Origin of the sequence: Brevibacterium limosum, assembly GCF_011617705.1 — a bacterium.
Taxonomy (GTDB): domain Bacteria; phylum Actinomycetota; class Actinomycetes; order Actinomycetales; family Brevibacteriaceae; genus Brevibacterium; species Brevibacterium limosum.
On record NZ_CP050154.1, the window covers coordinates 2,015,309 to 2,072,838 of the forward strand.

At 65.7% G+C, this 57,530-nt stretch carries 53 protein-coding genes and 1 tRNA gene (2 of these 54 running past the window's edge); 40 read left to right on the plus strand and 14 right to left on the minus strand.

The window, feature by feature from the left end; all coding sequences use genetic code 11:
* The 6 genes from GUY37_RS08960 to metX form a co-directional block, all read left to right on the plus strand.
* Window positions 1–1,095, plus strand: the 3' portion of a protein-coding gene (locus GUY37_RS08960; RefSeq protein ID WP_166824707.1) for an HNH endonuclease signature motif containing protein. 561 nt of this gene lie to the left of the window's left edge; the window shows 1,095 of its 1,656 coding nt (coding positions 562–1,656); the start codon falls outside the window, past its left edge; the stop codon is at window positions 1,093–1,095.
* Window positions 1,096–1,134: 39 nt separating this feature from the next.
* Entirely contained in the window at window positions 1,135–1,926 is a 792-nt protein-coding gene (locus GUY37_RS08965) for a DNA recombination/repair protein RecA (RefSeq protein ID WP_228278448.1), read from the plus strand.
* The gene (locus GUY37_RS08970; RefSeq protein ID WP_166824709.1) at window positions 1,916–3,550 is read left to right on the plus strand and encodes a DNA polymerase Y family protein; all 1,635 of its coding nucleotides are present in this window, start codon (window positions 1,916–1,918) and stop codon (window positions 3,548–3,550) included. The genes GUY37_RS08965 and GUY37_RS08970 overlap by 11 nt, the downstream gene beginning before the upstream one ends.
* Window positions 3,551–3,629: 79 nt before the next feature.
* A complete protein-coding gene (locus GUY37_RS08975) occupies window positions 3,630–7,022 on the plus strand; it encodes an error-prone DNA polymerase (protein ID WP_166824712.1) in 3,393 nt (1,130 codons plus the stop codon).
* A gap of 166 nt (window positions 7,023–7,188) precedes the next feature.
* A complete protein-coding gene (locus GUY37_RS08980; RefSeq protein ID WP_152346414.1) occupies window positions 7,189–8,511 on the plus strand; it encodes an O-acetylhomoserine aminocarboxypropyltransferase/cysteine synthase family protein in 1,323 nt (440 codons plus the stop codon).
* Window position 8,512: 1 nt separating this feature from the next.
* A complete protein-coding gene (metX, locus tag GUY37_RS08985) occupies window positions 8,513–9,547 on the plus strand; it encodes a homoserine O-acetyltransferase MetX (RefSeq protein WP_166824715.1) in 1,035 nt (344 codons plus the stop codon).
* A 102-nt stretch (window positions 9,548–9,649) separates the two neighbouring features.
* Here metX and GUY37_RS08990 read toward each other — a convergent pair whose 3' ends face one another.
* Together GUY37_RS08990 and GUY37_RS08995 are read right to left on the minus strand one after the other, a co-directional pair.
* The gene (locus tag GUY37_RS08990; protein ID WP_166824718.1) at window positions 9,650–11,689 is read right to left on the minus strand and encodes an acyl-CoA dehydrogenase family protein; all 2,040 of its coding nucleotides are present in this window, start codon (window positions 11,687–11,689) and stop codon (window positions 9,650–9,652) included.
* Window positions 11,686–12,297 carry a TetR/AcrR family transcriptional regulator gene (locus GUY37_RS08995; protein ID WP_152346417.1) on the minus strand — a complete coding sequence of 204 codons (612 nt, stop codon included), beginning with the start codon at window positions 12,295–12,297 and terminating at the stop codon, window positions 11,686–11,688. The genes GUY37_RS08990 and GUY37_RS08995 overlap by 4 nt, the downstream gene beginning before the upstream one ends.
* 58 nt (window positions 12,298–12,355) lie before the next feature.
* Between GUY37_RS08995 and GUY37_RS09000 the strand changes: the two genes are divergently transcribed.
* The 5 genes from GUY37_RS09000 to GUY37_RS09020 all read left to right on the plus strand — a co-directional run bounded on the left by GUY37_RS09000 (window position 12,356) and on the right by GUY37_RS09020 (window position 17,559).
* Window positions 12,356–13,645 (plus strand): acetyl-CoA C-acetyltransferase, encoded by a 1,290-nt coding sequence (locus GUY37_RS09000; protein WP_166824721.1) that lies wholly within the window; start codon window positions 12,356–12,358, stop codon window positions 13,643–13,645.
* A complete protein-coding gene (locus tag GUY37_RS09005; protein WP_166824724.1) occupies window positions 13,642–14,994 on the plus strand; it encodes a 3-oxoacyl-ACP reductase in 1,353 nt (450 codons plus the stop codon). The genes GUY37_RS09000 and GUY37_RS09005 overlap by 4 nt, the downstream gene beginning before the upstream one ends.
* Entirely contained in the window at window positions 14,991–15,845 is an 855-nt protein-coding gene (locus GUY37_RS09010; RefSeq protein ID WP_152346420.1) for a MaoC family dehydratase, read from the plus strand. Before GUY37_RS09005 ends, GUY37_RS09010 begins: the two co-directional genes overlap by 4 nt.
* Before the next feature lie 81 nt (window positions 15,846–15,926).
* Window positions 15,927–16,014 (plus strand) — tRNA-Leu (locus GUY37_RS09015).
* Window positions 16,015–16,251: 237 nt separating this feature from the next.
* Window positions 16,252–17,559, plus strand: coding sequence for a M20/M25/M40 family metallo-hydrolase (locus GUY37_RS09020; protein ID WP_166824727.1), 1,308 nt, complete (start codon window positions 16,252–16,254; stop codon window positions 17,557–17,559).
* Here the strand turns inward: GUY37_RS09020 and GUY37_RS09025 are convergent.
* Both GUY37_RS09025 and GUY37_RS09030 read right to left on the minus strand, forming a co-directional pair.
* On the minus strand, window positions 17,513–18,487 hold the full coding sequence (locus tag GUY37_RS09025; RefSeq protein ID WP_166824730.1) for a DMT family transporter: 975 nt from the start codon (window positions 18,485–18,487) through the stop codon (window positions 17,513–17,515). The two genes, GUY37_RS09020 and GUY37_RS09025, sit on opposite strands and share 47 nt — an antisense overlap.
* A 4-nt stretch (window positions 18,488–18,491) precedes the next feature.
* A complete protein-coding gene (locus GUY37_RS09030; RefSeq protein WP_152346423.1) occupies window positions 18,492–18,674 on the minus strand; it encodes a DUF5703 family protein in 183 nt (60 codons plus the stop codon).
* Between the two features lie 58 nt (window positions 18,675–18,732).
* Here GUY37_RS09030 and GUY37_RS09035 point away from each other — a divergent pair, with 58 nt between their 5' ends.
* The gene (locus GUY37_RS09035) at window positions 18,733–19,446 is read left to right on the plus strand and encodes a histidine phosphatase family protein (protein WP_166824732.1); all 714 of its coding nucleotides are present in this window, start codon (window positions 18,733–18,735) and stop codon (window positions 19,444–19,446) included.
* 59 nt (window positions 19,447–19,505) lie between these two features.
* On the opposite strand, the gene GUY37_RS09040 is transcribed toward GUY37_RS09035, so the two are convergent.
* Window positions 19,506–20,342, minus strand: coding sequence for an undecaprenyl-diphosphate phosphatase (locus tag GUY37_RS09040; protein ID WP_166824735.1), 837 nt, complete (start codon window positions 20,340–20,342; stop codon window positions 19,506–19,508).
* A 69-nt stretch (window positions 20,343–20,411) separates the two neighbouring features.
* On the opposite strand from GUY37_RS09040, the gene GUY37_RS09045 reads away from it, so the two are divergent.
* The gene (locus tag GUY37_RS09045) at window positions 20,412–21,326 is read left to right on the plus strand and encodes an aldo/keto reductase (protein WP_166824738.1); all 915 of its coding nucleotides are present in this window, start codon (window positions 20,412–20,414) and stop codon (window positions 21,324–21,326) included.
* Between the two features lie 65 nt (window positions 21,327–21,391).
* Here the strand turns inward: GUY37_RS09045 and GUY37_RS09050 are convergent, their stop codons facing one another.
* Window positions 21,392–21,652, minus strand: coding sequence for a hypothetical protein (locus tag GUY37_RS09050; protein ID WP_152346427.1), 261 nt, complete (start codon window positions 21,650–21,652; stop codon window positions 21,392–21,394).
* A gap of 57 nt (window positions 21,653–21,709) precedes the next feature.
* Between GUY37_RS09050 and GUY37_RS09055 the strand changes: the two genes are divergently transcribed.
* Genes GUY37_RS09055 through mshC form a run of 3 tightly spaced genes read left to right on the plus strand, consistent with a single transcriptional unit; the run spans window position 21,710 to window position 24,412 of the window.
* Window positions 21,710–22,273, plus strand: coding sequence for a DUF3090 family protein (locus tag GUY37_RS09055; RefSeq protein ID WP_208094813.1), 564 nt, complete (start codon window positions 21,710–21,712; stop codon window positions 22,271–22,273).
* An 18-nt stretch (window positions 22,274–22,291) separates the two neighbouring features.
* The gene (locus GUY37_RS09060) at window positions 22,292–23,092 is read left to right on the plus strand and encodes an SCO1664 family protein (RefSeq protein ID WP_228278449.1); all 801 of its coding nucleotides are present in this window, start codon (window positions 22,292–22,294) and stop codon (window positions 23,090–23,092) included.
* Window positions 23,093–23,152: 60 nt separating this feature from the next.
* Entirely contained in the window at window positions 23,153–24,412 is a 1,260-nt protein-coding gene (gene mshC, locus GUY37_RS09065; RefSeq protein ID WP_166824744.1) for a cysteine--1-D-myo-inosityl 2-amino-2-deoxy-alpha-D-glucopyranoside ligase, read from the plus strand.
* 42 nt (window positions 24,413–24,454) lie between these two features.
* On the opposite strand, the gene GUY37_RS09070 is transcribed toward mshC, so the two are convergent.
* Window positions 24,455–25,285 (minus strand): proteasome assembly chaperone family protein, encoded by an 831-nt coding sequence (locus GUY37_RS09070; RefSeq protein WP_166824747.1) that lies wholly within the window; start codon window positions 25,283–25,285, stop codon window positions 24,455–24,457.
* 22 nt (window positions 25,286–25,307) lie between these two features.
* Between GUY37_RS09070 and GUY37_RS09075 the strand changes: the two genes are divergently transcribed.
* The gene (locus GUY37_RS09075) at window positions 25,308–25,982 is read left to right on the plus strand and encodes an HAD family hydrolase (RefSeq protein WP_166824750.1); all 675 of its coding nucleotides are present in this window, start codon (window positions 25,308–25,310) and stop codon (window positions 25,980–25,982) included.
* Window positions 25,983–25,985: 3 nt separating this feature from the next.
* On the opposite strand, the gene GUY37_RS09080 is transcribed toward GUY37_RS09075, so the two are convergent.
* The gene (locus tag GUY37_RS09080; RefSeq protein WP_152346433.1) at window positions 25,986–26,795 is read right to left on the minus strand and encodes a RecB family exonuclease; all 810 of its coding nucleotides are present in this window, start codon (window positions 26,793–26,795) and stop codon (window positions 25,986–25,988) included.
* 127 nt (window positions 26,796–26,922) lie between these two features.
* Between GUY37_RS09080 and GUY37_RS09085 the strand changes: the two genes are divergently transcribed.
* Genes GUY37_RS09085 through arc form a run of 3 tightly spaced genes read left to right on the plus strand, consistent with a single transcriptional unit; the run spans window position 26,923 to window position 30,851 of the window.
* The gene (locus tag GUY37_RS09085) at window positions 26,923–28,083 is read left to right on the plus strand and encodes a site-2 protease family protein (RefSeq protein WP_166824753.1); all 1,161 of its coding nucleotides are present in this window, start codon (window positions 26,923–26,925) and stop codon (window positions 28,081–28,083) included.
* A gap of 45 nt (window positions 28,084–28,128) precedes the next feature.
* Entirely contained in the window at window positions 28,129–29,202 is a 1,074-nt protein-coding gene (locus tag GUY37_RS09090) for a tRNA (adenine-N1)-methyltransferase (protein WP_166824756.1), read from the plus strand.
* A complete protein-coding gene (gene arc, locus GUY37_RS09095; RefSeq protein WP_166824759.1) occupies window positions 29,199–30,851 on the plus strand; it encodes a proteasome ATPase in 1,653 nt (550 codons plus the stop codon). Before GUY37_RS09090 ends, arc begins: the two co-directional genes overlap by 4 nt.
* A gap of 109 nt (window positions 30,852–30,960) precedes the next feature.
* Here the strand turns inward: arc and GUY37_RS09100 are convergent, their stop codons facing one another.
* The gene (locus GUY37_RS09100; RefSeq protein WP_166824762.1) at window positions 30,961–31,365 is read right to left on the minus strand and encodes a DUF3054 domain-containing protein; all 405 of its coding nucleotides are present in this window, start codon (window positions 31,363–31,365) and stop codon (window positions 30,961–30,963) included.
* 32 nt (window positions 31,366–31,397) lie between these two features.
* Between GUY37_RS09100 and dop the strand changes: the two genes are divergently transcribed.
* The 7 genes from dop (at window position 31,398) to GUY37_RS09135 (ending at window position 37,509) form a co-directional block, all read left to right on the plus strand.
* Window positions 31,398–32,927: a depupylase/deamidase Dop gene (dop, locus tag GUY37_RS09105; RefSeq protein ID WP_166824765.1), complete on the plus strand. Its 1,530-nt coding sequence runs from the start codon at window positions 31,398–31,400 to the stop codon at window positions 32,925–32,927.
* A gap of 11 nt (window positions 32,928–32,938) precedes the next feature.
* On the plus strand, window positions 32,939–33,130 hold the full coding sequence (locus tag GUY37_RS09110) for a ubiquitin-like protein Pup (RefSeq protein WP_025778371.1): 192 nt from the start codon (window positions 32,939–32,941) through the stop codon (window positions 33,128–33,130).
* A 1-nt stretch (window position 33,131) separates the two neighbouring features.
* The gene (prcB, locus tag GUY37_RS09115) at window positions 33,132–33,929 is read left to right on the plus strand and encodes a proteasome subunit beta (protein WP_166824768.1); all 798 of its coding nucleotides are present in this window, start codon (window positions 33,132–33,134) and stop codon (window positions 33,927–33,929) included.
* Between the two features lie 34 nt (window positions 33,930–33,963).
* On the plus strand, window positions 33,964–34,653 hold the full coding sequence (gene prcA / locus GUY37_RS09120) for a proteasome subunit alpha (RefSeq protein ID WP_166824771.1): 690 nt from the start codon (window positions 33,964–33,966) through the stop codon (window positions 34,651–34,653).
* Window positions 34,654–36,057 (plus strand): Pup--protein ligase, encoded by a 1,404-nt coding sequence (gene pafA, locus GUY37_RS09125; RefSeq protein WP_166824774.1) that lies wholly within the window; start codon window positions 34,654–34,656, stop codon window positions 36,055–36,057. It begins immediately after the preceding gene.
* 63 nt (window positions 36,058–36,120) lie between these two features.
* A complete protein-coding gene (locus GUY37_RS09130; RefSeq protein ID WP_228278450.1) occupies window positions 36,121–37,077 on the plus strand; it encodes an FKBP-type peptidyl-prolyl cis-trans isomerase in 957 nt (318 codons plus the stop codon).
* A gap of 57 nt (window positions 37,078–37,134) precedes the next feature.
* Window positions 37,135–37,509 carry an FKBP-type peptidyl-prolyl cis-trans isomerase gene (locus GUY37_RS09135; RefSeq protein WP_166824778.1) on the plus strand — a complete coding sequence of 125 codons (375 nt, stop codon included), beginning with the start codon at window positions 37,135–37,137 and terminating at the stop codon, window positions 37,507–37,509.
* A gap of 141 nt (window positions 37,510–37,650) precedes the next feature.
* On the opposite strand, the gene GUY37_RS09140 is transcribed toward GUY37_RS09135, so the two are convergent.
* Window positions 37,651–38,784, minus strand: coding sequence for a DUF3866 family protein (locus GUY37_RS09140; protein WP_166824781.1), 1,134 nt, complete (start codon window positions 38,782–38,784; stop codon window positions 37,651–37,653).
* A 40-nt stretch (window positions 38,785–38,824) separates the two neighbouring features.
* On the opposite strand from GUY37_RS09140, the gene GUY37_RS09145 reads away from it, so the two are divergent.
* The 5 genes from GUY37_RS09145 (at window position 38,825) to GUY37_RS09165 (ending at window position 44,649) form a co-directional block, all read left to right on the plus strand.
* Entirely contained in the window at window positions 38,825–39,847 is a 1,023-nt protein-coding gene (locus GUY37_RS09145) for a helix-turn-helix transcriptional regulator (protein ID WP_227492537.1), read from the plus strand.
* Window positions 39,831–40,718, plus strand: coding sequence for a WYL domain-containing transcriptional regulator (locus GUY37_RS09150; RefSeq protein ID WP_166824784.1), 888 nt, complete (start codon window positions 39,831–39,833; stop codon window positions 40,716–40,718). The genes GUY37_RS09145 and GUY37_RS09150 overlap by 17 nt, the downstream gene beginning before the upstream one ends.
* An 88-nt stretch (window positions 40,719–40,806) precedes the next feature.
* On the plus strand, window positions 40,807–41,097 hold the full coding sequence (gene tatA, locus GUY37_RS09155) for a twin-arginine translocase TatA/TatE family subunit (RefSeq protein ID WP_152346445.1): 291 nt from the start codon (window positions 40,807–40,809) through the stop codon (window positions 41,095–41,097).
* Entirely contained in the window at window positions 41,094–41,936 is an 843-nt protein-coding gene (tatC, locus tag GUY37_RS09160; protein WP_323127533.1) for a twin-arginine translocase subunit TatC, read from the plus strand. Before tatA ends, tatC begins: the two co-directional genes overlap by 4 nt.
* On the plus strand, window positions 41,929–44,649 hold the full coding sequence (locus GUY37_RS09165) for a DEAD/DEAH box helicase (RefSeq protein WP_166824787.1): 2,721 nt from the start codon (window positions 41,929–41,931) through the stop codon (window positions 44,647–44,649). Before tatC ends, GUY37_RS09165 begins: the two co-directional genes overlap by 8 nt.
* Before the next feature lie 113 nt (window positions 44,650–44,762).
* Here the strand turns inward: GUY37_RS09165 and secA2 are convergent, their stop codons facing one another.
* Entirely contained in the window at window positions 44,763–47,024 is a 2,262-nt protein-coding gene (gene secA2, locus GUY37_RS09170; protein WP_166824790.1) for an accessory Sec system translocase SecA2, read from the minus strand.
* Between the two features lie 42 nt (window positions 47,025–47,066).
* The gene (locus tag GUY37_RS09175; protein WP_228278451.1) at window positions 47,067–48,761 is read right to left on the minus strand and encodes a 5'-3' exonuclease H3TH domain-containing protein; all 1,695 of its coding nucleotides are present in this window, start codon (window positions 48,759–48,761) and stop codon (window positions 47,067–47,069) included.
* 76 nt (window positions 48,762–48,837) lie between these two features.
* On the opposite strand from GUY37_RS09175, the gene GUY37_RS09180 reads away from it, so the two are divergent.
* On the plus strand, window positions 48,838–49,764 hold the full coding sequence (locus tag GUY37_RS09180; protein WP_166829584.1) for an amidohydrolase family protein: 927 nt from the start codon (window positions 48,838–48,840) through the stop codon (window positions 49,762–49,764).
* 334 nt (window positions 49,765–50,098) lie between these two features.
* Complete coding sequence (locus GUY37_RS09185; RefSeq protein ID WP_228278452.1) at window positions 50,099–50,857, plus strand: polyprenol monophosphomannose synthase; 759 nt, start codon at window positions 50,099–50,101, stop codon at window positions 50,855–50,857.
* A gap of 150 nt (window positions 50,858–51,007) precedes the next feature.
* On the opposite strand, the gene GUY37_RS09190 is transcribed toward GUY37_RS09185, so the two are convergent.
* Together GUY37_RS09190 and GUY37_RS09195 are read right to left on the minus strand one after the other, a co-directional pair.
* Entirely contained in the window at window positions 51,008–51,349 is a 342-nt protein-coding gene (locus tag GUY37_RS09190; protein WP_135808267.1) for an RNA polymerase-binding protein RbpA, read from the minus strand.
* A gap of 146 nt (window positions 51,350–51,495) precedes the next feature.
* Window positions 51,496–52,260: a glycerophosphodiester phosphodiesterase family protein gene (locus GUY37_RS09195; protein ID WP_166824796.1), complete on the minus strand. Its 765-nt coding sequence runs from the start codon at window positions 52,258–52,260 to the stop codon at window positions 51,496–51,498.
* 56 nt (window positions 52,261–52,316) lie between these two features.
* On the opposite strand from GUY37_RS09195, the gene GUY37_RS09200 reads away from it, so the two are divergent.
* From GUY37_RS09200 to GUY37_RS09225, 6 genes are all read left to right on the plus strand, one after another.
* The gene (locus tag GUY37_RS09200) at window positions 52,317–52,640 is read left to right on the plus strand and encodes a hypothetical protein (RefSeq protein WP_152346450.1); all 324 of its coding nucleotides are present in this window, start codon (window positions 52,317–52,319) and stop codon (window positions 52,638–52,640) included.
* A gap of 283 nt (window positions 52,641–52,923) precedes the next feature.
* Complete coding sequence (locus GUY37_RS09205) at window positions 52,924–53,712, plus strand: septal ring lytic transglycosylase RlpA family protein (protein WP_208094815.1); 789 nt, start codon at window positions 52,924–52,926, stop codon at window positions 53,710–53,712.
* A 217-nt stretch (window positions 53,713–53,929) separates the two neighbouring features.
* A complete protein-coding gene (locus GUY37_RS09210) occupies window positions 53,930–55,288 on the plus strand; it encodes a flavin monoamine oxidase family protein (protein WP_166824803.1) in 1,359 nt (452 codons plus the stop codon).
* A gap of 3 nt (window positions 55,289–55,291) precedes the next feature.
* Window positions 55,292–56,815 carry an APC family permease gene (locus GUY37_RS09215; RefSeq protein WP_166824806.1) on the plus strand — a complete coding sequence of 508 codons (1,524 nt, stop codon included), beginning with the start codon at window positions 55,292–55,294 and terminating at the stop codon, window positions 56,813–56,815.
* The gene (locus GUY37_RS09220) at window positions 56,812–57,219 is read left to right on the plus strand and encodes a helix-turn-helix transcriptional regulator (RefSeq protein ID WP_035320339.1); all 408 of its coding nucleotides are present in this window, start codon (window positions 56,812–56,814) and stop codon (window positions 57,217–57,219) included. The genes GUY37_RS09215 and GUY37_RS09220 overlap by 4 nt, the downstream gene beginning before the upstream one ends.
* Before the next feature lie 19 nt (window positions 57,220–57,238).
* A protein-coding gene (locus GUY37_RS09225; RefSeq protein ID WP_101593512.1) for a VOC family protein crosses the window boundary here: on the plus strand, window positions 57,239–57,530 show its 5' portion. It continues 119 nt past the right edge of the window; only the first 292 of its 411 coding nucleotides appear in the window; the start codon lies at window positions 57,239–57,241; its stop codon lies beyond the right edge, outside the window.

The window sequence follows — 57,530 nt, forward strand, 5'->3', positions numbered from 1 at the left end:
CCCGGTCGGACCCGGATCACGATCGAACTCGAGGAAGACGACGCCGCGGAGATCGCTGCGATGCTCGATGCCGCCCGGCAGGTTCTCGAGCGCCCCGTCGGCGCTGCCGACGAGGAGGGAGCCGTGGCCGAGGGCAGCGCTGTGGCGGACGAAGACGGCAACGTCGACGGAGACGGCAAAGGGGACGAGGCTCCTTATGAGCCGGTCTCCCAAGTCATGTGCCTGATGGAGATCATCCATGCCTTCCCTCGTGCCGAGCCCACGGGTTCGATCGATGCCGACCGTGCCCGGCTGCTCGTCCATGCCTCCGCGGAGGTGATCACCCGCAGCGGCGCTGCGGTGGAAGGCGCCCCTGCCTTCGAACCCCCTCTCCTCAGCATCCCCGCAAGGGCGGCGACCGAAGCAGGCGTCCCCGCGGGGACGGAGACCGGATCAGACGTTCCTGCAGGGCAGGAGAGCGTCCCCGCGGGGACATCGACAGGACAAGCGGACACGACCTGCCGGATCGAAGGGTTCGGCGGCATCACCGCGGCGACGGCGGAGCGCCTGAGCTGTGAGGCGCTGATCAACGGGGCGATCAAGGACGCCGGAGGCGACGTCCTCATGCTCGGGCGCTCGAAGCGTCTGGTGAGCAGGCGACAGCGAATGGCCCTGAGTGTGCGCGATGTCTGCTGTCAATTCCCCGGCTGTCGCACCCGCAGGCGATGCGATGCCCACCATATCCGTCCCTGGTCGCAGGGCGGGGCGACCGATATGGACAATCTCATCCTGCTCTGCCGCCGGCACCACACCGTGGTGCACAAGTACCAATTGCGCATCGAGCGCACCGGAGCGGACTTCGCCGGAGCGATGCGCGGTCCCGCCGCCTTCTCCTTCTACCTGCCCGACGGCTCCCAGCTGCTTCCTCTGGAGAGTCGGGTGAGGGGACGGATGATGTTCAACACGGCGGTTCGCGTTGCAGAGGTCAAGACGGCCACGAAGGCGGCCGATCCGGGCACCGTCGGGGGCGGTTACGGCTTTGACCTCGGCCTCTGTATCGCATGGATGTTCGAAGCCGAATGGCGACACGCCCGGGAAGGCAGAGCTGTTGTCTGAATCTTGCCATTTTAGAACACCAGTTCGATAATGGATGTCATGTCAGCAGCACCAGTCATCGAGCAGCTCAGCCGGGAGACGGGGATCTCCACGGCTGCGGCACTGTTCGATAAGATCCCGCCCCATCCGGTGGATCCTGTGCTCTCTCCGCTGTTTCGCCGCGGTGGTCTGCCGCGTGGGGAACTCGTCACCGTCACCGGTGAGCTGTCGCTGAGCTGCGGCCTGGCGACGATCGCTGCGGCCACCCGGGAGCAGAAGTGGTGTGCCGGCATCGGACTCGGCGAACCGTCCGTGTCCTCGATCGCCGACCTCGGTGTCGACCTCGACCATTTCGTCAATCTCGCGACCCCCGGGGAGGACTGGCTGCGGGTGGCTTCGATCCTCATCGAATCCTTCGACATCATCCTCGTCGACCCCGGCTTCGCACCGAGCGCTTCGGAGCGGGCCCGACTTCTGGCGAAGATCCGTGAACGACGAATGAGCCTCATCAGTCTCCGCCCCCTGTCCGGCAGCACGGAGCAGATCGAGATCACCGATACCCGCTGGGCGGGTGCCGAACACGGTCGCGGACGCCTGCAGTCCTGCCTCGTGCGCGCCCGTTCACAGACGGGGACCCATCGGTTCCTGCTGCCGGGACCGTCCGGGACTCCCACCAGCGTCCCCGCGGGGACGCTGGAAGTGGTGGCAGGCACCGCCCCCGCAGAGACCTCCGACGTCTCTGACACAGCCGTCGGAGCATCCGGCGTCCCGACAGAGGATGCGGACGCGGCCGACGATCCTCGGTGGTCGACGATCACACAGCTGCGGCAGGTGATCAGCCATGTCGGGTGAGCCCGACCGCACCCTCGTCCTCACCGTGCCCGACTGGCCGGCCGTGGCCGCAGCGGTCGAACACGACATCGCACCGGGCCGCCCGGTCGCGGTCCTCCACGCAGGCAAGGTCATCGCCGCCGATGCTCCCGCCCGTGCCGCCGGAATCACCGCCGGGAACAACAAACGCGCCGTGGGATACCGCTGTCCGGAAGCCCACGTCGCAGTCTGGGACGAAGAGGCCGACAATCGGCATTTCAGTGCCGGGGTCGGTGCCCTCGAAGGCCTCGTCGCCCGGTTCACTCTGCTCAGTCCGGGAACATTGGCGGTTCCTCTCGACTCGCTCAGACACGGCTGCGCAAACGAAGCCGATGCTGTCGAAACCCTGGTCTCGGCTCTCGTCGATGACACCGGGTGGGAGTTCTTCCCCGGAATCGCCGACACCGTCTTCGCCGCAGTCCTCGCCGCCGGTCAGGCGCGCCGAGTCGAGCCCGGGCAGACCGCGGACTTCCTCTCCGCCCAGCCGATCACCACCCTGGAGTACGCCGGCGCCGAGGCGCCCGCGCTGATCGAGGTCTTCCTGCAGCTGGGGCTGCGCACCCTCGGAGACTTCGCCCGCCTCGAGGCCAAAGATGTGAACGCACGCTTCGGTGCCTTCGGTCGACATCTGCACGACCTGGCCTCCGGACGGGAAGGGGCTCCGCTCGCCGACCACGTCCGCGGCGAACGGCTCGAAGTCGAACTCGACCTCGATGCCCCGACGACCCGCAGCGACACCCTCGGCTTCCTCGCCCGCCAGCTCGGCGCAGATCTGCTGGCCAAGGTGCGCAGGCAGGGGCTGGTCTGCACCCAGATCACGATCGAACTCGATGCAGCGACCGGCCAGTCCTCATCCCGGACCTGGCGAATCGAGGACATGCAGGAGAATGCGATCGCTGACCGCCTGCGGTGGCAGGCCGAAGGCTGGCTGGCCGGAGTGAGCACCGGAACCGCGAACACCGGATCGGGACAGGGTCCTCAGCCGGCGCAGGCCGACCCGCAGGCGCTCGACATCGGCGACGAACCGGCACCCGATGCCGAGGACTTCACCGAGGACGGCATCATCGCGCTGCGCCTCATCGCGGCCGAACTGACCACTCCGATCGGTGCCACACGCAGCCTGTTCGACGAGAACACCGGCCAGATCACCCATACGCTCGAGCGTCTGCAGGGACTGTTCGGTCCCGATGCCGTTCTGGTCCCCGGCCTCCAAGGCGGGTGGGACCCCGCCGAGACGAACCTGTGGACCCCGTGGCAGCAGGCAGCCGTCCCCGAACGCAGCCCTGCCGCCCCCTGGCCCGGTGCCCTGCACGCACCCCGTCCGACGACTGTCGAACACTCCGCCGTCGATGTGCTCGCAGCCGACGGCTCACCGGTGGAAGCACGCCCCTCGGGGTTGGGAGCCGCACCGGCGACGATCAGATTCCCCACCGGGCAGACCGAGACCATCACCGACTACTCGGGCTCCTGGCCCATCGAATCCGGATGGTGGGACCCGAGCCGATCCGTCTACCGGACACGTCTGCAGGTGGTCACCGATGGCGGCCGTGCCCTCCTGCTGAGCAAGGAACACGGCCAGTGGTACCTCACCGGCCGCTACTGCTGACCGGCAAACCGCTGACCGGCCGCTGCTGCTGACCGGCGACCCGCTGACCGACGACGACCTCTGAGAGGAGGAGACCCCGATGGGCTTCTCGAACCCGCGCACCCCCTGGTCGAAGCTGGCCCGCAGACTCGAAGGAAAGGACAGCGTCGACAAACCGGCTGTCGACAAGCAGCCTGTCGATAAGCACGCCGACGGCTCCGATGCGCCCGCATTCTCCCGCCCCGACCGCTACCAAGTCTCGGTCGGCCCCGGCGGTTCGGACGGACGCAGCCGCTATCAGGGACCGAAAGGCACCGGCGCCGGCCAGGGGCCCGGCAGCGGACCGCTGCTGCGCCGCAGCGGTGTGGACTGGGCTGAGCTGCACGTGCATTCCCAGTTCAGCTTCCTCGACGGAGCCTCCGATCCCGAAGAGCTCGTCGCCGCCGGAGCCGCCGCCGGGCTGAGTTCCTTGGCGCTGACCGACCACAACGGCCTCTACGGCGCCGTCCGCTTCTCCCAAGCCGCCGCCGAGGTGGGGCTGGACACCGTGTTCGGCTCCGAGCTGTCCGTGGGGCTGAAGGAGAAGATCCCCGGTCAGACCGATCCCGATGCCACCCACCTGCTTGTTCTCGCCCGCAGCGTCGAGGGCTATCACCAGCTCTCTCAGATCATCACCGCGGCGAACCTGCGCGGTGAGAAGAACCGCCCACTCTTCGACCTCGAAGAACTGGCGGCCGAGAACGGAGACTGGATGATCCTCACCGGCTGTCGCAAGGGCCCGCTGCGACGGGCGCTGGGCGATGACGACGGCGGGCTCGGTGCTCTGCGCGAACTCACTTCACTCTTCGGACCCGACCGGGTCGCCGTCGAACTCAGCCGGGACGGAACCCCGGACGACGATGAGCGGCTGCGCCACCTCGGCGATCTGGCTTCGCGGATGGGACTGCCGATCATGGCCAGCAACGCCGTCCACTTCGCCACCCGGGCCGGGTGGAAGTCGGCGCAGGTGAGGGCCTCGGTGCGATCACGATTGTCGCTGGACGAACTGGCAGGATGGCTGCCGGCGACGGCGAGCGCACGCATCCACACCGGTGAGGAGATGCTCGCACGGTTCCCTCGGCAGGCTGTGGACAATGCGGTGCGGATCGGTCGGGACTGTTCCTTCGTCCTCTCCTCGGCCCGTCCCGACCTGCCGAAGGCGCCGATGCCCGACGACGGTGACGGTGAGGCCTACCTGCGCGGACTCATCGCCGAACGCGGGCGGCACCGCTACGGTTCCAGAGCAGAGCATCCGCGGGCGTGGGAGCAACTGGACCGGGAGATGGACATGATCGCCCGGCTGGGCTTCTGCGGCTACTTCCTCATCGTCTTCGACATCACCGAGTTCTGCCGCAATATGGGCATCTTCTGCCAGGGTCGGGGTTCGGCGGCGAACTCCGCGGTCTGCTTCGTCCTGGGCATCACCGCCGTCGACGCCGTCAAGCACGGGCTGCTCTTCGACCGGTTCCTGTCCCCGGACCGCAAGGGGTACCCGGACATCGACATCGACATCGAATCCGGCCGCCGCGAAGAGGTCATCCAGTACGTCTACGACCACTTCGGCCGCGACCGGGCCGCCCAAGTCGCCAACGTCATCACCTACCGCGCGAAGTCGGCGATCCGGGACGCCGCATTCAGCCTCGGCTACGCTCCCGGACAGCAGGACGCGTTCTCGAAGTCGAGCAACCGGTGGTCGAGCCTGCCCGATGCCGAGGACTCACCGGTGCCCGCCCCGGTGCTCGAGGTCGCCGAGGATCTGCTCGGCTCACCGCGTCATCTTGGCATCCACTCCGGCGGGATGATCCTCGCCGACCGTGCCATCGGCGAAGTCGTGCCGATCGAAAAGGCGACGATGGGCCACCGCACCGTCGTCCAATGGGACAAGGACGACTGCGCGGCCATGGACCTGGTGAAGTTCGACCTGCTCGGCCTGGGCATGCTCACCGCCCTGCACGAGATGGTCGGGCTCGTCCACCGCCACACCGGGATCCTCATCGACCGCGCGGAGATCGATGACGACGACGAAGCCGTCTACGAGATGCTCTGCCGCGCCGATGCCGTCGGAGTCTTCCAAGTCGAATCCCGCGCCCAGCTGGCGACCCTGCCCCGACTGCGGCCGAAGAAGTTCTACGACCTGGCTGTCCAGGTCGCCCTCATCCGACCGGGACCGATCCAAGGCGGATCCGTCCACCCCTATATCCGCCGACGGCAGGGCCTCGATACGGTCGAATACCTCCATCCGCTGCTCGAGAAGTCCTTGTCCAAGACCTGCGGAGTCCCACTGTTCCAAGAGCAGCTGATGCAGATGGCCATCGATGTCGGCGGGTTCACCGGTGCCGATGCCGACCGGCTGCGCCAGGCCATGGGCTCACGCCGGTCGGAGAAGCGGATGGCCGAACTCGCCGAGAAGTTCCGCTCAGGTGCCGTGGAGCGCGGAGTGGATGAGGACACCGCCGAGACGATCTTCTCCACCATCGCCGCCTTCGCGAACTACGGGTTCCCCGAATCGCATGCCATCAGCTTCGCGAACCTCGTCTATCAGTCCGCCTGGTTCAAATACCACCACCACGCGGCCTTCACCGCCGGACTGCTGCGCAGCCAGCCGATGGGGTTCTACTCCCCGCAGTCGCTCATCGCCGACGCCCGCCGCCACGGGGTGCCGATCCTGCCCGTCGACATCCGCAGGTCGCAGGCGGCCACGGACCTCGAGCGGGTCGGGCCCGGGGAACCGGGACACAGCACCGCCTCGGCGGGGGAATTGGGGATCCGCTTGGGACTGGACACGGTCGCACATGTCGGCTCCTTCGCCGAGGTGATCGTGACCGAACGCGACAACGCGCCGTTCGCCTCGGTGGCGGATCTGGCCGAACGCACCGGAATCGGCAAACAGGCCCTGGAATCGCTGGCCACGGCCGGAGCACTGGCCGGATTCGACCTCGACCGCCGGCAGGCGCTGTGGCTGGCCGGGGGAGTCGCCGGAGCCCATCCGGGGCTGCTGCCGGGGACGGCGAGCGTGGACTCGGCCCCGACCCTGCCGGCCATGGACGCCTTCGACATCACCCTGGCCGAGCTCTTCTCCACCGGAATCACCGTCGACGGCTATCCCACGCAGATGATGCGTGAGCAGCTGAACGCGCGCGGGTACTCCTCGACCGCGGATGCCGCACGTGCCGGGGACGGGACCCGGATGACGGTGGCCGCGATCGTCACGCACCGGCAGCGCCCGGCCACCGCCTCGGGGATCACCTTCATCAACCTCGAGGACGAATTCGGAATGCTCAATGTCGTAGCCACGGCCGGACTGATGAAACGCTTCCGCACGGTCGCGACCTCCCGCAACGCCCTCGTCGTCACCGGGCTCATCCAACGTGGGGGAGACGTGGTCAGCCTCTACGCGCACAAGCTCATCCCCCTCGACGTGCAGCTGCCGACGAAGGCACGGAACTTCCGGTGACCCGTGGAAGCGACGATGACCTGCTGGACGTCTTGTGACGAAAGATGACAGACGATGACATCAACATGACACACAGGCGGACGCGGGAGGCGGAAGTCGATGACAGTAGACACATCACACCGACTCCATCAGCCGGCACCACCGCTGCACCCACCGAGGAGACACCATGAGCCAGTCATTCGACACCCGCCAGATCCACGCAGGACAGACCCCCGACCCGGTCACCGGTTCGCGCGCCCTGCCCATCCACCAGACCACCTCGTTCGTCTTCGACAGCAACGAGACCGCGGCCAACCGCTTCGCTCTGTCCGAACTCGGGCCCATCTACACCCGCATCACGAACCCGACCACCGAGGTCGTGGAGAACCGCATCGCCGACCTCGAAGGCGGAGTCCACGCCGTGCTCACCGCTTCGGGACAGTCCGCGGCGCTGCTGGCGATCACGAACATCGCCGGCGCCGGTGACCATATCGTCGCCAGCTCCAGCCTCTACGGCGGAACCCAGAACCTGTTCAATGTCACCCTGCGCAAGCTCGGTATCGACACCACCTTCGTCGACGTCGATGACCTCGATGAATGGAAGAACGCGGTGCAGGACAACACGAAGCTGTTCTTCGCCGAGGTCGTGTCCAACCCCCGCTCCGACGTCCTCGACATCACCGCCGTCGCGGACATCGCCCATGCCGCCGGTGTGCCGCTGTTCACCGACAACACCCTGGCCAGCCCCTACCTGGTGCGTCCGATCGAGCACGGCGCCGACGTCGTCATCCACTCGGCCACGAAGTACCTCGGCGGCCACGGCACCTCGATCGCCGGAGTCCTCGTCGACAGCGGAAACTTCGACTACGGCGCACAGCCGGAGAAGTTCCCCGGCTTCAACGAACCCGATGAGTCCTACAACGGTCTCGTCTACGCCCGCGACCTCGGCGCCGACGGCGTCCTCGGAGCGAATGTGGCCTTCGGACTCAAGGCCCGCGTGCAGGGTCTGCGCGACCTCGGACCGGCAGCCAGCCCGTTCAACGCCTTCCTCATCGCCCAGGGACTGGAGACGCTGAGCCTGCGCATCGCCCGCCACGTCGAGAACGCGGAGAAGGTCGCCGCCTACCTCGAAGGCCACGAACAGGTCACCCGCGTCGCCTACGCCGGACTCGCCTCGAGCCCGTGGAACGACAAGGCGAAGAAGTACCTGCCGAACGGTGTCGGTTCGGTGCTGGCCTTCGACATCGCCGGCGGCTACGACGCGGCAGTCGCCTTCGTCGACGCCCTCGAACTGCACTCGCACGTGGCCAATATCGGCGACGTCCGCTCGCTCGTCATCCACCCGGCCTCGACCACCCACTCGCAGCTCGACGAAGCGGCCCAGGAAGCAGCCGGAGTCAACCCGGCCCTGGTGCGTCTGTCCGTGGGACTCGAAGGCATCGACGACATCATCGGCGACCTCGACAAGGGCTTCGCAGCGGCAGCGGCGAAGGCGTCGGCCGCGGCCTGAGATGACCACCCAGAGCACCTCCGTCGAACGGATCCTGGGCTTCGGCACGGACTCGGGGCACACATTCGGCACGGTCGAGATCGCCTATGAGACCTTCGGCACCCTCAACGCCCAGCGATCCAATGCGATCCTCATCGAGCACGCTCTGACCGGCGACACCCGCGTCACCGAATGGTGGGCGGGTGTCGTGGGGCCCGGAGAAGCCGTGGATACGAACAAGTACTTCGTGGTGTGCGCGAATTCGCTCGGGGGCTGCTCGGGCACGACCGGGCCGCAGTCGCCCTACGGTGACGGTCTGGCCTACGGCTCGCGGTTTCCCACGGTGTCGATCCGGGACATGGCACGCCTGGAACACAACCTCGCCCAGATCCTCGGCATCGATTCCTGGGTCGCCGTCATCGGCGGATCCATGGGAGGTGCGCGGGCCCTGGAATTCGCTCTGCTGGACGCTCGGAAGGTCCGCAAATGTGCGGTCATCGCCGCACCGGCCTTCTGCGAAGCCGACCAGATCGCCTGGGCGATGATGCAGGAACGCGCGATCGAACTCGACGCCGACTATTATTCCGGAGACTATTCGGCCGTCGGCAGCTTCCCCGGCCAGGGCCTCGGCCTGGCCCGACAGATCGCGCATCTGACGTACCGCAATGATGCCGACCTCAACGAACGCTTCTCCCGTCGGATGCGTTCGGAGGACTACTACGAGGTGACCTCGTATCTGGACCACCAGGCGAAGAAGCTCACCGCCCGGTTCGACCCGCACAGCTACCTCGTGCTCACCCGGGCCCTGCGCGATCATGATGTGCGCCGAGGTCGCTCCTCCGATCTCAGAACCGCATTGGCCGACGCCTGCACGGACAACCTCGTCGTCTCCGTGTCCTCGGACCGGCTGTTCCCGCCCGAGCAGGTGGGAATCCTCGCCGAGGCGCTGCCGGGCAGAGTCCGACACGACATCATCGACTCCCCGGTCGGCCACGACGGGTTCCTCACCGAGACCGTGAAGATCTCCGCGGTGCTCGCCGACTTCCTCGCCGCCTGAGCTCGATCGGAACGCCGAAGCGCGCCGAGTCACCGAGCACCGGAAGACCCCCGCAGACCGTTCGCTGCGGGGGTCTTCCGGTGTGCCTGCTTCAGGCCGCGGTCACTTCGCGCCGGCCTTCGCCTTCTTCTTCGCGGCCTTGCGCAGCTGCTTCTCGTCGACCGGGAAGTCCTGGCGGGCGCGTGCCCGTCGGTAGTAGTCAGCGGCCTCGGCTTGTCGTTCGGCCTCGACGCCGGTGGAGATCGTGGCCCGGCGGTGGATGTCCGAGTAGCCGAATGCCTCGACGAGGTCGAGGGCATTGGCCGCGAGCTTCGCGCACAGACGGTTGAGCGTCTCGTTGATCTGGCGTGCACGCGACATCGGCAGACGACCGTACATGAGGTGCCAGGCCATGTGCTTCTCGATGAGTCCGAGACCGTAGGTATCACGCAGCCGACGGAAGACCTTGGCCTGATCGGCCTGGGTCTGCTCCTTCATCTTCTCGTCCAGGGCCTTCCACTTCTCGAGTTCGACATAGGCGCGTGCCATCTCGATGAGTTCGTGCTGGTGGACGTTGAACAGATCGGCTGCCTGAGCGGCCGGCATCTTCGTCGCCGGGCGCAGAGCCTGAGCGACACCGGCGACCATGACCTCGAGACGAGTCTCGAGCAGGGTGCGCTGCAGTCGACCGGACCGGATCCGCTTGTCGCCGAGGTTCGGGGTCAGCACATCAGAGATCGCCCGCCCCGCATTGGCCAGACCCGTGCGGTAGAGAGTGTGCTCGGCGGCCTGAGTGCCGATATAGCGGGCGGCACCGCCGACGTCGAGATGCGCGAATTCCTTCGCATAGTCGCCGAGGAGGCGCTTGGCCGCGAGCTGCAGCAGCACCGTGTTGTCGCCTTCGAAGGTGACGTAGACGTCGAGGTCGGCGCGCAGTCCCACGAGCCGGTTCTCTGCCATGAATCCGGCACCGCCGCAGGCTTCGCGGCATTCCTGGATGACGTCGAGAGCCATCCACGTCGAATCGGCCTTGAACGCCGCCGCCCGAGTCTCGAGCAGCGCTCGGTTCTCCTCGGAGTCATCGGCACCGGAGAAGACCTCTTCGAACGATGTCAGCAGCTTCTCGTGCGCAAACGTCGAAGCATAGACCGCGGCCAGGGCCGGCATCAGACGACGCTGATGCTGTCCATAGTCGAGCAGCGTGGTCTCGGCGAAGTCGTCACCTGCCGTGAACTGCTTGCGCTCGAGGCCGTAGCGCACTGCGATGTCGAGCGCGAGCTTGGACGCGACGACCGAGGCTCCGTCGAGGGACACACGGCCCTGGACCAGGGTGCCGAGCATCGTGAAGAAGCGGCGTCCCGGCGACTCGATGGGGGAGGAGTACGTACCGTCTGCGGTGACGTTCCCATAGCGGTTGAGCAGATTGGTGCGCGGGATCCGCACCGAGTCGAAGGCGATGCGACCGTTGTCGACGCCCTTGAGTCCGCCCTTGTATCCGTCGTCTTCGATCGAGATTCCCGGCATCGGCTCACCGGCCTCGTCGCGGATGGGTACGAAGAAGGCGTGCACTCCGTGGTTGACGCCCTGGGTGACGAGCTGGGCGAAGACGACGGCGGCTCGGGCGTCGCGGGCGGCGTTGCCGATGTACTCCTTCGTCGCGGCGCGGAAGGGAGTGACGATGACGAACTCTTCGGTCGCGTCATCGTAGGTGGCGGTGGTCGCCACGTTCGCGACATCGGAGCCGTGTCCGATCTCCGTCATCGCGAACGAACCCAACAGCCGTCCTTCCTGAGCGTCGAGCAGCCACTTCTTCTGCTGCTCGGCGTCGCCGAGGTGGAGGATCGCGCCGCCGAAGAGCCCGAACTGGACGCCCGCCTTGATCTGCAGGCTGGGGTTGGCCGTGACGGTCTCCTCGAACCCGGCGACATTCGTGGCGTGTTCGTTCTTCCCTCCCATCTCTGGGGCCAGGCCGGTCAGCGGCAGTCCGGTCGCCGCCATCATTGCGACCCCGTCGAGGGTCTTCGCCCGTGCGGTTTCGAGATCATCGGCCGGGTCATCGTGCGTCGACGGCTCCTCGGCGAGTGTCCGCCCGCGACGGCGAGCCTCTGCCCAGTGTCCGTCCAGGAAGTCGTTGATGGCGTGCGGGTCAAGAGACAGCTTCATAGTTCTACTCCTCGTTGTTCGGGCAGGGTTGCCCAGAGCCAGTGAGTGATCGTGGTGGCGAATTCCTCGGGTCGTTCCGGTCGGGACAGCCAGGTCTCGGTGGCGGCACGGACGAACCCGATCGCCCCGGCCGACCACAGTTGAGCCTGCTCGCCGTCGAGGTCGAGACGTTCGGCCAGCAGTGCGGCGATCGAATTGAAGAAACCGCCGGTCTCCTCGGGCGCGAACCGGTTGACCGCGGTGTCGCAGAAGCGATAGACGTTCGGCGAGTTCGCGGCGAGGGTGACGAAGGCCCGGATCATCGCGGCCAAGGACTCCTCCCCGTCGGGGGCGCCGTTGACCTTCCCCGAGGCGGCCGCGGCGTCATCGAGAGACCGGACGATGACGCCCATCGCCCATTCGCCCATGGCCGCTTGGAGGCCCGCCCGGTCGGTGAAGTACCGATAGAGCACTGACTTCGTCGTGCCCGAAGCCTCCGATATCTGATCCATCGACATGTCATCGCCGTGTTCGTCGACGACGAGTCGCACGGCCCGCAGAAGTTCGCGACGACGCTCGTCGCGGTGCTTCTGCCACCTCGTCGAGCGACCGTCTGTGATCGATTTCATGTAACAGACAGTATCAGGTACTGTCGGTACCAGCTAAATCAACCACTCGGAGGTGCACATGTCCGCTCCCACCACCCGCGCCGTCATCCTCGGCGGCAACCGAATTCCCTTCGCCCGCTCGAACAAGCAGTACGCGAAGGCCACCAACCTCGATATGCTCACCTCGGCCATCGACGGGCTCGTCGCCCGCTTCGGACTGGCCGGCGAGAACATCGGCGAAGTCGCCGGTGGCGCTGTCCTCAAGCATTCGAAGGACTTCAATCTCACCCGCGAGGCCGTGCTCGGCTCCGCACTGGCGCCGACGACCCCCGCCTTCGATCTCGGTCAGGCCTGCGCCACCGGCCTGGAGGCCGTGGTCAGCCTGAACAACAAGATCAACGCCGGACAGATCGACTCCGGAATCGCCTCGGGCGTGGATTCGACGTCCGACGCTCCGATCGTCATCAACGATTCGATGCGCGAGGTCCTCCTCGAGCTCACCCGCGCGAAGACGATGGTGCAGAAGGCGAAGATCGCCTCCCAGATCCGCCCCGCCTACCTCGCACCGCAGGCCCCGAGCACGGGTGAACCGCGCACCGGTCTGAGTATGGGTGAGCACCAGGCGATCACCACCGCCGCCTGGGGGATCACCCGTCAGGCCCAGGACGAGCTCGCCGCCGCCTCGCACCAGAACCTCGCCGCGGCATGGGAGTCGGGATTCTTCGACGATCTCACCACCCCGTACCTCGGGGTCAGCCGGGACACCAACATGCGTGCCGACTCGACCGCGGAATCCCTCGCGAAGCTCAGCCCCGTCTTCGGAAGGAGGCTGTCCGCCGAGGCGACCATGACCGCCGGCAATTCGACTCCGCTCACCGACGGCGCCTCCTCGGTGCTGCTGGGCAGCGAGGAGTGGGCGGCCGACCACGGATTCACCCCGCTGGCACGCCTCGTCGACGCCGAAGCCGCGGCCGTGGACTTCGTCGACGGGGCCGAGGGCCTGCTCATGGCTCCGGCCTATGCGGTCCCACGTCTGCTGGCCCGCAACGGTCTGACCTTCGACGACTTCGACGTCTTCGAGATCCATGAAGCCTTCGCCTCGACCGTGCTCTCGCACCTCGCGGCCTGGGAGTCCGAGGAATTCTGCAAGGACAAGGTCGGACTCGACGCGGCTCTGGGCACCATCGACCGCGACAAGCTCAACCCGCTGGGTTCGAGCCTCGCGGCCGGTCACCCCTTCGCCGCCACCGGCGGACGCATCATCGCCACCACCGCCAAGTACCTGAAGACCACCGGGAAGAAACGTTCCCTGGTCTCGATCTGCGCTGCAGGCGGCCAGGGACTCACCGCGATCGTGGAGGCAGCATGAAAGACACCTATCTCTCCCTCGTCAACGGACCGCTGAAGCAGGTCGCGAAGACCCTCGGTCTGCCTCAGCCGGTCGAACTCAACCGCTTCGGATCCACCCCGGCCTCGTATGAGAGCAAGCCGGTCCTCGTCCTCGGCACGGGTCCCGGGGCCCAGGGCCTGGCCGATCTGCTTCTCGAGAACGGGCTCGAAGTCCGTCGCAACGCTCAGACGGGTGAGAAGCTGCGGGCGATCATCGCCGTCCTCGACGATGCGCAGTCCCCGGCAGAGCTCTCGCCCATCGTCCTCGAGATCGGCGCCGCCCTCCGATCGCTGACGACCTGCGGTCGCGTGATCACGATTTCGACGGCACCGGATGCCGCGAACCAGACACCGGAGCAGGCCGCCGCCACTCAGGGCATCACCGGTTTCACCCGGTCGGTCGCCCACGAGATGCGGGCCGGCGCCACCGCCAACGGCATCCTCCTCGACGGAGTCGACCTCACCGCGCCGTCGGTGGCCGCGGCCCTGTGGTTCCTGCTGTCAGGAAAATCCGCTTATGTCTCCGGCCAGTTCCTCACGGTGTCCTCGGACGCCGGGCAGCGCCTGAGTCTGGACGAGTTCATGTCCACCGGTGACGCCGGGCCGCTGGCCGGTCGCACCGCCGTGGTCACCGGCGCCGCCCGCGGAATCGGGGCTGCGATCGCCGAGAACCTCGCCCGTGACGGCGCTTATGTCATCGGTGTGGACATGCCGCAGGCCGGTCAGGCGCTGGCACAGGTGATGAACAGGATCGGCGGGAAGTCGCTGCAGCTCGACATCACCGCGGCCGACGCTCCGGACAAGATCACCGAGGCGCTCGGAGCCCCCGTGGACATCCTCGTCCACAATGCCGGGATCACCCGCGACAAGATGCTGGCGAACATGGACGCCGCCAAATGGGATTCGGTCATCGCCGTCAATATCGCCGCGCAGACGATGATCAATGCCCGCCTGGCGGAGAAGGGCCTCTTCGCCGAAGGCGCCCAAGTCGTCTCCCTGGCCTCGACCTCGGGAATCGCCGGCAACCGCGGACAGACGAACTACGCGACCTCGAAGGCCGGAGTCATCGGACTCACAGCTGCCTCGGCGGAGGACTTCGCGGCTCGTGGGGGAGCGATCAACGCGGTCGCACCCGGCTTCATCGAAACGGATATGACCGCGAAGATGCCGCCGTTGACCCGTCAGGTCGCGCGCCGACTCTCGAGCCTGCAGCAGGGCGGCCAGCCGATCGACGTCGCCGAAGCCATCGGCTTCCTCGCATCAAGCGGTGCCCGCGGAATCAACGGGCAGACCCTGCGCGTGTGCGGTCAGAACATGGTGGGTGCATGATGGCGGATTCGATGCTTCCCGTCTACGCCCGGGCCCTGCTCAAGACCCTCCCGGTGGGACCGCGCACCAGCCCGGAGCTGCCGGACCATGCGATCGATCGCAGCATTCCGCTCGAACCGGTCGCCTATGCGGGCTTCGCCCATGTCGTCGGCCAACGTCTGGACGATATCGTCCACCCCGGCTACCTGCACATCCTCGGCTTCCCGCTGAGCATGCAGCTGCTGGCCGACCCCGAGGTCCCGCTGCCGATGATGGGGATGGTCCACATCCACAACCGCGTGGACATGCATTCGCAGGCCCGCCTCGGCGAGGTCGTCGACTTCCACCTCGAACTCGCCGGGCCCTTCGAGCACACGAAGGGTACGACGATCGAGATTCGACTCGAGGCGAAGGTCGACGGGCGTCCCGTGATGGAGGAGGTCTCGACGTACCTGGCCAAGGGGCGCAAGCTGTCCGGAGCGAAGCCGAAGGCACAGGTGCCGCACCTCGAGTTCGCGGCACCACAGCCGAGTGCTGTGTGGCGTCTGGATCCGATCATCGGTCAGCGCTATGCGAAAGTCTCCGGCGACTACAACCCGATCCACCTCAACGGACTCGCCGCGAAGGGATTCGGGTTCCCCCGGCAGATCGCCCACGGGATGTACAGCGCCTCTCGGGCGTTCTCGGCAATGGATCCCCGACTCGAGTCCTACCGGTGGGACGTGTCGTTCGCGAAGCCGATTCTGCTGCCCGGCACGGTCGGCTATGCGCTGACCGAAGGACGGCGTCACGAGGCCGCGCAGTCGGCCGTCTTCGACCTGAAGTCAGGCAAACCACACGTGCTCTCGCAGGTGGCACACCTCGAACGATGAGCAGAAAAGTAAAGTGCGTCACAAAAGCCGATTTCGATTTTGCGACACCGTTTCGCGCATGTAGAGTTATCTCTGTTGCCAGCGCGAGTGGCGGAATTGGTAGACGCGCTAGCTTGAGGTGCTAGTGCCCAACTTATCGGGCGTGGGGGTTCAAGTCCCCCTTCGCGCACAACGAGGAGATGGCCTCCGGATTTCGATCTGGAGGTCATTTTCGTCCCGGGGGTCATAGGGGCTTCCGCGGGTTCAAAGTTCATACGCACTGATCTAGATCACCACGTATGAACTTCTGACCCGCTGATACCCACCATTTGGACAGTGAGCCACACCCGCCGGTGGGATACGGTGGTAGCTGTCAGGCCGATCACAGCACTGCCGCGTGATCCACCCACCACCGAGGGGAGCCCCCGTGTTTGATTTCAGCGCCGCTGAGGACGAAGTCACCGAACTGTGCCGTCAGCTCATCCGCATCGACACCCAGAACTGGGGCGGGAACAGAGCCAACCCGGAGCTTCCGGCGGCCGAACTCATCGCCTCCTGGCTCGCCGAGGCCGACCTGAAGTCCGAGATCGTCGAATCCTCTCCGGGGAGGGCCAACCTCGTCGCCCGCGTCAGAGGCTCCGATCCGGAGGCACCGGCCCTCGTCGTCCACGGCCACACCGACGTCGTTCCGGCCGCAGCCGAGGACTGGAGCGTCGACCCCTTCGCAGGTGTCGTCAAAGACGGCCTGCTGTGGGGCCGCGGCGCGGTGGACATGAAGAACATGGACGCGATGATCGTCGCCTCCATCCGCGCCATGCTGCGCCAGGGGCTCACGCCTCGCCGCGACCTCATCATCGCCTTCTTCGCCGACGAAGAGGCCGGAGGCAACTTCGGCGCCCGCCATATGGTGCGCAATCGTCCCGACCTCTTCTCCGGAGCCACCGAGGCGATCTCGGAAGTCGGCGGCTACTCCGTCGACATCCGCGGACAGCGCGTCTACCTCATCCAGACCGCGGAGAAGGGCCTGGCCTGGCTCAACCTCGTCGCCCACGGCACCGCCGGACACGGATCTCAGCGCAATGACGACAACCCCGTCACGCGTCTCGCGGCCGCGATCGCGCGCATCGGCCGCCATCCATGGCCGCAGGAGATCCCCTCGGCCACACGCAAGCTCCTCGAAGGCGTCTCCGAGATGACGGGAATCGAGTTCCGGGCAGAGACGATCCCACAGCTGCTCGCCGAACTCGGTTCGGTCGAGAAGTTCGTGGCACCGACCCTGCAGAACACATCGAACCCGTCATTCCTCGAAGCCGGTTACAAGCACAATGTCATCCCCGGCACCGCGACCGCCTACGTCGACTGTCGCACACTGCCCGGCCAGCACGAGGACGTCATGCTCACGATCAAGGAGCTCGCGGGGGAGGGCATCGATATCAGCGCCGAAGACGAGGGCGAGGCACTCGAGTCCCCTTTCGACACCCCGCTGGTCGCGCAGATGCAGAAGAGCCTGCTTGCCGACGACCCGAGCGCGAACGTTCTGCCCTACACACTCTCCGGCGGTACGGACAACAAGTCGATGGCCGAACTCGGCATCACCGGCTACGGCTTCGCCCCGCTCCAGCTCACCGGCGACCTCGACTTCCCGGCCATGTTCCACGGAGTCGACGAGAGAGTGCCGATCTCGGCACTCAGGTTCGGGGCGCGGGTTCTCGGGGACTTCCTGATGAGGGCATAGCAGTCACGACGATCCCGATGAGCACTCCGACAGCGCTGAGCACCGTGGTCGCAGTGACCACGGAGCCCGGGATCGGCAGCAGCACATCGAGTGCCAGCGCCCCCACGAGGTTGCCGAAGAGGGCGAACAGGCTGAGCAGCAGCACGCCCAGCCTCGCCACGGTCACCGTGGTCAGGGCGATGAAGACCACGCCGAAGGCCCCGCCGAGGAGGATCCACCACTGATCGGGTGCGGTCGGGAAGCCCTGCCACGGAACACCCGAGACGAGCAGGGCGGCCGTGCCGATGATGAGCGCCGCGAAACCGACCGTGAAGTTCACCGTCGTCGCGACCACCGCCGATTCGGTGGCGGCTCGGATATGGCCGTTGAATGCCTGCTGCACACTCGTCAGTGCTCCGGAGACGAACGGAAGCAGTGGAGCCCACAGCGGAATCCCCGACTGCAGGCGATCACCGGCGGCGTAGGCCAGGGAGGCGAGCACGATGAGCACACCGATGATGCGCAGCGCGTTGAGGCGCTGTCGGCCTCCCGGCGGCAGCTCGGTGGAGTCGACGATGAGTCCACCGGTGACCTGACCGGAGACGAATGCCATCGTGAACATCGCTACGCCCATCAGGGGAATCGTCGTGGCCTGGGCGATGACGACGAGCCCGCCGCTCAAGCCCCCGAGGAGCATCCACCAGGGCAGCCTGCGTTCGCGCAGCAGAGCGAACAGACGTCGGGAGGCGGCTCGGGATCGAGTCGAGACGATGAGGGCGATGCCGACGCAGAGAAGCCCGACGAGGAACGAGATGAGCGCGGCGAAGACGGCGTGGCCGAGCACCTGCCCGAGCAGACCGTTCGCGCGTCCCTGCAGAGACATCGCCGCTCCCGCGACGATCGTGACGAGCCCAGCGGTGACGACGGGGACGAGCGAGGACGATCTCAAGCGATCAGCTGCTCAACGTCAGCGGCATGATCTTCCGGCGCAGCCATACGGTGCGGACTCCGCCGACCGAGATTCGGGTGCGGGCGAGTTCCCACTGCCCGTATTCCGCCTGGTCGTTGAGTTCCTGCAGGCTGACCGACCGCGGCACATCCTTGGAGAACGAGACCTTCCGGAACTCGTAGGTCATACGTGGACGCTGACGTTTCATAGCCTCACCCTAGACGATCTGGGCTAATCTTGACGGTATGCCCGTCATCGTTCTGCTGCGGCACGGCCTCTCCAGCGCCAATGTCTCCGGAATCCTGGCCGGACGCGCCCCCGGCGTGTCCCTCACCGACGAGGGGGTCCGCGCGCTGCGAGCCAACCTGCAGCTGCTGCCGCACCGGCACTTCGCCCACCTGCTGCATTCGCCGCTGCAGCGCTGCGAACAGACCGCGACGATCGCGACAGAGGCGGCCGAATTCGAGCACATCGACGTCGATGAGGACATCATCGAACTCGACTACGGCGAATGGACGGGACGAGCGCTCACAGAACTGGGGGAGGAGCCCCTGTGGAAGACCGTGGTGAAGTCGGCATCGCAGGCCCGGTTCCCCGGAGGGGAATCCATCGCCGAGGCGGCCGATCGTTCCACGGCCCGTGTCCGAGAGCTCGTGGCTCAGCTGCGAGAGGAGGAGCATGCCGATGCTGAGGGCGGGGCCGCCGCGGGATCCGGGACCGACGCTGGGAAGCCGGTCCCGCCTCGGTGGGCGATGGTCGTCTCCCACGGGGACATCATCAAAGCGATCATCGCCGATGCGCTGGGAATGCCGCTCGATGACTTCCAGCGTCTGAGCGTCGCCCCCGGATCGTTCACGGTCATCGATCACTCCGGTGCCGAACCGGTGCTCGCGGCGATGTCGGTGACCGCCGCCGGACTCGCACAGTCGGCCGCCGTCGGCGGGGGCGGAATGCGCTGATCCCGGCACTCGTGAGCGAATGCCGGGATCAGGATGTCGGTGTGCGCAGTTGCGTCGACTCAGACGGCGGCGAGGACTCCCGTGCCGAGCAGGATGTAGAGGACGATGCCCACGGCCACGCGGTACCAGACGAAGACGGCGAAGGACTTCGTCTGCACGTATCTGAGGAACCAGTGGATGACGACGAGGCCGAGAGCGAACGAGATGATCGTGGCGAGGATCGTCGGCCCCCAGCCGAGCACCATGTCCTCGCTGCGACCGAGGGTCTGCGCCACGCCGTAGAGGCCCGAACCGACGACTGCGGGAATGGCCAGCAGGAACGAGTAGCGGGCCGCGGAAGGTCGGTCGAAGCCCATGAAACGGCCGGCCATGATCGTGCCGCCCGACCGTGACACGCCGGGGATGACGGCCAGTGCCTGAGCGAAGCCGAACAGGATGCCCTGACCCCACTTCATGTCCTCGAGTGTGCGTTCGCGTTTCCCGGCCCAGTCGGCGACGCCGATGATGAGGCCGAAGACGATGAGCATGGTGGCGGTGATCCACAGGCTGCGCAGTGCGCCTTCGATGTAGTCCTGGAAGAGCAGACCGATGATGACGATGGGGATCGAACCGATGATGATGAGCCAGCCCAGGCGCACCTCGGGATCCTTGCGGTCATGCTTGCCGACGAGTGCCTTGCACCATTTCGAGATGATCGTGACGATATCGCGCCAGAAGTAGACGACGACGGCCGCCTCGGTGCCGATCTGGATGATGGCGGTGAAGAACGCACCGGGGTCGTCGCCGGGCAGCATGAGTTCGCCGACGATGCGCACATGCGCCGAAGACGAGATCGGGAGGAACTCGGTGAGTGCCTGCACGATTCCGAGCACAGCAGCGACCAGCCAGTCGTACATACGACTCCTTGAGAATATGAGGTGGGAACGAAACCACGGTAGTCGCCGCATCGGGTAACCTCAAGAAGCATGAAGCACCAACGACTCGGCACCACCGGTTTGGAAGTCAGCGACGTGGGTCTCGGGACCTTCGAGTGGGGGCATCGGGTCGATGACCAGGTCGCTCAGCGCCTCGTCGATGAGTTCGAAGACGCAGGTGGCAACCTCATCGAGCTGCCCAGTTCGGCCACGATCGCCGCTGAGGTGCTCGGGCAGCTGAGACTTCCCGGAGAGATTCTGCTGCTGGCCCGAGTGGGCGTGTCCATGAGTGAGCCCGACCACATCGAGGTCGGATTGGGGCGCTCCAGAATCCTCAGCCAGGTCGATTCCCTGCTGCGCACGGTGGGACGCGATCACCTCGACGTACTGGTCCTCGATGTCTTCGATTCCGAGGTCGACCGCGTCGAGACCGCTTCGGCGGTCAAGACACTGCTCACTCTGGGAAAGATCCGCTACGTCGGCGTGTCCCACCACACCGGATGGCAGCTGGCGGAGATGCGCGGAGCCGGGGTCCCGGTCGCCTGTGCCGTCGCCGAATACTCCCTGCTCAACCGCGAAGCCGAGGCAGAGCTCATCCCCGCTGCCGACTATGCCGGAGTCTCACTCATCGCCGGAGCAGGACTGGGCCGCGGTGTGCTCACCGACAAATACCGCAACGCCACCCCGCAGGATTCGCGACTGGCGGGGGAGCTGAGCGAATACGCCGGTGCCTACCTCGACGACCGGTCGAACCGGGTGCTCGCCGGCGTCCGCCGTGCAGCGACCGCTCTGGGCGTGTCGACGACGGATATCGCACTGGCCTTCAATCGGCAGCACGGAATCGCCAGCACTCTGGTCTCGCCCCGAACCCCGGCGCAGCTGGCGGAGGTCACCGGCAGCGATGTCGAACTGGCGCGGGAGATCGCCGAGGTGCTCGATCAGATCTCCTGGGGTCCGTCGGCCTAGAGCGGAGTGGCGCTGAGAGCGCAGTGGCGCCGAGTACGCAGTGACGCTGAGCGCGAACGAGTCGTTCAGTCGTCCTCGTCATCGTCGTCGAGGACGAACTCGTCATCGTCCTTGGCATCCTCGACATCATCGAAGAGCTCGAACGGGGTGACTTCGTCGAACGCTGTGTAGATCGCGTCTTCGTAGATTTCGAAGGCATCGGCCAAAGCCATATAAGCGGCTTCGACTCGGGGGTCTTGGTCACCGTTGCGGTGTGCGGATGCAGCGTAGTGCTCTCTCACTGCTTCGAGGAATGCGTCCAGGGCCTCACGAGGATCTGTGCTCATGACTCAAATGTATCCCAGGCCGGACCGACATGTAAGTCTTTGAACTAGGCTGAAGACATGGCAGCTCTGTACGACTACCCCACACCCGATCGTTTCGTCGTCGGCACGATCGGACTTCCCGGCGAGAGGACGTTCCTCCTCCAAGCGAAGTCCGGCAATGCGCTCACGACCGTGGTCGTCGAGAAGGAGCAGGTCGAGATCCTCTCCGACCGGATCACAGAACTGCTCGACATGGTCATGATCAAGGACCCCGCCGCCCGGGTGCCGCAGACGGCACTCGACGATCTCATCGACAATGCCGGGCTCAACGTTCCCATCGAACCGGAGTTCCGCGTCGGCACGATGAGCCTGGGCTGGGACACCGTCAAGCATGAGCTCGTCATCGAGTGCTTCGAACTCACCGAGGCGGACGCCCAGGCGGGAACCTCCGCCGACCCCGATGACGACGAAGTCGAACGCGAAGTCCTGCGCATCGTCCTCGACGCCGCAGCCGCACGGGAGTTCGCCCGCCGCGGCGAACAGGTCGTCAGCGCCGGACGCGGTGACTGCCCGTTCTGCTCCCTCCCGCTCGAACCCGACGGTCACCTGTGCCCCCGTGCCAACGGGATCCCGCGCGCCTGATCAGTGATGGATCACGGGATGCTCCTCGACGCTTTGGAAGCGGGGGACTGGACGGAGATGGGTTCGATCCCGCGCGCCAGCAACGACACCCGACTGCTCGTGCTCGACCATGAGGGCCGGGCGATCAAGGCCGTGTACAAGCCGATCTCGGGCGAACGCCCGCTCATCGACTTCCCGTTGGAGACACTGGCCCTGCGCGAAGTCGCGGCCTACCGTCTGTCTGCGGCACTCGATCTGGGAGTGGTCCCGCCGACGGTGCTGCGAGACGATCTGCCCGCCGGCCGCGGATCGCTGCAGGCCTATGTCGAAGCCTCCGACGATGACGAAGCCGTGACCCTGTCGGCGGTCGACGCGATTCCCGTCGATCACACGCCGATCTTCGCTCTGCGCACCGAAGACGGTCGTGATCTCGTACTCTCCCATGCGGTCGATGAGGGTCTGCGGGCCGTGGCCTTCTTCGACCTGCTCGCCAACAACGCCGATCGCAAAGCCGGTCATGTCATCTCCGGCTGCTGCCTGCCGAGCACGGCCGCGGCCGATAAAGGCGTCTTCGGCATCGACAACGGTCTGACCTTCCACGATGAGGAGAAGCTGCGGACCGTGCTGTGGGGTTTCTCTCGCGCCTCGTTCCATGCCGAAGAGATCGATGCGCTCGAGGAGGTCGCCGCCATGGACGAGGCACTGCGGGCACAGCTGAGCGACTGTCTGTCGGCAGACGAGCTGCAGGCGCTGAGACACCGGGCGAACCGGCTTCTCGCCGCCGAGTTCTTCCCCGAAGCATCTGCCGATCGGACCGTCATTCCCTGGCCGCCGATCTGAAACGCGGATCACTTCGCGTCGGAAGTGCCGAACGTCGACCTCTCGGTTAGGCTGGTTGCCGTGAAGTCATGGCCCGAACCTCAACTGCCCCGTCTGACCAGCACCGGCAAGGTGCCCACGGTCTTCGACACGAGCACCCGCAGCCCGCGCCGACTGCGCGGATCCGAGCAGACCGCTCGTCTCTATGTCTGCGGGATCACCCCGTACGATGCGACGCATCTCGGTCATGCCGCCACCTATGTGGCCTTCGACCTGCTCAACCGGATCTGGCGGGATGCCGGGCTGGAGGTCGTCTACGCACAGAACACCACTGATGTCGACGACCCGCTGCTGGAGAGGGCCGACGCTACGGGAGTCGACTGGCGCGAACTCGCCTCCTCCCAGATCCAGCTCTTCCGCGAAGACATGGACGCCCTGCGGGTCATCCCGCCGGACAGCTTCATCGGCGTCGTCGAATCGGTCGACGAGATCGCCGCCGGCGTCCGCGATCTCGTGGACAAGGGGGCCGCCTACACACTCGACAACGGTGACGTCTACTACCGAGTGTCGACCCAGATCACTCCGCCCTTCGGCACCGTCAGCCACGATGATGCCGAAACCATGGCCGCACTCTCGGCCGAACGCGGCGGAGATCCGGAGACCCCGGGCAAGGAGAACCCCATCGACCCGCTGCTGTGGCGAGCCGAACGCGAAGGCGAACCCTCCTGGGACGGAGGATCCCTGGGGCGGGGGCGCCCGGGTTGGCACGTCGAATGCACCGTCATCGCCGATAAGTACGTCGGATTCCCCGTCGACGTGCAGGGAGGCGGCAGCGACCTCATCTTCCCGCACCATGAGATGAGCGCCGCGCATGCCGCAGCCTGGCGGGACACGCCGATGGCGAAGACCTACATGCACACCGGGATGGTCGGCCTCGACGGCGAGAAGATGAGCAAGTCCAAGGGCAATCTCGTCCTCGTCTCGAAGCTGCGTGAGCGCGGAGTCGACCCCATGGTCATCCGCACTGTGATCCTGTCCAACCACTACCGCAGCGACTGGAGCTTCACAGAGGAGCAGCTCTCCATCGCAGATGCGCGCCTCCAAGCCTGGATGCATGCCGCCAAGTGCGAGTCAGAATGTCGTGAAGGACTGCGTGAGCACATCATCGGCCTGCTGCGCGAAGCACTCACCGATGACCTCGACAGCCCGCGTGCCCTGGGGATCCTCGACGAATGGGCCGAACACTATGCGGACTCCGAGCCGTCGGAGACTGCGGCTCTCAGCGGCGACCGAGTCGCCGATGCCGTCGACGCCCTGCTGGGCATCCGCCTCCTCGACTGACATCGATCGGCGCTCACTGTCTGAGCGCCGGATGCCCGTGGTTCACTTATCGCGGCCGCGTTTGCGCAGATAGCGTTCGAACTCGGCCGCGATGGCGTCTCCGCTGGCTTCGGGCAGCTCCGTCGAATCGTTCTGTCGTTCCAGCGTCTTGACGAGTTCGACGAGTCGCGGGTTGAGGGAGACGAGCTCATCGGCGCCGAGTTCCCACGCCCGGCTCTCCTCTTCGAGCACGTGGATGTCGATTTCGATCCCGGCATAGCGTTCGACTGCCTTCGCCAGTGCGAGCTCCGCCTTCGGCGACGGTGATTCGGCCAGGTAGTCCGGCACGCCCACCCACAGATTGATCGCCCGGACTCCGCGCCATCGGCAGGCGACCCCGAGGAGCCCGAGAATGCCGATGGGCCCCTCATAGCCGTTGGCGTCGATGCCGAGTCCGGAGGCGAGCTCCTTGTCCTCCGTATTGGCCACCACCGGCAGCGGACGCGTATGCGGGACCTCCGCGTGGAGCCCGCCGAGGAGGACGACCGTATCGTCATCGCCGACGTGAGCGAGGACGAGGGAGAGGAACTCCCGCCATTTCAGACCCGGTTCGTGACCGTGGATGACCGTGATCGGCTGCTCGCCGAGGCGGCCCCGATGAACCGCGACGCCCGGCCAGGCGATCGACGCCGTTCCGTCCTCGTCGCGGATGATCTCGGGTTCGGAGAAACGGAATTCGTAGAACCCATCGGTGTCGAGGATCTCGGAGTCGTCCAGCTGCCAGACCTCGATGAGATCCTTGACCAGCGAACTCGCCGCTTCGGAAGCATCGGCATCCTGACCTTCGAAGGCGATGAAGACGAGTGCCCCGGACCCGGATGGAAGAATACTCATGGTCCCAGACTACGCTGGGCGTATGACGAACCATGCATCAGCCGACCCTGCCGCCGTCCTGTGGGATATGGACGGAACCCTGGTCGACACCGAACCGTATTGGATCCGCGCCGAGACCGAACTGATGAATGCCCATGGGCTGCCGTGGTCGGAGGAACAGGGACTCGACTTCGTCGGCAACGAGCTGATCGTCTCCGCCCGGATGATGCGGCAGGCCGGACTCGACCTGCCGGCCGAAGAGATCGTCGAGACGCTGATGGGCAAGGTCATCGCCCAGATCCGCGAGACCGTGCCGTTCCGCCCCGGTGCCCTCGAGCTGCTGGCCGAACTCAAGGCCGAGGGCATTCCGAACGTCATGGTCACGATGTCCTACCGCCCCTTGGCCGAGGCCGTCATCGCCAACTGCCCGCCGAACAGCTTCTCCGGGCTCGTCTCCGGAGATGAGGTCTCCGCAGGAAAACCGGATCCCGAACCCTATCTGCGCGGGGCGGCCCTGCTCGGCCTCGACCCGGGCGAGTGCGTGGCCTTGGAGGATTCGAAGCCGGGCTTGGCCAGTGCCGAGGCGGCCGGAACCATCGCGATCGGCGTGCCCCACTTCGTCGATCTCGAGCCCCGTCCGGGCCGCATCCTCTGGGACAGCCTCGAAGGCCGCGGTGTCGCCGACCTGCGACGCCTCCGTGCCGCACAGAGCGCCTGAGGACTACGCCCCGACGATCTTCGTGATCTCCGGAGTCGGGGGAGGGGTGTTGCCCCAGGCCGGGCACAGCGGTTTGAAGGTGCACCAATTGCACAGCGGCGACTTCTTCGGCCGCCACCGATCCGACTCCGCTGAGGCGATGATGTCCTTCCAGATCGCATCGATTTCGAACTGCGTCTGTTCGACCTCAGCCATCGTCGGATGGGACTTCAGCACGCTGCGCGAACCCAGGTACATCAGCTGCAGAGTGTGGACGAGTTCACCGGAGAGTCGATAGACGACGAGAGCGTAGAAGCCCATCTGGAACTTCGCCTCCCGCCCGTACTGCGGCTTCGGCTGCTTGCCCGTCTTGTAGTCGACGAGCCGCCGCTCGCCGCCAGGGGCGACATCGACCCGGTCGATGAACCCGCGCAGCTCGAGTCCGTTGTCGAGCTTCGTGCGGACGAACTTCTCCGTCTCCTCCGGTTCGAGATGCTCCGGATACTCGAGAACGAAATAGGAATCGATCAGCCGACGTGCCGATGTGAAGAACGTCTCCTTCTCCGATTCGTCCACGAAGATCTCGAGCACATCGGGGTCTTTCTCGACGAGCTCCTCCCACGCCGGCATGAGCATCGTCTGCGCCAGTTCGGCCGTGCGCTCGACCGCCGGTGCGGTGAACAGCTTCTCGAGCACCGAATGGACCACCGTGCCGCGGAATGCCGCCTGAGAAGGCGGCTCCGGCAGCTTGTCGATGCTGCGGAAGCGGAACTTCAGAGGGCATTGGATGAAGTCGTTGGCCCGGGAGGGCGAGAGACTGGTGAGCTCGGCCATAACTCCACTGTAACGACCTGCACGGACACGACGTGGCGACCAGCGGTCGGTGCCTCGTCGCTGTTAGGCTGAGTAATCGACCCTCTGTGGTCCGCTGACCACGACATCGACCGGAGGAATCCCTTCAATGGCCGCGAAAAACCACCACCCCGGTGCGTCATCGGGTCTGCGCCTGGGCACCGTCCTCGGCGCGCCGGTGATTCTGGCATGGTCGTGGTTCCTCGCCGCCATCGTGATCACCATCCTCTTCACCCCGTGGCTCAACCAGGTCCGTCCCGATCTGGGCATCGGGGCATGGTTCGTGGCCTTCGCCTACGCCGTGCTCCTCTTCGCCTCCGTGTTCCTCCACGAGCTCGCGCACGGAGTGGCCGGCCAGTTCTACGGCCAGAAGGTCGCTGCGATCGAACTCAATATCTGGGGCGGGTTCACCCGGTTCGAACCGCAGATGGACAATCCGCGCGACAAAGCGGCGATGACGAGCTTCGTCATCTCCATCGTCGGCCCCATCGTCAACATCGTTCTGGCTCTGCTGGGATGGTGGTGCCTCAGCGCCGCCAGCCCCACCTCGGTGCCTTGGCTGCTGCTCATCGCCGTCACCTTCGCCAACGTCGCCCTCGGCGCCATCAACCTGCTGCCGGGCATCCCGCTCGACGGCGGCTGGGCGCTGCAGGCGATCATGTGGCGCATCACCGGTTCGCAGTTCCTGGGCACGATCGTGGCCAGCTGGGTCGGACGCATCATCGCCATCGGGTTCATCGGCTGGTCGGTCATCACACCGCTGCTGGCCGGGGAACGACCCGCCCCGCTGACCGTGGCCTGGATGTCGCTCATCGCTATCATGCTGTGGTTCTCCGCCGGAGACGCCGCGACCCACGCCAAACGGGCCCGGAAGATGGAGACCTACGACCTGTCCCAGGTCATCCAACCGGCGATCGCCGCCACCTGGGACGCCGACCTGGCCGACACCCTCGACTATGCGAACACGCTCGGGAACGCGAAGGAACGCACTCTCATCGTCGTCCTCGACCAGAAGGGGCTGCCGTACGGTCTCGTCGACCGGCATGCGGCAGCCGGTCGCCTCGCCGAGACCCTCGAGGCCGTTCCCGCCGGAGAGGTCGCCCGCCCACTGGCCGGGTGGATCGGAGTGCCCAAGGACATCACGGCCCCGCACCTGCTCGAATCGCTCACCCACCGCCCCAAGGCACAGTTCAGCCTGGTCATGGACGGCAACACCCTCGTCGGAGTCATCGACCTGCAGGAGTTCTTCGACGAACTTCTCGCAGCCTGAGCCGGTTGTGTGAGGCAATCCTCACCAGCGTAGAGTGGACTCATCATGACTCAGCCACTGCATTCCCGGCCTCCGCGCGTTCTGGGCCGCGGAGAGAAGGTCCAACTCACCGACCCCAAGGGGCGGATGCACACCTTCGTGCTCGCCCCGGGTGAGCACTTCCATACGAACAAGGGCCTCATCAGCCACGATGACATCATCGGGCGCACCGAGGGAATCATCGTCGCGAACTCCGGGGGAGTGGACTTCCAGGTCTTCCGCCCACGGTACGAAGACTTCGTGCTCTCCATGCCCCGTGGGGCCGCGGTCGTCTACCCGAAGGACTCGGGGCTCATCGTCACCCTCGGCGACATCTTCCCCGGCTCAGTCGTCGTCGAGGCCGGCGTCGGATCCGGAGCCCTGTCGATGGCGCTGCTGCGTGCCGTGGGCGCAGGCGGGTCCGTGCATTCGTTCGAACTGCGAGAGGAATTCGCGACGATCGCGGCCGGCAACATCGCCGACTTCTTCGACGGCGAACCGGAGAACTGGTCGGTCACCGTCGGTGATCTCGCCGAGACCCTGCCGCAGACGTTCGGACCCGGCAGCGTCGACCGCGTCGTCCTCGACATGCTGACCCCCTGGAACACCCTCCAAGCCGTCAGCGAAGCGCTGACACCCGGCGGAATCGTCATCGCCTATGTGGCCACCGTCCCGCAGCTGTCCCGTTTCGTCGAAGCCCTGCGCGCTTCCGGCAGGTTCGCCGAACCCGAGTCGATGGAGGCCATGGTCCGCGGCTGGCACGTCGACGGACTCGCGGTCCGCCCCGACCACCGGATGATCGCCCACACCGGGTTCCTCATCATGGCCCGCCGGATGGCCGACGGCATCAGCCCGCTGGAGAAGAAGAAGCGCCCTCAGGGAGCCACCGCGGCCGCCGAGGATGTGGCGGCGTGGACGGGACCCGAGGTCACCGAGGCGGCCATCGGCACCCGCACCGCACACGGGAAGAAGCTGCGCCGGGTGATGCGCGAGGCCGGCAGACGCCTGCGCGACGAGCCCGAAGGATCCGGCGAAACGCCGACCACAGATGTCACAGACAGCCCGACCGACACGAGCACAGGGCCGAAGGAGGATCGATGACAGAGACCACGACCGAGGTGAAGAAGCTGCGCGAGGACACCGCGTCCCTGCGCCAGCAGCTCTACACAGCGGGCAAACGCAACGAGGCACTGTCGAAGACTCTGCGCACGGCCCGCGATGAGCTGGGCAGGATCAAAGAGGAGGCCAGGCGACTGACCGAGCCGCCGAACAACTGGGGGACACTCATCGCCCTCGGCGAGAATGCAGTGACCGCCGACGTCATCGTCGGCGGCCGCCGCATGCGTGTGGCCGTCGCCCCCGAGGTTGAGCCCGAGGTCCTGCATGCCGGAGCCGATGTGCTCCTGTCCGAAGGTCTCGTCATCATCGGCACCGGCGACTTCCCGCCCGTGGGATCGGTCGTCAACGTCCGCGAATTCGTCGACTCCCAGCGCATCCTCGTCGGAGCTCCCGGCGATGACGAACAGGTCTTCACCCTCGCTGCCGGCCTCGTCGAATCGGGACTGCGCGTCGGCGATGCCGTCGTCGTCGACACCCGCACCCACTATGCGCTGCAGGTCGTCGAGAAGCCCGAGGTGTCCTCGCTGCTGCTCGAAGAGGTCCCCGACATCACCTACTCGGACATCGGCGGACTGGCCGACCAGATCGAACAGATCAAGGATGCCGTCGAACTGCCCTTCGAACATCCCGAGCTCTACACCGAGCACGGACTCAAACCGCCCAAGGGGATCCTGCTCTACGGACCTCCCGGCTGCGGAAAGACGCTCATCGCAAAGGCCGTGGCGAACTCCCTGGCCGATCGCACCGGCACGGTGCGCACGAGCAAGACCTACTTCCTCAACATCAAAGGCCCGGAGCTGCTGGACAAGTACGTCGGTGAGACCGAACGTCAGCTGCGCCTGATCTTCGCCCGAGCGCGGGAGAAGGCCTCGGCAGGTTTCCCCGTCGTGGTGTTCTTCGACGAGATGGAATCGCTGTTCCGCACCCGCGGCACCGGCAAGTCCTCGGACGTGGAGACGACGATCGTGCCGCAGCTGCTCACGGAGATCGACGGTGTCGAACAGCTCGACAACGTCATCGTCATCGGTGCCTCGAACCGTGAGGATCTCATCGACCCTGCGATCCTGCGTCCCGGTCGCCTGGATGTGAAGATCCGCATCGAACGTCCCGACGCCGACGCGGCCCGGGACATCTTCGAGAAGTACCTCACGGCCGACCTGCCCCTGCACTCGAGCGTACTCGCCGGTCATGACACCCCCGCCGAGGCGGTCGCCGCGCTGATCGACAGCTGTGTCGAACGGATGTTCGCTGAGACACCGGAGAACGAATTCGTCGAGGTCAGCTATGCCGACGGTTCGAAGGAAATCCTCCACTTCTCTGCTTTCGCCTCCGGTGCGATGATCCACAACATCGTCGACCGTGCGAAGAAGGCGGCGATCAAGTCGCTGCTCGACACCGGTGAGCGCGGTCTGCGTCCTGGACACTTCGAGGATGCCATCGCCGAGGAATTCAGCGAGCACGAGGATCTGCCGAACACGACGAACCCCGACGAATGGGCACGGATCTCCGGGCGCAAGGGCGAGCGGGTCACTCATCTGCGGATGATGCACCTCGATACGACCAGGGGAGCCCCGACCGTGCCCTATGAGACCGAGATCGCCGAGGTGCGGCCGAACTCCGATCTCGTCTGAGTCTGCCGATGATCACGATGCGATGAACCGAGAGCCCGTCGTCTCCGTCGGTCGACGGAAGCGGCGGGCTCGGTTCGAAGTCAGGCGTCGGGCCGACGCGCGCAGATGTTCAGCGGCTGCGTCTGCGGCGGCCCGAACCGCCGGAGACGGCTGTGGCGATGAGGCGCCAGCCGACCAGAGTGATGAGATTGAGCGAGGTCGCCACGATCATGAAGCTCACCGGCACCGCAACCGGGTCCCCGCCGGCACCGGTGACTCCGCGCAGGACGAGCCCGACGAGGACGGTGATCGCCCAGACGCCGGTGCCCGTGGCCAGAGGAGCGATCGGCCGATCCCACACGGCCGTGAGCAGCCACGCGATGACGAGGGCTGCGACGAAGGGCCACGCTGTGGTCATCAGCCCCTGCGGATCGAAATTGTGAGAATGTGTGTAATGACCGACGATCGTGAACAGAACCACGAGGATGAGGTCGACGATCAGTGCGATGGGGAGATGCGATTTCTTCGTTGCCACGTCCCCGAGTCTAGACCTTGGAGGAGAATCAGATGCTCAGAGTCAGGCGCGTCATGGGGGCCGAGACCGAGTTCGGCCTCAGCCAGCCGGGCAACCCGCGGGCGAACCCGATGCGGGACTCGGCGCGTGTCGTCGACGCCTATGCCGGTCTCCGCGGGCTGAAGTCCTCCCAGAACTTCTGGGACTTCGCCACCGAGTCTCCGCTGGCCGATGCCCGCGGCTTCTTCATGAACATCGCCGACGCCGATGCCACCCAGCTGACCCACGTCCCGGCCGACGATGTCGAAGCCCAGTATCTGGCGAATGTCGTCACGGAGAACGGCGCCCGCTACTACGTCGACCACGCCCATCCCGAATACTCCTCCCCGGAGGTGCTCACCCCGCGCGATATCGTCACCTTCGACCGAGCCGGCGACCTCGTCGCATTGGAGTCGGTGCGGACGCTCGAGAAGAGCGCGGAGCCGGTCAATCTGTACAAGAACAACACGGACTCCAAGGGAGCTTCCTACGGCACCCATGAGAACTACCTCGTCGACCGGTCCACGGACTTCGATGACATCGTGGCCGGCCTCGTCCCGTTCTTCGTCACCCGTCAGATCCTGTGCGGATCGGGACGGGTCGGCATCGGTCGCGAGGGGGAGGGCAAAGGCTTCCAGATCTCGTCCCGGGCGGACTTCTTCGAAGCCGAAGTGGGACTCGAGACGACCCTGCGGCGGCCCATCGTCAACACCCGTGACGAACCGCACGCCGACCCGGCGAAGTACCGCCGTCTGCACGTGATCATCGGCGACGCCACGCTGGCGGAACCGGCGACGTTCGTCCGCTTCGGATCGACCTCCCTCGTCCTCGGACTCATCGAGGCCGGACTGGCGCCGCGGATCGAACTCGCGGATCCCCTGCAGTCGCTGTGGGACGTCAGCCACGACCTGGGCCTGTCGGCCCCGCTGCCGCTGGCCGACGGGACGACGAAGACGGCCCTGGAGATCCAGGAGATCTTCTATTCCGCCTGTCTCGAGCACGCCGACCCGGATGATGTCGAGACGAGCGAGGTGCTCGCCGAATGGCGCCGATTCCTCGACGGGCTCTCGACCGATCCGACGACTCTGGCCGACTCCATCGACTGGGTCGCCAAATGGGTGCTGCTGTCAAGCTACCGCTCCCGGGAAGGAATCGACTGGGACCATCCGAAGCTCGCCCTCATCGACGTCCAGTACCACGATGTGCGCCCGGAGAAGGGGCTGTTCCACAAGCTCGAACGGGCCGGACGCATCCGCCGGATGACCACAGACGCCGAGGTCGAAGCCGCCGTGACCAACGCCCCCGACGGGACCCGGGCGTTCCTGCGCTCCCTGGCGGTCAGCCGCCTCGGCGAGGATCTGGTGGCCGCGAGCTGGGATTCGCTCGTGCTCAACGCGGGATCCTTCGGCGTGGTGCGCCTGCCCATGCACGAACCGCTCAAGGGCACCCGCGAACTGCTTGCCGATCGGGTTGAGGGAATCGGGACCGCCGAGGGCCTGCTGGAGGCACTCGGAGTGGATAGACTGAGCGTGAAGAACGACTGAAGGAGTGTGAGATGAGCTCGCAGGAACAGGTCCAGAGAGACAAATCGTCCGGTGGGGGAGACGCCCCCGTCGATCCGCCGGAGGCAGTGCAGGGACAGATCAACACTCAGAACGTCGACTCCATCCTCGACGAGATCGACGGTGTGCTCGAATCGAATGCGGAGGAGTTCGTCAAGAACTTCGTACAGAAGGGCGGCCAATGAGATGGCAGGATTCCCTCCTGCCTTCTTGAGTTCGACGAGCAACTCCTTCGTCGAACTCGCCCGCTCCCTGGCGCCCGAAGCGCTGCCGCACCCCGGCGGCCGGGATCTGGCCGAACAGGCCCCGGACGGCACGACGATCATCTGCTTCCGCACGGCCGGCGGAATACTCATGGCCGGTGACCGGAGGGCGACGATCGGCAACCTCATCGCGTCGCATTCGATGGAGAAGGTCGATGCCGCCGATGACTTCTCCGTCATCGGCATCGCCGGCACCGCCGGTGTCGCACTCGACCTCATCCGGCTGTTCCAGCTCGAGCTCGAACACTACGAGAAGATCGAAGGCGCGCGCCTCTCGCTCAACGGCAAAGCCAACCGCTTAGCGGCGATGCTGCGCGGAAACCTCGGCCTGGCGATGCAGGGTCTGACCGTCGTCCCGCTGTTCGCCGGAGTCGACGAATCGAGACCGCAGGGTCAGATCTTCAGCTTCGACGTCACCGGCGGAAAGTACGAAGAGCACCGGTTCCATTCCATCGGCTCCGGATCCGGGTTCGCCCGCGGGGCACTGAAGAAGCTGTGGCGGGCCGATCTCGACCACGAGCAGGCGATCTCCGTGGCCGTCGAAGCCCTCTTCGACGCCTCCGACGACGATTCGGCGACCGGCGGGCCCGATTTCGTCCGCCGGATCGCCCCGACGATCTGCACCGTCGACCTTGACAACGGTGTCACCGAAATCGATTCGGCCACCGTCCTGGACACCGCCACCGAGGTCGTCGCCCGCCGCACCGCTGCCGCCCGGTGATGACCACGGCACCGTTACCGCGAAAGGATCGTGGATGAGTCAGGCACCGTTCTACGTCTCGCCCGAACAGCTGATGAAGGACCGGGCGGACTTCGCCCGCAAGGGCATCGCCCGAGGCCGGTCCGTCGTCGTCATGCGCTTCGACGAAGGCATCCTGCTGCTGGCGGAGAACCCGTCACCGACGCTGCACAAGATCGCTGAGATCTACGACCGGATCGGCTTCGCCGCCGTCGGCAAATACAACGAATTCGAGACGCTGCGCCAGGCCGGAGTCCGCTACGCGGACCTGCGCGGGTACTCCTACGACCGCACCGACGTCACCGCTCGGGGACTGACGAACGCCTACGCACAGACGCTGGCCGGAGTCTTCACCACCGAATCGAAGCCCTTCGAAGTCGAACTCGTCGTCGCCGAGCTCGGAGTCGCACCGGAGGGGGACCAGCTCTACCGACTCAGCTACGACGGGTCCGTCATCGACGAGACCGAACACGTGGCCATCGGCGGTCAGGCCGATGCGATCACCGCCTCCCTGGCCGGAGTGCGCAGCTCGCAGATGACTCTGCGGGAAGTGTTCGACCACGGCGTGGCCGCGCTGGGAGCCGCCACCCAGGCGACCTTGGACACCGATGCGCTGGAGGCCGCTGTCCTCGACCGCACCACGACGAAGCAGAGGACATTCCGACGCCTCGACGATGCGGCGATGAGCCGACTGCGGGAGGACTGAGTGGCACGCATCTACGGACTCGAAACCGAATACGGACTCGCCCACACCGCCGATTCAGAGGGCCGCCGCATCGGCCCCGAGGAGATCGCCCGCTACCTCTTCCGACCCGTCGTCGAATGGGGCCGGTCCTCGAATGTGTTTCTCCCCAACGGGTCACGCCTCTACCTCGACGTCGGATCCCACCCGGAATACGCGACTGCCGAATGCGATGACTTAGGCGATCTGCTCGCCCAGGACCGGGCCGGCGAAGGCCTGATGATCGATCTGCTTGACAAGGCACAGTCCGCGCTCGAGGCCGACGACATCGGCGGACGCGTGCACATGGTCAAGAACAACACGGACGCGGCAGGAAACTCCTACGGTTCCCACGAGAACTTCCTGATCCGCCGCACACTCGACTTCAACCGGCTGACCACGGTGCTGCTGCCCTTCCTCGTCTCGAGGCAGCTGCTCGTCGGGGCCGGAGCCGTCATCCCCCGCCGTTCGGCGTTCGCCCCCGACGAGGAGGCCGACCGGTCGGAGATGATGTTCGGCCTCTCCGCCCGCTCCGATGTCATGTGGGAGGGACTGTCCTCGGCGACGACGCGGTCGCGACCGATCATCAACGCGCGCGACGAACCGCACGCGGACGCGGAGAAGTACCGGCGGCTGCACGTCATCGTCGGGGATTCCTCGATGTCGACGGCCACCTCGGCGCTCAAGATCGGATCCGCGGTGCTCATGCTCGACCTCATCGAACAGGGCGCCAGGATCCCGGAGAACGGGCTGCGCCACCCGGTGCGCGATATTCGTCTCGTCGCCCGCGACCTCACCGGGCAGGTCGTGCTCGAACGTACGGACGGGACCACGACGACTCCGCTGGGACTGCTCGGCGACTACCGGGATCGGGCCCAGCGGATCGTGGAATCCGGGGAGCACAGCCTCGGCGATGATGATCTCGCCCACTATGTCATCGATCTGTGGACACGGATGCTCACAGCCGTGGAATCCCAGGACTTCTCGAGCGTGGACACGGAGATCGACTGGGTGATGAAACGCACCCTCATCGAGCGGTCCATGCAGCGCGGCATCGCCGATATCGCCGATGCGCGCATTCACCGCCTCGACATCGCCTTCCACGACATCACCCCCGCAACGGGCCTGTTTCCCAAACTCGAAGCCGCCGGGATGGCGAAGAGCCTCGTTCCCGCCGAGGCGGCCGAGCGGGCCAAGGACACACCGCCGGCGAGCACGCGCGCTGCGATCCGCGGCGAATTCGTGCGCGCCGCTCACGCCGCCCGTCGGGACTACACCGTCGACTGGGTGCACCTGCGGCTCAACGACGAATCCGGTCGAGCAGTCGCGCTCAAAGACCCGTTCGCGACGACTCACCCGCAGGCGGAAACACTCATCGCGGGCCTGTAAGATCGCCCTGTGATCCGGTCGAGCCCCCATCCGGGCACGGCCTCCCGTGACGAAAGGAAACCAGTGCGCACCAAAGTGCTCAGCGCCATCGCGGCCGGCCTGCTGCTGCTCTCGGCCTGCGGACAGGGTGAGGAGTCAGAGGACTCGACCACACCTCCGCCGTCGGTGGCCGCTCAGGACGCGAAGTCGACCGGTCTCGACGACATCACCGTCGACGGCAAGATCGGGAAGAAACCCGAGGTCAGCTTCGAGGCTCCACTGGTCATCGACGAGACCGAGAAGAAGGTGCTCAAGAAGGGCACCGGCGACAAGATCGCCGAGGGCGAGCAGGTCACGGCACAGATGACACTGGTCTCCGGCACGACCGGCAAGACCGTCGAGTCCAGCTACGATTCGGATTCCGCCGCCGGATTCCCCATGGACAAGGCCCAGATCTCCGAAGACCTCTTTGACGCGCTCATCGACGTCAAGGTCGGATCGCGCGTGATGATGTCGCTCAACGGCAGCGCCCAGCAGGGCGAAGCCTCCCAGACGCTGGTCTACATCATCGATGTCGAGGACACGACGAAACCGCTGACTCGCGCCGAAGGCACGAAAGCCGACCAGTCGGACAACCCCGTCACCGTGAAGTGGGGTGACGACGGTGCTCCGTCGATCTCGAAGCCGAAGGGCAAGAAGCCGACCGAGCTTGAGTCCTACACGACGATCGAGGGCGAAGGCCAGGAGGTCAAGAAAGGCCAGAGCGTCTCCGTGAAGTACTCCGGTTGGCTCTGGGACGACACGTCGAAGACCTTCGACTCGAACTGGAAGAAGGGCGGACAGCCTTTCGTCGTCGCCCCGGTCGGCGAGGCTCAGGTCATCGACGGCTGGAATGAGGGACTCGTCGGTCAGAAGGTCGGCGACCAGGTCGTCCTCGTCGTCCCACCGGACAAGGGCTATGGCGAACAGGGCAGCGAACCGTCCATTCCCGGCGATGCGACACTGATCTTCGTCGTCGACATCCTCTCTGCCCAGGGCTGAGACCCAACGGTCCGACACCGAGCGACACCTCAACAGAACCGACACCAGGAGGAACATATGAGCAAGCAGAAGCCCGAAGTCGACTTCCCCGGCGGAGACGCCCCGACCGAGCTCATCATCACCGATGATGTGATCGGCACCGGCGCCGAGGCGGGGTCCGGCGACACCGTGAGCGTGCACTATGTCGGAGTCGCCTATTCCACGGGCGAAGAGTTCGACGCTTCGTACAACCGCGGCACCCCGCTGGAGTTCCGTCTCGGCTCCGGAATGGTCATCTCCGGCTGGGACCAGGGCATCCAGGGGATGAAGGTCGGCGGACGCCGCACCCTGCAGATCCCGCCGCACCTGGCGTACGGCGACCAGGGGGCCGGCGGGGTCATCGGGCCCGGTGAGTCCCTGATCTTCGTGTGCGACCTCGAGAACGTGCGCTGAGAGACAGCAATAGGACCAACACGCGCTGATTCTGCCTGAGACGACTGTGGCCGGGTTCTTCGGAACCCGGCCACCTCTGTCTTTCCCGACGCGGAGGGGGATTCTGCGAGGACGAGGCGGCGGACTGAGTGTTCGACGTGGTCAGCGGCGGGCGAGTTCGGCGGCGCACCGTCCCGCAGCGGCCGCGGCGAGGAACGATGCGGCATCGGCCGGCAGCTTCCTGCCCATCGTCGACAGCCGCACCGGGGAGGTGCCCAAGGCATCCCACAGCCCGGTCAGGTCGACATCGACGAGATCATGCATCTGCAGACGAGGCAGCTGTCCGGCCACGGTCTCGGCCACGACATTCGGGTCCGGATCCATCTCGGCCCGCTCCGCCTCGGCGAGGGTGGAGAAATCGGGCACCGGCACGGTCATCCCCGCCCGGGCGACCTCACTCAGCGGAGTCAGCGAATGATGGGAGATGCCGAAATGACGGCCTCGGGCATCGGCATTCGACATCCGCAGCAGACCGACCGGACGCCCGCCGAGGAGGGCCGCGGCATTGAGATGCTCACCGGTGACCAACCCCGAATACCCGTACTTCGTGCCCGTGCCCAGATTCCCGGGACCCTGAGCGACGATGGCGATGTCGGCGGCCATCACGTGCTTGGCCGCGAGCAGCCCCGTATGGATGGTCACAGCTTCCAGATCACCGCCCCAGGCCTGGCCGGTGCTGATCGACCCGCTCAGCCACCCGGCGTCCTTGAGCCCGGCGACGGCCTGCGAGAACGGGGCCGGCAGTGCCGCACCGTCGCTGAGCACATACACCACTGACAGGGACGGGTCGACGGCACGGATTCCGGCGATCACCGCGGGCAGAGCCGAATGCAGGTCGGCCACGACCACGGGCATGCCGTCGAGGTGTTCCGCCTCGGCGAGGGTGGAATGATGCTGCGATTCCTGATCGTCGACGCCGAGGACCATCGTCTGCAGGGGCGAATAGCGGTCCTTGACCAGATGACCGGGACCTTCCGGCGGGTCGGCCGGCAGGGCATCGGGCAGGGCGATGATGAGTCCGAACCCTCCCGTGCCCAGACGCTTCGCGAGAGCCGAGACATTGACGATGACGGCGTCGGCCGTCGTCGGCTGCCCGACGGCATCGGTATAGGCGACCGCCCGGATGGATCTCACATCGGTGCCCGGCAGAGCCTCGTCCAGTTCGACGTCGACCTCTGTGTATCCTGGCCGGGTGGAGCGAATCGCTGCGACGATTCCTTTGCGCCAATGAATCATGGTCCCAAGACTATCGCCCGGCCTAGGTTACGGTGGAATCGTGAACACACCCCGCACCAGCAGACAGAGACAGCAGACCGAACGTCTGATGAATCTGCTGATCGCCCTGCGCGCGTCCCGCGGTTGGGTGTCGCGCAAGACTCTGATGAGCGCCATCGACGGCTATTCCGGACTCGACGAGGTCGCCTTCGATCGCAAATTCTCCCGCGACAAGGAACTGCTGCGGCATATGGGCATCACCATCGCCACCCGAGCCGAACACGACTCCTACGGTGATGTGGGGGAGACCGGCTACCGGATCTCCACCGCCGACTATGCGATGGACGACGTCGATCTCACCCCCGCCGAGGTGGCCGCCGTGACCGTGGCCGCCGCATTCTGGTCCGAAACCGAACTCGGGGAGTCCTCCGCCCAGGCGCTGACGAAGCTGCGCGCTCTCGGCATCGACCTCGATCAGTCCGCGGACGGGCCGGGAGCCGTCGACCCGGGCACCGCCGCGCACAGGCTGGCCAGCGCGAACTTCGCCGCCGCCCTCCATCACATCAACGCCCGCGAAGCCATCGGATTCCGCTATCACAAGCCCGGCCAGAGCGTGCGGAAGGTGCGCCTGGAACCCTTTGCGCTGCTCAGTCGTGGTGACCGCGTCTACCTCTTCGGCTTCGACCTCGATCGGCAGGCGCGTCGCACCTTCCGACTCTCCCGCGTCGAGGGTGGAATCGCGAAGCTCGGCGGCCGTGAACCCGGAGACTATGAGATCCCCGAGGACTTCTCCCCGCAGCTGGCGCTGCAGTCGAGCTCGGAGATGGCCGTCGTCGCCGAGGCGACGCTGCGCATCCGCGCCCACCGGGCCGATCCGCTGCGACGCCGACAGATCCGCAGCGACGGAGACGAAGTGATCATCGGCTGTTCCGATGTCGACGCCCTGGCCGCTGAGATCGTCGGTTTCGGTGATGCCGTCGATGCCGTCGACCCGCCCGAGCTCGTGCGAGCCGTCGACCGCAGACGCGAGGCGATCCGGGAGTCGCTCAACCGCTTGGGAGGCGCCAGTGTCCTCAGCGCGTGAACGTCTCACCCGGCTGCTCAGCCTCGTGCCCTACCTCGACGCCCATCCGGGAGCGGATCTCGAAGACACTGCCGCCTACTTCGGCATCGACTCCGACACTCTCATCGACGATCTGCAGCTGCTCTTCGTCACCGGCCGACCCGGACATATGCCCGATGACCTCATCGATGCGTCCTGGGAGGGCGGACAGATCTTCATCTCCAACGCCGAGGAGGTCTCCGTGCCCGTGCGGCTGAGTGCCGAGGAGGCCGGCGTCCTCGTCCTCGCCCTCGACATGCTCTCGTCCCTGCCCGGGCTCGACTCCGAAGCGGTGGCCACTGCGGCGTCCAAACTGCGTGTGGCGGCGGGGGAGAACCTGCGCACCGCGGTCGATGTCAGTCCCATCGACGTCGATGAGGAGCTGCTGGCCGCTCTGCGGCAGGCCGTCGAGGACGGGACGGCGCTGCGCATAGACTACTACGTGGGGTCCCGCGACGAACTCACGACGCGGACCATCGCCCCGACCCGTCTCGTGCCCGGCGCCGATTGGTATGTCGACGCCTGGTGCTATTCGGCCGGGGCTCCGCGCCGTTTCGCCCTGGGCCGCATCCGGTCCTGGGAACCGGCGGCGCACCCCCCGATGTCGGTGAGCGAAGCGGCGACGACCTCATACGAGGTCACCCTCGGTCTCGCGGCGAGAGGAGCATGGCTGGCAGATGAACTCGACGTGACGAATCGGGAATATCTCGACAGCGGTGAGACGAGTGTGCGTATCCGTCTGCTCGTGCACTCGGTGGCTTGGCTCAGCCGGTTTCTGCTCTGTCACGCCGATGTGATCACCGAAATCGATGACACCGAAGCGGTTGCGGCCGCTCTGCGCAGGCTCGGCTGAGACGAAGACCGCGTCCGAATGTGGATGAAAGGCTCAGCCGCAGCGCGTAGAATCGTCCACAGCATCAACAATCCAAGGAGAGCTCCCCATGAAACCGAGTTTCGTGCAGATCGCGATCGTGATCCTCATCATCGTGATCATCTTCGGCGCACCCAAACTGCCGCAGCTGGCCCGAAGCCTGGGACAGTCGATGAAGATCTTCAAGTCCGAGGTCAAGGATCTGCGCGGCGACGAGGACGAATCCGGCACGAGCAAGACCACCGAGCCGGGAGCGCTCAATCAGAACTCCTCGACCGATTCCGCCGCGGCCACCGGTGAGACCACCGGAACCGAGGAGTCGCGGCGAGAGAAGCAGGACCCGCAGTCTCACGAGAAGTGAAAGAGAACAGTCAGCGGAAGCCATCTCGATCACGGAAGAGCAATCCTGAGAAGAAGATGCCCGTCGTCGGGCACCTCGTCGAGTTGCGCAACCGGGTCATCATCTCCGCCATCGCCATGGCCCTCGGTGCGGTGGCCGGCTGGTTCCTCTACGATCCCGTCCTCGATATCCTCCAAGAGCCGATCCGGACCATCCGAGACAACGGCGGTCGGATGGCCGAGATCAACTTCGCCGGAGTCGCCTCGCCCTTCGACCTGAAGATCAAACTCTCGTTCTTCATCGGTCTCTTCCTCTCCTGCCCGATCTGGCTCTATGAGGTCTGGGCCTTCATCGTGCCGGGTCTGAAGCGGAAGGAGAAGCTGTACTCCCTCGGATTCCTCGGCGCGGCGATCCCGCTGTTCCTGGCCGGGTCGACGATGGCGTTCTTCGCGCTGCCCAACGCGGTGAAGGCGCTGACCTCGTTCACCCCCGAGGGCGGCACGAACATCATCCCGGCACAGGACTACCTGAGCTTCGTGATGGTCATCATCGTGGTCTTCGGACTCGCCTTCGTCCTGCCGGTGCTCATGGTGGGACTGAACATGCTCGGGATCCTGTCGGCGGAGAGGATCAAGAAGTCGTGGCGCATCATCGTCATGCTCGTCTTCCTGTTCGCCGCGATCGCCACCCCGACTCCGGACGCAATGTCCATGTTCTTCCTCGTCATCCCCATGATGACGCTGTTCTGCCTGGCGTGGGTGATCTGCGTCTTCAACGATCGCCGACGCAAGAAGCGGCTCATCGCGCAGGGCCTGTGGGTCGACGAGGACGAACTGACCGACGAAGAGAAGAATGACTGACTCCACACCACTTTCGACCGACACCTCTGCGGAGCAACCGCTGAGCCCCTCCGCCGCCTATGCCGACTTCAAGGCGCGTGCAGAGTTCGCGCGCACACCCTTGGGCGAGTTCATGGAGCGCACCGAGTTCGACCTCGACGACTTCCAGATCGAAGCCTGCAGCCATCTGCAGGAGGGCGAGGACGTGCTGGTCACCGCGCCGACCGGAGCGGGCAAGACGCTCATTGCGGAGTTCGCTGTGCAATTGGCGCGGGGCGAGGGCAAACGGATCTTCTACACCACGCCGATCAAGGCGCTGAGCAATCAGAAGTTCAATGACCTCGCCGAGGTGCACGGAGCCGAGAACGTCGGGCTGCTCACCGGTGACACCTCGATCCGACGCGACGCGCCGATCATCGTCATGACCACCGAAGTGCTGCGCAACATGCTCTACAACGATGTGGCAGGTCTGGCGGATCTCGGCTTCGTCGTCCTCGACGAAGTCCATTACCTCGCCGACCGGTTCCGCGGCCCCGTGTGGGAAGAGGTCATCATCCACCTTCCCGACCGTGTGCAGATGGTGTCGCTGTCGGCGACGGTGTCCAACGTCGAGGAGTTCGGTGCCTGGCTGCGCGAGGTCAGAGGACCGACGACGATCGTGTCGACGAGCCACCGGCCCGTGCCCCTGGTCAACCATGTCCTCGTCGGCCACCGGATGTACGACCTGTTCACGCACACCGATTCCGATCGGATCGACCCGGCGCTCAACCATGCCACGCGCACTCACGGGGGACCGCGCTCGAAGCGCGCGCGTGCCACCCGGGCGCGGTTCCGTCGTCCCAGCCGCACTCAGGTGGTGGCCTCCCTCGCCGAGGCGGCCATGCTGCCGGCGATCATGTTCATCTTCTCCCGCAACGGCTGCGACGAAGCCGTCGAACAGTACCTGAGCACGGGCACCGACCTGAATTCGAGGGAAGAGAAGACGATCGTCAACGCCGCTCTCGAATCCCTGCGCGATGAGCTCGCCGATGAAGACCTCGGCATCCTCGGCTATCACACCTTCCGTGAGGGTCTGCTGCTCGGCGTGGCCGCCCACCACGCGGGGATGATCCCGCAGTTCAAGCAGCTCGTCGAAGAGCTGTTCTCGCAGGGAATCATCAAGGTCGTCTTCGCCACGGAGACCCTGGCCCTGGGCATCAACATGCCTGCACGCACCGTCGTACTCGAGAAGCTCGTGAAGTTCAACGGCGAAGCGCATGTGATGATCACGCCGGGGGAGTACACGCAGCTGACCGGACGGGCCGGTCGCCGCGGAATCGATCGAATCGGCCATTCGGTCGTGGTGTGGCACCCGACCATCGAAGTCAGCGAGCTGGCGGCCCTGGCCTCGAACCGCTCCTACGCGCTGAACTCCGCTTTCGGACCGACCTACAATATGACGGCGAACCTGCTGTCGCGGATGGGCTCGGACGAAGCCGCCAAGGTGCTTGAAACCTCGTTCGCCCAGTTCCAAGCCGATAAGGCCGTTGTCGGCCTGGCCCGGAAGGTGCGAAAGAACGAAGCCACGATCGAGGCGTACGAGAAGTCCATGCACTGCGATCTCGGCGACTTCTCCGAATACGCCGGACTGCGTCGGGCGATCTCGGACACGCAGAAGCAGGAGACGCGGACGAAGTCGCGGAACAAGCAGCGCGATATCGTCGAATCACTCACCGCACTCAAGATCGGCGATGTGGTGATGATGCCTGCGAAACGGGTCGGCGGACGCGCGGTCATCATCGCCCCGATGAGCAACAAGGACGGCGTCTCCCGACTGCCCACCGTGCTCACCGAGCAGGGCAAGGTGTGGCACCTGCGCCCGCACGAGGTGACCGAACCCGTCGCCTCTCAGGGGCGAGTACGGGTGCCGAAGAAGTTCAACCACCGGCAGGCAGGCGATCGCAGGCAGCTGCTGTCCATCCTCGATGCCGCCGTTCACGACGGTCGGGTCGATTCCGAAGCTCACTGGGAATCGAGCCGGCAGCATCAGGGCGAAAGCACCACCGTGACCGAGCTCCAGGCGCAGATGCGGGCACACCCCTGCCATGACTGCCCGGACCGGGAGCTCCACGCTCGATGGGCCACCCGTGCTGACAAGCTCATCAGGGAGAACGATTCGCTCATCGCCCGCATCGAAGGCCGCACCACTTCGATCGCTTTGGTCTTCGACCGTGTCCAGGATGTGCTGCGCGGTCTCGGTTTCGACCCCGCACACTCGACGATGCTGCGCCGCATCTACGGAGAACGTGATCTGCTGGTGGCGCTGACGATCCGCGCCGGTCTGTGGGACCGCCTCGATGAGCCGGAACTCGCGGCCTTCGCGTCGATCTTCGTGTTCCAGTCGCGCAGGGACACCCTCACAGCGCACCGGGCCCCGAGCGCCGATCTCAAAGCCGTCTGCGACGAATCCGAGACGATCTGGCGTCGGCTCTTCCACCTCGAAGAGCAGCATGCGCTGAACACGACGGACGAACCGGACCGTGGCCTGATCAGACCGATGTACCGGTGGACCGAAGGCAAAACGCTCTCGGAGTCCCTGCGGGGCAGCGATATCGCCGCCGGAGACTTCGTCAGATGGGCCAAACAGAGCCTCGATCTGCTCGGTCAGGTCGCTGAAGTCATCGATGCGGAGACCGCAGTGCGGGTGCGTCGCACGATCGAAGCCATCCGTCGCGGAGTCGTCGCCGACTCCTGACCGTCGCCGGAATCTGTCCGTCGTCGTCACCGGACAGAGTGGGCACCTTGATCGATACGGGCTCGAGACCGGGCCTCGGCTCCCCGCAGGAGCCGGGGCCCGGTCTCACCGTCTCAGCGGCGGACCTTCTTGACGATGTTCTCGATATCGGAGCCGAATGCGTTCTCGGTCGTCAGATAGGTCCACGTCGACGACGGACGTTTGAGACCATGCGATTCGAGATCGATTCCCTCATCGGTGATCGTCGCCTCCTCGATCGTCGCCTTCGAATCGTCGATCACATCTGACCAGAACGACGAGAAGACGCGGATCGACTCTGTGTTGAACGCTTCGTGCGGTTTCTCCCGGGCGAAGGTGCGCAGGTGGATGCCCTCACGCAGATCGTTGAGGAAGGCGAGGTGATCGACCCAACGCGCGTCGAGGTGGAAGAGCATGACTTCGCGGAGAACCGACTCCAGCAGCTCCTCCGAATGCTCCTGTGCGATCTCATCGGCACGGTCGCCGAGTTCGTCTCGCAGCTGACTGACCGGTTCGTCGTCCTTGCGGATCTCGGCTCGGCGTTCGAGGACGAGTTCGCGCTGTTTGGCCATGAGTTCATTGAAACGCCAGGTGTCACGGTGCAGTGCGGTGTTCTGCCCCTCGGCGATGCGCTGAGCATGCTCGACGAGGCCGAGAGCGCGCTTGGACTCGATGAGCCCGGTCTCGTCGCCCTCGGAGACGAAGCGCTGGATCTCGGGAACCCTGGTGAGCAGTTCATCTTCGAGGCTGGTGAAGAACACGGACGTGCCGGGATCACCCTGACGACCCGCACGACCGCGCAGCTGGTCATCGAGACGCGAAGAGGGATAGCGACCGGCACCGATGACGAGGAGACCGCCGGCATCGGCGACGTCATCGTCGGCCAGACGGATATCGGTGCCGCGTCCGGCCATCTGAGTGGACACCGTCACCGCACCGGGCGCACCCGCCTTCGCGATGATCTCGGCTTCCCGGGAATCGTCCTTCGCATTCAGCACCGCGGCTTCGATTCCGCGTTCGGTCAGCCGATCGGCCAGGGACTCGCTCTCGGCCACCGACGAGGTGCCGATGAGCACGGGACGGCTGCGGGCATGATTGTCGGCGACCTCTTCGACGATCGCGCGTTCCTTCGACTCCTGGTAGGTGAACAGGCGATCGGGTTCGTCGATGCGGATCACGGGCAGGTGAGTGTCGATGGGCACGATCTCCAGCCCATAGAATTCGCGCAGGTCGTCGCCGACGGCCAGCGCGGTGCCGGTCATTCCGCACACCGTCGCATAACCGTGGATGAGCTCCTCGACGGTCATCTGGTCGAGGATCTCCCCGCTGTCGGTGGCCTCCAGGCTCTCCTTGGCTTCGACAGCGGCTTGGAGCCCGTCGGGCCAGCGCTGGAGTTCGGCGACGCGACCGCGGGAGGAGGAGATGAGTTTGATCCGTCCGTCGACGACAAGGTAGTCGACATCGCGTTTGACCAGTGCCCGGGCGTGGAGAGCGAGGTTGACGGCGGCGAGCGTCTCGGCATCCTCTCCGAAGAGTGCGACCTCGAGTTCTTCTTCGACCCGGTCGACTCCGGCGTCGGTGAGTGAGACGGCATGACGGTCGGCGCTGACCTCATAGTCGGTGTCCGGGCTGAGCCGGGACACGAGTGCTGCGATGGCGGCATCGGTGTCCTGCACACTGGCAGAGCCCGCGAGGACCAGCGGCACGCGCGCTTCGTCGATGAGCACCGAGTCGGCCTCATCGACGATGACGACATCACGTTCGGGGACCCGCTGATCGGCATCATCGGTGAGGAACCGATCACGGAGGACGTCGAATCCGACCTCGGTCACCGAGGCGTAGACGACCTCGGCACGGTAGGCCTCACGGCGTTCGTCGTCGGTCTGCGCACCGGAGATCGCGGCGGATTTCACACCGAGGAGGTCGAACAGCGGCTTCATCCAGCTGCGGTCACGGACGGCGAGGTAGTCGTTGACGCTGACGACGTGCACACGTCGTCCCTGGAGGGCGTAGCCGGCTGCCGCCAGGGCACCGACGAGAGTCTTGCCCTCACCGGTGGCCATCTGCACGATGCTGCCCTGCAGGAGCCCGACGAGCCCGCGCAGCTGTGTGTCGTAGGCCCGTTCGTCCAAGACCCGCTCACCGGCTTCGCGCGCCAGAGCGCAGTAGCGGATGAGCGTCTGCTGCTGGCTGCCCGATGTGAAGACCTCAGCGGCGGCTTCCGTGAGCTCGGCATCGCTGAGCTCGGAGAATTCGCGCCCGGCCGCTCCCAGATCGTCGACGGCGCGCTCGAACCAACCTGTCGTCTTCTCCGCATGAGAGCCGGGTCGGTTGAGCAGGCGAGAGAGAAATCCCATTGTCGTCCTTCGTCGTGTGTACGTCGGTGTCGAGTCTAGCGTTCAGCACATCGGCCACGAACCGTCGACGACTGCTTCGGCGTTGCCCTTCTTCCGCAGCCAGGCCTGCAGCCGTGCCGCCTGTGAGCGCTTCCAATCGGCCTGCGCGGCCATGATCTCAGCGTTGCTGAGCACAGAGATTTCCGTGGACTTTTCGGCCAATGCTCGGGAAATGTCCAGAGCGGCCAGGGCATCGGCAGCGGCATCGTGGGCGTCGAGGAGTTCGACCTGGTAGATCTTCGCCGTTTCGATCAGCGTCCGCTTGCCCCTGCGGTAGGGATCGATGTTCTTGTCGACGACGAAGGTGTCGACGATCGTCGGGATGATCGACGGGAAATCGATGTCCGGGCGGTGGCGAGCCACCTCGGCGGCCATCACGCTGAGGTCGTAGACGACGTTGTGTCCGACGACGACGGCGCCTTCCTCCCTGAGTGCGGCGAACTCCGCACACAGTTCGCTGACCACCTGAGCGGCGGCCGCACCGTTGGCCTGAGCGAATTCGGTCGTGATTCCGTGAACCGCTCGCGCCGATTCCGGGATCTCGATTCCCGGATTGGCCAGCCACGTGCGCACCTGTGCGGCCGAGTCGACGAAGGCGGCGGTGACGATGCGGGCAGTGGCCGGTTCGACCCCGGTGGTCTCGAGGTCGAAGCCGACGAGCCGCGACTGCACCCACGAACCGGCACCGCCGGTCCGCGGTGTCGACTCAGCCGATCGCTCCGGCCCCGGCTGTCCCGATGCGCCGCCCTGCATCGGGGCGTCTGCCGGCGCCGAGCCGCCGGTGCCGGCCACGGATTCGAGCGCGGCGATGAGGTTGTCGACGGAGCGACGGATGTTCTGCCCTTCAGCGGCGCTGTCGACTCCAGCGCGGTCGAAACCGTTCGGAACCGACTCGAGGTCGATGCCGTGGTCGACGTCGGTCAGGCAGCGCATGACCTCGAGCGTCTTGTACAGGGTGTCTTCGACCTCGATGATCGTCGCTGCCCGCTTCGGGCTGAGTCCACCGGACTTCACTCCGGCTTTGGCGGCCTTGACGATCGACTCGAGGGAGCCGAAGTTCTCCAGCAGGGTCGCAGCGGTCTTCTCCCCGATGCCGGGAGCTCCGGGGAGACCGTCGGACGGGTCGCCGCGCAACGCTGCGAGCTCACGGTAGCGGGTGCCGTCGGGCACTCCGTAGGCGCTCGGCAGATCGGCCTGGGTCACGGCTTCCCACTCGCCGCCCTTGCGGGGCCGCAGGACGCTGACCTCGGTGGTCGAGTCGAGTAGAGCCAACAGGTCGCGGTCGGGGGAGACGATGACCACGGGGGTCGTCGACTGGGCGGCCATCGTGGCGATGACGTCATCGGCTTCGGTTCCCGCCACCTCGGCGATGGGGATTCCGGCGGCGGCGAGGACACGATTCATGATCGGCAGCTGCACGGCCAGCTCGGGTGGGATCTCCGTTCCCGCTTCCTCATCCTTGACTCGCGCCGCCTTGTATTCGGGCATGATCGCGGTGCGGAAGGCCGGACGCCAATCGGCGTCCATCGTCGCGATCACACGATCGGTGTCGAAGCGGCGCACCATCTGGGCCACGGTGTCGAGCACCCCGCGCACGGCGTTGACCGGATGACCGTCGGCGTTGACGATCGAATCCGGCACCGAATAGAAGGCGCGGTAGTACAGAGCAGGCGTATCTAGCAGAACCAAGGGCTTCACAATCGATGACGATACCCGACCGTCCTGACACAGGTGTAGCCGCAACGGCCGACGGTGTAGCCTGTCGGCTGTGACTATGTACTTTGGTGGAGATGTTTACAGCAGTGTCGACCCTTTTGCGACGGCATTGGGATGCACAGACGGAAAGGTCTCGTTCATCGGTTCCGATGAAGCGGCCAAGGCTCTGGACCCGGAGGCGATCGACCTCGGTGAGGACTTCCTCACCCCGGGCTTCGTCCACGCCGGGCTGGTCGTGGACGGTTCGGCACCGACGGCTGCCGACCTCCACGCGCAGGGGTTCACCCATGTGCATGCGATCGGCACCGCCGAGGCGGTCGCGCAGTTCGCCGCCGACGCTCCGGATGGACTGTCGATCGTCGACTATCCGCAGCTGGGCACTGAGTCCGGTGCGGCCGGGCGCGCGTCGATTGCGGCCGGTGATCTCCTCGGGCTCGGTGAGCTTCCGGCGCTCAGCCTCTTCGTGCTCGTCGATTCGAATGAGCAGCTCACCAGCGTGCTCGACGCTCTGAGCGCCGATGCCGCTCATGCTCAGCGCCACGGATATCGCCTGCGTCTGGGCTTCGCCGTTTCGGAGGCCGAAGTCGAACACCTCGGCCGCAGCGGAGTCGCCATCACCCTCGACCCCGGACAGGCGCAGCCCTTGGCCCAGCTGCTGGCGGCCGGAGCGCAGGTGTCCCTCAGCCATTCCGACCCCTCGCCCTGGGCGGCGGTGCGCAATGCCGTCGTCGGCGACGGCGGGATCGGCGCACGAGCCGCCTTCAATGCCGCGACGCGCTTCGCTCATCGTGCGGCCGGCAATCCCGAAGGCGGAGTTCTCGCTCACGGAGCCGATGCCGACATCGTGCGGTGGAAGGTCGAACGTCTCGTCGTCCAGGTCGCCGACCCGCGCGTCGCGGCCTGGAGCACCGATCCGCGATCGGGAACACCGGGGCTGCCCGAGCTGTCGCCGGACGTGGCGTTGCCCACGTGCGTCGAACTCTGAGTCGAACAGGTCAGGGCAGGGCCGCCTCGGCGAGGTCGGGAGGCCGGGCTCTCGTCGCCCCTGTCGCACATGTCGGCGAGTCCAGCCGACACGCCGACGTGGGGAAAATTTCGATTTCGCTCCTAAGGCTCTGAGCTGGGGAATCAGTCATCCGTCCAGGTCACAGCGATTTTGCAAAGTCTGTGTCGACTACTAGATTCGAAGCGAACATTCCGCTTGCTGCGGGATGGAGTCGGCACCCCCGTCAATAGATAACTCACTGCTTCGGCAGCGTGGTCCGAAGGCGGGGGTGTCGACTCATTGTCCGGACCCGCCACCGCGTATCGTGGAGTCCGTGCTTTCCAAGATTCTTGTCGTCATCCCCACCTTCAACGAACGTCTCGCCCTCCCCGTGACCCTGGCCGGACTGTTCGAACAGCAGCCCGACATCGATGTCCTCATCGTCGATGACGGCTCTCCCGACGGGACGGGGGAGTGGGCAGATGAGCAGGCTCGCGAAGATGCCCGCATCAATGTCCTCCACCGCACCGAGAAGTCCGGACTCGGCATGGCCTATATCGCGGGGTTCGAATGGGCTCTCGAACGTGACTACGAGATCATCTGCGAATTCGATGCCGACGGCTCTCACCGCCCGCTCGACCTCGGACAGCTGCTCGACGCCGCCCGAGAAGGACGAGGCGACCTCATCATCGGATCACGGTGGGTTCCGGGCGGAGAGATCGTCGATTGGCCCAGGTCCCGGTACTTCCTCTCCCGTGGCGCGAACGTCTACGTCAACGCCGTCATGGGTCTGGGAGTCAAGGATGCGACGGCCGGATTCCGCGCGTACACCCGACCGGTGCTCGAAGCTCTCGACCTCTCCGGCGTGCAGTCGCAGGGATACTGCTTTCAGATCGATATGACCTACCGCACCGTCGAAGCCGGTTTCCGGGTCACAGAGTTGCCCATCGTCTTCGTCGAACGCGAGTTGGGCGAATCGAAGATGAGCGGATCGATCATCACCGAGGCCTTCACGAAGGTCGCAGGTTGGGGACTGACCCGCCGTCGCAGGCAGGCACAACGTCTCCTGAGCCGCACCTCGCCGGCCACCTGAACCCCTTATTGCTACCTGACGGCGGCCCAGCAACCTGGCGCCAGGTTGCTGGGCCGCCGTCAGGTAGCAATAGGGGTGGAGGCGCTGATGCGAATGAGGGGGTGCAGGTCCGAAGACCTGCACCCCCTCAGGGTTCTCAGCGCAGCTGAATCAGCTCTGGGCGGGAACCTCGCCGCGGCGGATCGCGAGGCGCTCATCGAGGAGCACCTGGAGTTCATCGAAGGACCGGCGCTCGAGGAGCATGTCCCAGTGGGAGCGCACATGCTTGACGGGCTCGCCATCGGGTTCATTGACTCCCACACGGACGCCGATGCCATGGAGACCGGAATCCCAGGTCGAGGGGACCTCGGCTTCGATCGAGAACGGCACCTTGAAACGGGTGCCGTCTTCGCATTCGAATTCGACCATCTGACGGGGAGCCGGCTCGACGCCCTCTTCGGTTTCGAGGCTGCGCGAGCCCAACTGTGTTCCGCGGAGACTGCGTTCGCTCATATCTAAGACCTTCCGACTCGACTGCACACCTTGGACGCAATGCAACAGTCTACCGTGCCCGAATATTCCTCGCCGACGGCCCGTGACGGCATACGCGTCGTTGCCTCGACCGGAATGTCGCGAGGCCACGTCGGAGGGACGTCGGCTCAGCCGTGCCGGCGCCCCAGCACCTCGAGGCCGAGTTCCACATCATCGGTGACGATTCCGTCGACACCGAGGTCGAGCAGAGACTGCATCGTCTGTTCGTCGTTGATCGTCCAAACATGGACGAGCAGACCCGACTGGTGCGCCCAGGCAACGAAATCAGCGGTGACCACCGGGATCCGCTTGAACGACATCGGCACCTGCAGTGCGTCGACTCCCGGAGGCAGGGGAGCGGCCCCACGATCGGGAACCCCCGGCACTCGACCGAGGGCGAACAGGGCGGTCTCCGTCCTCCCCGTCGACGTGCGCACTCCGGGCAGAGCCGTGCGCAGGCGCCGCAGGGTCGCCGAGTCGAAGGAGGCCAGACGGAGACGATCAGCGGCGTTGAAATTGTGAACGAAGCGAATCATCGGACCGATGCTGTGAGCTGCCTTGACATCGATGTTCCACTGCACCTGCGGCAAGGCTTCGAACAGGGCGTCGAGGCGGGGGAGTCGGCCTCCCGCGAGGAGCTCGACCTCGTCGAGTTCGTCCGCACCGAGTTCGCGGATGGAATGGGACAGTCCGGCGATGCGGTTGAGATCGGCATCATGGGCGGCGAAGAGGACGCCGTCGGCGGAGGCGTGGACGTCGGTCTCCATCCACTGCACCCCGACCGCTGCCGCAGCGGCGAAGGCATCGAGGGTGTTTTCGCTCATCCCCGGCCACAGGCCGCCTCGGTGCGCGATGATCTCTGGGTCTGCGGTGACCTCCGGCTGGGAATTCATGGTCCAATCCTAATCAGGGTGTTGATTTCGCAGGGGGTCTGTTCAAGGATGGACGTATGAGCTCACACCGCGAACCCCTCGAACCCGACGACGTCATCGACGCGACCGCGAAGACCCCGACCGAACGTGCACGCCGGGCCGCCGGACGCGCTTACAGCGTTGCGAGCACCGGTGTGAAGAGCGTGCGTGAGGCGGCCTCGACCTCCCGCCTCATCGAAGCCACCGAGAACGGTGTCAACCGCGCGCTCGGGACCGTCTCGCACGCGATCGATGACGCTGTGCGCAGCGGCAAGGTCGAGAGGGCCTTCGACAGGGCTCAGGAAACCGTGACGACGGGAGCCGACGGTGTCCGGAGACTGGTGAAGCGCAAGCCTCGCTGACTCTCACTGCCTGAATCCCACTGCGATCGGCCCCGACCGCGAACAGCCGTCGGGGTTCTGCTGACCGACGATGCGCAGACGTACTCCGTGAGCAGAGTCTCATCCATGTGGCACGCCGATTCGGTGAGCCACATTGCTTTTGTAACAGTTCCTTAATTAGAATCAGTGAACATAACGATCCGATAACTTGGAGTCTCTCCTCAAGCGCACCGTCGCGAGAGGTCTTCCCCTCTGCATCTCCGAGTTGCCGAAGCACTCTCTGATGACGACGAGGAACACCACTGTGGGCAGACACTCAGCACCGAGCACCAAGAAGACCGATTCGATCTTCTCTGCGCTGACAGCGAAGAAGAAGGCCGGCCGCCACGCACCTGTCGGTCGGCAGAACACCGCCGGGGGAGTGCTGGCAGCAGTCCGCACCCGCCCAGTCCTCTCCGCTTTCGTCGTGCCGACTGCCGCAACGGCTGCTGTCGTCGCGTCGAGCTTGGCCATGGCACCCAATGACTCCTCCACAGGCGGCCAGGTCGTGGCCGAAGCTCCGGCTGTCGCCATCTCCGACCCGACCAAGGCCACGGACGAGTTCCTCGCCAAGGCGAAGAAGCAGGCCGAGGAGAAGCCCGCAGACGTCACGATCGACACGCATATCGAGACCCCGAGCCCAAAGCCGTCGAAGACCGCTGACAAGAAGACCGAAGGATCGACCGGCGGGGGAGAATCGTCCAGCGGCGATGCCGCCGATGAGAACGACGGACCGTCGAACTCGGGCGAGTCGGTCGGCGAATCCGGCAGCTGCCCGATGTCGTACTACGGCGGCGGCGACGGCTTCGACGGCAAGCAGACCGCCAACGGCGAGATCTTCGATACGAACAAGCTCACCGCCGCGCACAAGACCCTGCCCTTCGGTTCCAAGGTGAAGATCACGAACACCGCCAATGGCAAGTCCGTGACCGTGCGCGTCAACGATCGCGGTCCCTACCACGGCAGCCGCTGCTTCGACCTGTCGAAGGCCGCCATGGAGGCAGTCGGCGGCGTCGGCGCCGGACAGATCAACGGCAAGTACGAAGTGCAGTGACTGGACCTCTATCTGCGGATTCCGCAGCTGAACGCGCTGGAAAACGAATTTCGAATTGTTCGCTGGCTCAAACATAGGGAATCAGTCGCATTTTGGCGCTACGACGTGTGGATAGTGCATTCGGTGCGAATTCCGTACTCACGAGTTCGACCTTGGCTTTCGACTGTGGTCTGGCTAATCTGAATCCACCACCACACCCCCTTTCGAGGAGATCGCCATGTCGGAAGAATCCTGTGACGTCGTCATCATCGGAGCAGGCCCCACGGGTCTGAGCGCAGCCCGTCGGCTGCACAGGGCCGGACGCAGCGTCGTCGTCCTCGAAGCCCGCGACAGGGTGGGCGGTCGCACCTGGACCGAGCACATCGACGGGCAGATGTTCGAACTCGGCGGACAGTGGATCTCCCCGGACCAGACCGCGCTTCTCGCCCTCGTCGACGAACTCGGCAAGGAGACCTATCCGCGGTACCGTGACGGCGACAGCGTCTACATCGCTCCCGACGGCACGCGCACCGTCTACTCGGGGGAGATGTTCCCGGTAGGGGAGTCGACCCAGGCGGAGATGGAACGTCTCATCGGCCTTCTCGACGAGCTCGCCGTTCGCATCGGTCCGAAGGCTCCCTGGGATGCCGAGGACGCTGCCGAACTCGACTCGATCTCCTTCCACCATTGGCTGCGTCGGCAGTCTGAGGACGAGCTCGCGTGTGAGAACATCGGACTGTTCGTCGCCGGCGGCATGCTGACCAAGCCCGCCACCACCTTCTCAGCACTCCAGGCCATCCTCATGGCCGCCTCGGCGGGATCGTTCACAAACCTCGTCGACGATCATTTCATCCTCGATCGTCGCGTCGTCGGCGGAATGCAGTCGGTTTCGGTGCAGATGGCAGACGAGCTCGGCTCGGACATCGTCCGCCTGGAGCAGCCGGTGCGCCGGATCGAATGGTCGGAGTCCGGCGTCCGCGTCTCGACGGAGGAACTGCGTGTGAGCGCCCGCTCCGCGATCGTCGCCGTTCCGCCGAACCTCTACTCACGCATCACCTACACACCGCCTCTGCCGCGGCTCCAGCAGATCTTCCACCAGCACCAGTCCATGGGACTCGTCATCAAGGTCCACGCCACCTACGACACACCGTTCTGGCGTGAAGACGGGCTCTGCGGAACCGGGTTCGGTGCTTCTCGCCTCGTCCAAGAGGTCTACGACAACACGAACCACGGCGAAGAGCAGGGCACCCTCGTCGGGTTCATCTCCGATGTCAATGCCGATGCCATGTGGGCCCTGGACGAGGAGACCCGGCGGACGAAGATCCTCGAGGCGCTCGCCGAATTCCTCGGTCCGAAGGCTCTCGACCCCCGGGTGTTCTACCTCTCTGACTTCGGTGCGGAGGAATGGACCCGCGGTGCCTATGCGACCAGCTACGACCTCGGCGGTCTGCACCGGTGGGGCCCCTTCCAGAACGACCCGGTCGGGCCGCTCCACTTCGCCAGCTCCGATATCGCCGCCGAAGGCTACCAGCACGTCGACGGAGCCGTGCGCATCGGCACCGCGACCGCCGAGAGGATCCTCGGCGAGAAGTCCTGATCCATGAGCAGCACACAGCCGTCACCGTCGACGAACTCGAGCGGACTGAGCGCCAAGGGGCTCTCCGCCGGCAAGATCGGTGCCATCGGGGGAGCCGTCATCGGCATCTCCTGCATCGCTCCGGCCTATACGCTGACCTCGGGACTGGGCCCGACGATCTCCGAGGTCGGGGTGCACACCCCGGCCGTGCTGCTCATCGGCTTCGTGCCGATGCTGCTGGTCGTCTTCGGCTACCGGGAACTCAATACGGCGATGCCGGACTCGGGGACCACCTTCACCTGGGCGACCAGAGCGTTCGGCCCCTGGCTGGGCTGGATGGGCGGATGGGGCCTCGTCGCTGCCACCGTCCTCGTGCTGTCCAATCTCGCGGCTGTGGCGGTGGACTTCCTGTTCCTCCTGCTGTCGCAGGTGTTCTCCGATCCGTCCATCGCCGAACTCACCCGTGTTCTGTGGATCAACATTCCCGTCACGATCATTCTCACCGCGGCTGCGGCCTGGGTGTCCTACAGGGGCGTCGAGGCCACCGAGAAGCTGCAGGTCTGGCTCGTCGCCTTCCAGGTTCTGGCGCTGGGATGGTTCGTCGTCGCCGCGATCGTGCAGGCCTCGAACGGCACCGCCTTCGACCCGACCCCGGTCTCATTCGACTGGTTCAACCCTCTGTCTGCCGGTGACTTCTCCACCGTCGCGGCCGCAGTCTCCCTCTCCATCTTCCTGTTCTGGGGCTGGGACACGGTGATCACGATGAACGAGGAGGCGAAGGATCCGGAGAAGACCCCGGGCCGGGCCGCCATGCTCACCATCGTGGCGATCGTCATCATCTACATCGCCTGCACGATCGCCGTCATCTCCTTCGCCGGAGTCGGCACCGAGGGGCTCGGGGCAGGCAATCCGGACAACCAGGAATCGATCTTCGCCTCACTCGCCGGCCCTGTCATGGGTCCCTTCGCGGTGCTCGTGTCCGTCGCCGTGCTCTCTTCCTCTCTGTCGTCGCTGCAGGCGACGATGGTCTCACCGTCGCGGACGATCCTGGCGATGGGCCACTACGGAGCGCTGCCGGAGAAGTACGGCCGCGTCTCCCCGCGGTACAAATCGCCGTCCGTGGCCACCGTCACCTCGGCGGCAGCGGCGATCATCTTCTACGTCGTCATGCGCCTGCTCTCGGAGAACGCCCTGTGGGACACGATCACCGCTCTGGGACTCATGGTCTGCTTCTACTACGGCATCACGGGTCTGGCCTGCATCTGGTATTTCCGCCGCAGCCTGTTCGCCTCGACCCGCACGTTCTTCTTCCGGTTCCTGTTCCCGCTCATCGGCGGAGTGACCCTGCTGGTCATCTTCGTCACCACCGCGATCGACTCCCTCGATCCCGACTACGGATCGGGGTCGTCCGTCTTCGGCATCGGACTCGTCTTCGTCCTCGGCATCGGAGTGCTGGCCCTGGGCGTGGTCATCATGATCATCCAATCTCTCCGCCATCCCGACTTCTTCCGCGGACACACCCTGAAACAGGGAGTCGACGAGGGGTGAATGAGCAACTGGTGGCTCTGCGCCGAGTCCGGGACCGCATCGACCGCGAGTTCGACCAGCCCTTGAGCGTGGAGGCCCTGGCCACAGGCGTGCACATGTCCGCCGGGCACCTCAGCCGTCAGTTCAGAGCGGCCTTCGGCGAATCGCCGTATTCGTATCTCATGACGCGCAGGATCGAACGCGCCATGGCCCTCATCCGTCGCGGTGATCTCACGATCACCGAGATCTGCTTCACCGTCGGCTTCTCCTCCCTGGGCACCTTCAGCACCCGCTTCAGCGAACTCGTCGGACTCTCACCGACGCGCTACCGCGACGGTGTCGCCGCAGGCGAGCACCGGCTGCCGACGATCGTGGTGAAGAATGCCCTGCGACCGGTCAGGAATCGAGAAGTCCCACCTGACTGAGCAGTCTACGATTGCTGACATGGACATCTCGATCAACGCCAGCTTCCTGCCGCACATCGATGCGGACGAATCCCTGACCTTCTACCGTGACATCCTCGGCTTCGAGCTGCGCCTCGACGTCGGTGCCGGACGCATGCGCTGGCTGACGGTGGGACCGGTCGGCCAACCCGACACATCGATCGTGCTCACCCCGCCCGTGACCGACCCGACGATCAGCGACACCGAACGGGAGACCATCGAAGGTCTCATCGCCAAGGGCAGCTATGCCGCGATCGTGCTGGCGAGCCCGAACGTCGATGAGACCTTCGCCG

Coding starts and splice junctions, on each gene's coding strand:
- GUY37_RS08965 (WP_228278448.1), top strand. CDS start 1,135: ATGTCAGCAGCACCAGTCATCGAGCAGCTCAGCCGGGAGACGGGGATC.
- GUY37_RS08970 (WP_166824709.1), top strand. CDS start 1,916: ATGTCGGGTGAGCCCGACCGCACCCTCGTCCTCACCGTGCCCGACTGG.
- GUY37_RS08975 (WP_166824712.1), top strand. CDS start 3,630: ATGGGCTTCTCGAACCCGCGCACCCCCTGGTCGAAGCTGGCCCGCAGA.
- GUY37_RS08980 (WP_152346414.1), top strand. CDS start 7,189: ATGAGCCAGTCATTCGACACCCGCCAGATCCACGCAGGACAGACCCCC.
- metX (WP_166824715.1), top strand. CDS start 8,513: ATGACCACCCAGAGCACCTCCGTCGAACGGATCCTGGGCTTCGGCACG.
- GUY37_RS08990 (WP_166824718.1), bottom strand. CDS start 11,689: ATGAAGCTGTCTCTTGACCCGCACGCCATCAACGACTTCCTGGACGGA.
- GUY37_RS08995 (WP_152346417.1), bottom strand. CDS start 12,297: ATGAAATCGATCACAGACGGTCGCTCGACGAGGTGGCAGAAGCACCGC.
- GUY37_RS09000 (WP_166824721.1), top strand. CDS start 12,356: ATGTCCGCTCCCACCACCCGCGCCGTCATCCTCGGCGGCAACCGAATT.
- GUY37_RS09005 (WP_166824724.1), top strand. CDS start 13,642: ATGAAAGACACCTATCTCTCCCTCGTCAACGGACCGCTGAAGCAGGTC.
- GUY37_RS09010 (WP_152346420.1), top strand. CDS start 14,991: ATGATGGCGGATTCGATGCTTCCCGTCTACGCCCGGGCCCTGCTCAAG.
- GUY37_RS09030 (WP_152346423.1), bottom strand. CDS start 18,674: ATGACCTACGAGTTCCGGAAGGTCTCGTTCTCCAAGGATGTGCCGCGG.
- GUY37_RS09035 (WP_166824732.1), top strand. CDS start 18,733: ATGCCCGTCATCGTTCTGCTGCGGCACGGCCTCTCCAGCGCCAATGTC.
- GUY37_RS09040 (WP_166824735.1), bottom strand. CDS start 20,342: ATGTACGACTGGCTGGTCGCTGCTGTGCTCGGAATCGTGCAGGCACTC.
- GUY37_RS09045 (WP_166824738.1), top strand. CDS start 20,412: ATGAAGCACCAACGACTCGGCACCACCGGTTTGGAAGTCAGCGACGTG.
- GUY37_RS09050 (WP_152346427.1), bottom strand. CDS start 21,652: ATGAGCACAGATCCTCGTGAGGCCCTGGACGCATTCCTCGAAGCAGTG.
- GUY37_RS09055 (WP_208094813.1), top strand. CDS start 21,710: ATGGCAGCTCTGTACGACTACCCCACACCCGATCGTTTCGTCGTCGGC.
- GUY37_RS09060 (WP_228278449.1), top strand. CDS start 22,292: ATGCTCCTCGACGCTTTGGAAGCGGGGGACTGGACGGAGATGGGTTCG.
- GUY37_RS09070 (WP_166824747.1), bottom strand. CDS start 25,285: ATGAGTATTCTTCCATCCGGGTCCGGGGCACTCGTCTTCATCGCCTTC.
- GUY37_RS09075 (WP_166824750.1), top strand. CDS start 25,308: ATGACGAACCATGCATCAGCCGACCCTGCCGCCGTCCTGTGGGATATG.
- GUY37_RS09080 (WP_152346433.1), bottom strand. CDS start 26,795: ATGGCCGAGCTCACCAGTCTCTCGCCCTCCCGGGCCAACGACTTCATC.
- GUY37_RS09085 (WP_166824753.1), top strand. CDS start 26,923: ATGGCCGCGAAAAACCACCACCCCGGTGCGTCATCGGGTCTGCGCCTG.
- GUY37_RS09090 (WP_166824756.1), top strand. CDS start 28,129: ATGACTCAGCCACTGCATTCCCGGCCTCCGCGCGTTCTGGGCCGCGGA.
- arc (WP_166824759.1), top strand. CDS start 29,199: ATGACAGAGACCACGACCGAGGTGAAGAAGCTGCGCGAGGACACCGCG.
- dop (WP_166824765.1), top strand. CDS start 31,398: ATGCTCAGAGTCAGGCGCGTCATGGGGGCCGAGACCGAGTTCGGCCTC.
- GUY37_RS09110 (WP_025778371.1), top strand. CDS start 32,939: ATGAGCTCGCAGGAACAGGTCCAGAGAGACAAATCGTCCGGTGGGGGA.
- prcB (WP_166824768.1), top strand. CDS start 33,132: ATGGCAGGATTCCCTCCTGCCTTCTTGAGTTCGACGAGCAACTCCTTC.
- prcA (WP_166824771.1), top strand. CDS start 33,964: ATGAGTCAGGCACCGTTCTACGTCTCGCCCGAACAGCTGATGAAGGAC.
- GUY37_RS09135 (WP_166824778.1), top strand. CDS start 37,135: ATGAGCAAGCAGAAGCCCGAAGTCGACTTCCCCGGCGGAGACGCCCCG.
- GUY37_RS09140 (WP_166824781.1), bottom strand. CDS start 38,784: ATGATTCATTGGCGCAAAGGAATCGTCGCAGCGATTCGCTCCACCCGG.
- tatA (WP_152346445.1), top strand. CDS start 40,807: ATGAAACCGAGTTTCGTGCAGATCGCGATCGTGATCCTCATCATCGTG.
- GUY37_RS09165 (WP_166824787.1), top strand. CDS start 41,929: ATGACTGACTCCACACCACTTTCGACCGACACCTCTGCGGAGCAACCG.
- secA2 (WP_166824790.1), bottom strand. CDS start 47,024: ATGGGATTTCTCTCTCGCCTGCTCAACCGACCCGGCTCTCATGCGGAG.
- GUY37_RS09180 (WP_166829584.1), top strand. CDS start 48,838: ATGTACTTTGGTGGAGATGTTTACAGCAGTGTCGACCCTTTTGCGACG.
- GUY37_RS09190 (WP_135808267.1), bottom strand. CDS start 51,349: ATGAGCGAACGCAGTCTCCGCGGAACACAGTTGGGCTCGCGCAGCCTC.
- GUY37_RS09195 (WP_166824796.1), bottom strand. CDS start 52,260: ATGAATTCCCAGCCGGAGGTCACCGCAGACCCAGAGATCATCGCGCAC.
- GUY37_RS09200 (WP_152346450.1), top strand. CDS start 52,317: ATGAGCTCACACCGCGAACCCCTCGAACCCGACGACGTCATCGACGCG.
- GUY37_RS09210 (WP_166824803.1), top strand. CDS start 53,930: ATGTCGGAAGAATCCTGTGACGTCGTCATCATCGGAGCAGGCCCCACG.
- GUY37_RS09215 (WP_166824806.1), top strand. CDS start 55,292: ATGAGCAGCACACAGCCGTCACCGTCGACGAACTCGAGCGGACTGAGC.